The following is a 50,904-nucleotide window of genomic DNA, read 5'->3' as shown; positions in this document are numbered from 1 at the left end:
GTCGTGCGGTAGCGGATCGGGGAAGGCTTCGGCATGCCCTCGACCTAACCCTCAGGACGCGCTCAGTGAATCCCCATCACTGAGATGTGCAACAAGGTCACCGGACGGGCACCGGAGCGCACTAGATCGGACGGGGACCGGACTATCAGGTAGTAAACGCCGGTCTTGGTATGCTTGGTCGGGCTGGGCATTCGGAGGGCCATGTATGCCACCTCTGTATACCACCGAGGGGGCTTCAAGCCTCTGAACTAGCACAAGTTCTTCATGTCACTCAAGAAAAACTGGTGCTGTGAGAGAGGATTGAACTCTCGACCTCACCCTTACCAAGGGAATGTTTGTCAGGTGTATGTCTGGTAAAAACGCAATGTGGCCTGCATTTGCTGGGGTCAGTATAGGTATTTGTCAGGTCATGTCAGGCATGTATGACGCCCAATTCGGGCGCTGCGCCCATCTCTGCGCGCAATTTTTCACCCCCTTCCAGAGATATGATTGACTGCGGCCCGCAGGTCGTCGGGTTGGCTTTTGGCATATACACGCTCCACCATTATAAGCGAGTTGCCGAGGACTTTCGCGATCAACCAAAGCGGCACGCCGCGCCGGGCCATCTTCGTCGCCGCCGTGTGGCGGAACACGTTCGGGCTGACGCCCGGAACCTTCGCCAGCTTCGCGATCCGCTGGATCTGTTGATAGACGTCGCCGCCCCTCCCGAGGACGTGGGTGCCGCGCCGGGCCGCATAGGCGGCCTCCAGATGCGGCAGCAGCGTCGGCGAGATCGGGACGCTGGCGCGCCGCTTCTTCGTCGTCTCCCGGGACGGGTTCGCGAGATGGATGACCATCGTGTCGAAGTCGACCCGGTCCCAGGTCAGTTCCAGCAGCGCGGCCTTGCGACCGGCCGTCTCCAGCGCGAGGCGCATGAACAGGGTGATCCGCTCGTCGTCCGAGGCGGCATAGAGGCGCTGCACTTCCATGTCGGTCAGCCAGCGATCCCGCGGCGGCCCTTCCTTGGGCATGGTGAATGGCGGGACCGGCTCGATCAGCGGCTTGCCGCGGCGCGGGTCGGACGCCCAGTTCAGGATGGCGCGCAGCTGGACGAGATCTCGGCGGATCGTGCCAGGCTTCACCTTGGCCGATCGCTTGGCGACATAGGCCGGGACCGCGCCGGGCACGTCACGGGGCGCGAGGTGGGCGAAATGCGGCGCCAGGTTCTTCCACGAGAAGACGGCCGTTGCAGGGCTCGCCAGCGTGGTGACATGGCCTTTCTCGTAGGCTGTCCAGAGATCGGCCACGCTATATTCCACGGGCGCCGCGCCCTTGTTCTGCCCATCGACGATCAACCACTGCGCGAAGCGCGCCTTGGCTTCCGCTTTTTCGCGAGTGCCCAGGCTCTCGCGCTTGCTGCGTCGGCCATCGGTCCAGTGGACGTACCAGACCCCGTTGGCGGCTTGTTTGATGCTTGGGATCGACATTTCAGACACTCCAGATATTCGTTCAGATCATCTTCGGCCACCAGGACTGGGCGGCCGGGGATATAGGTCAGGGCCCCCGACAGCCGCAGTCTCTTGATCTTCGAGGTCGAGCAGCGCAGGCGCTGCGCGACTTCAGCTTCCGTCAGAAGATGCTGCATTGTCTTCACGCAGGATCGACATGATCTTCATCGCGTTCTCCGTCTCGACGAGGCGGTTCAGCCGCAGCCACGCCACGTTCGGGTTCAAGGCGCTGACCTTCAACTCCATCGCCGGCGGATCGCGGTCGATCGACTGTTCGACCAGGTTCGGCAGCAGCTGTTCGACCGTCATGCCGAAGGCGTCAGCCAGCTTCTGCGCGTTGCGCGGGTCCGGCAGGCTGCGACCGTTGACATAGGTCGACACGGCGTCGCGGGTCAGTTGCGCCTGGCGGGCCAGTTCACTCTGGTGCCAGCCGCGTTCCGTCATCAGGCGATAGACCCGGCGCCCAAACTCCTGCTTCGTCAGGTGCTTAGGCCGTTCCCCCTCCGGGGTGGGGGCGTCGTTCCCCATGTAAGTCCTTACATTCTTAGCCATCTGTGGTGCCCGTCGTGTTTGTTGTATGTCAGGATGTATATCATACAATTTCCGCTTGACCAGCCCTTATTTTTGTAGGATGTATGTCAGGCAGGTCGGCAAGACATACAGGCCGCCTTACAGAAACTGTCCAAATGTGCATGTTTGTTGCTGCGGACACGTCCGCCCATGATGGGCGACAATCGAAAATGGGGGATGACCATGACGCCGAGCAGATCGTTCAAAGAACTGGAGGCGCTGAACTATTGGCGCGCCAGCCGACAGGCCCGCGAAGGTGAATACCGCGCGCAGGGTTACAACGACCTCTATGGCATCGCGACGAACACCGACTGGCCGCTGCTGGCGAAGATGTCGGCCAACGCGCTGCTGTCGCCTGACGTGGCGGCGATGGCATGAACCAGGGTATCGGGGGCCATCAGTCTGCAGCCATGAAGAACGATGAATGGTTGACGCCTCCCGCTTTGGTCGAGGCCCTTGGCCCTTTCGATCTTGACCCTTGCAGCCCCAGTAACCGCCGCCCTTGGGATACGGCCTCTGTCCATTACGGGCGGCCCTCCATCGGCCCTGTGGCTGACGGTCTGGCCCTTCCTTGGTTCGGACGTGTTTGGTTGAACCCTCCCTACGGCCGAGAAGCTGCGAATTGGCTGGACCGGCTGGCCGATCACGGCAACGGAATGGCCTTGATCTTTGCCCGGACGGAAACAGACATGTTCTTCGAGCATGTATGGAAGAAGGCCGACGCGCTCGCTTTCTTGCGCGGGCGCCTCCACTTTCACTACGTCGACGGCAAGCGGGCCGCGGCTAATTCGGGCGCCCCGTCAGTAATCGCTGCTTACGGTGTCGGAAATGTCGAACGACTGCAGGATATTCCGGGAGACAAGCAGATCGTTGTCCTAGACCGGGGAATATTCGGATGATCGAGATCGCGGTTCTGGGCAAGCCGGTCCCGAAGGGCAGGCCGCGCTTCAACCGCGAGACGGGCAGGGCTTACACGCCCGCCAAGACGGCCTCCTTCGAGGCCCAACTGAAATACGCAGCGATGCAGGCCATGACGGGCCGCACGCCACTGGAAGGGCCCTTGGCCCTGGATATGTTCGTCGTGGTGCCGATCGCCCCCTCGTGGCCGAAGAAGCGCCAGGATGCCGCCCGCGAGATGCGGGAACTGCCGACAAGCAAGCCGGACTGGGATAACTACGGCAAGACGGTCGACGCGCTGAACCTGGTGGTCTGGGGCGATGACGGGCAAGTCGTGGATGGCCGTGTCCGCAAGAGATATGGCGACAAGCCGGGCACCTGGATCGTCGTCCGCCCCTTCACCCCCGACCAATGGCCCGATGCGTGGCCCCATGAACGAGAGGATGTTTTCGGATGACCGAGGACGGCAGCACTAACCCCAAGGCGGCAGTAGGACGCGCCAAACCGCCACTGCACGCCATCCCGCCATCGGCAATTCTATGGCTCGGGCTCGCGATGGAAGACGGCGAGAAGAAATATGGCCTAATGAACTGGCGGTCCCGCCCGGTCGACGCCGCCACCTACTACGACGCCGCCTTTCGCCACCTTTTGGCATGGTGGGATGGCGAGCGTGAGGCGTCCGACAGCAAGATCCATCATCTCGGGCACGTCATGGCCTGCTGCGCGATCCTGATCGACGCAGAAGCGCAGGGCACGCTGGTCGACAATAAGCCGGGCGTCGCTGGCGTGGCGTCGCGCATGATCGAAGAAATGTCGGTCGCTCGGAAGAAAGCGGATTGACTTCGTGTCGCCAATGTCTGAAATGGTGACATACAACAGCTTACATGATGCACCGGATGAACAGGTTTAGAAGATGATGATCGCCAAGGACCACCAGCTGACAGGAGCCGCCTTCCTCGCCGAGAGAAGAACTGCCCTGCTGGCAGACCTTCCCCGCGTGGGGAAGACTGGCACGGCCATCATGGCGGCCGACATGGTCGGCGCCCGCCGCATCCTGGTCGTCACCACCGCATCGGGCCGCCCGGTCTGGAGACGCGGTTTTGCGGACTGGTCGATGATCGGCCACAAGACCCAAATACTGGCAGGCGGCGACCGCCTCCAGGACGACGCGGAAGTCGTCATCGTCGGCTGGCCCCAGATGGCCGATCCCGCGCGCATAATGGCGCTGTGGAAGCGCCAATGGGACGTCCTGATCCTGGACGAGGCCCACTATGCCAAGTCCTTTGATGCCAAGCGCACGATCGCGGCCTTCGATATGGCCGGCGGCCTGGCGCACCGCGCGGCCCGCGTCTGGTGCCTGACCGGCACCCCCATGCCCAACTCGCCCTTCGACCTGTTCCCGATGCTGAAGGCGCTGGCACCCGAACGTCTGGAGGCCGACGGCGATCGCCCGGACGTCAGCGACATCGACGTGTTCAAGCGCCGCTACTGCAAGATCAAGCCCAAGAAGATCGGATTTCATCGCTGGGTCGACGTCATCATCGGCGGGCAGAACCTGGAGGAACTGGCTGCGCGACTGGACGGCTTCTACATGCGCCGCACGCAGCAGGACGTCGGCATCACGGCCCCCATCTACGAGATCATGCCGCTCATGGCGTCCCCGGTCGCCGTTAAGCGCGCCCAGGCCGCCGAGCGCACCAATGTCGACGCGAAGGTTCTGGCGAAGATCGCAGCGGGCGATCTGGACGGGCTGCGCGACGACCATCTGGGCCCGGTCCGCCGCATCTGGGGCGAACTGAAGGTCGCGCCGCTGGTCGAAGCCTTGAAAGAGGAATTTGACAGCGGGCTGGACAAGATCGTCCTGGCGGGCTGGCACACTGACGTCATCGCGGAACTGGCCGAGCAGCTGGCAAAGTTCGGCGTCGTGACGCTGACCGGCGCGACCAGCGCCAAAGAGCGCGAGGCCAACGTCGCGGCGTTCCAGACCGATCCGGCCATCCGGGTGTTCATTGGCAACATCCAGGCCGCGGGCGAGGCAATCGACCTGTCCGCCGCGGCGGAACTGATTTTCGCGGAAAGCAGCTTTCAGCCTGCACAAATGGCCCAGATGGCCTTCCGCGTGACGAACTTCGGCCAAGCCCGTACCCCGAGGGTCCGCGTTGCGACGCTAGAAGGAAGTGTGGACGACGCAATTCAATCCGTCCTGCTTCGCAAATGGCAAGCCATCAATTCTGTGATGCGCTGACCGACCATCAACAAGGAGACTAAAACCATGACCATGAAAATCGAAGTCTACATCCCCGAAGACGACATCCGCGCCGGTGCCGCCAGCAACTATCTGGCCCGCGCGATGGAAGCCATCGGCTACAGCCGCGGCGTCTCGTTGGCGATGCCCGAGCCGCGCCGTCTCGATGCGGAAGACAAGCCGCGCGACCGGGCCAAAGCAGACGACGTCCCCGATGCCGTGTCGGACGTGTCTGAAAAGGCGACTGACGAACCGGTGGACGAGGTCCATATCGTCCGCGAGCGCGGCAAGCCCGCCCCCGGCAAGGCCCGCAGAACCAAGGCCGAGATCGAGGAAGACGAGGCCGCCGATTTCGCAGATCAGCAGGTCGGAGGCCGCGAAATCGCCAATGCGGACATCGAACCCAAGCCCGCTATCTCGACCGGCGCGGAACGTGTCAGCCCCGAGGACGACGCGCAAGACGCTGCCGACGAGGCCGCGGACCCGGCCAACGCCACGGCCGCCGAGCCGACCCGCGACGACGTGCGCGCCGCCATGATGGCCTACGGCCAGAAGATGGGCATGGACCGGCTGACCACGGACCTGCTGGCGATCCTAAATAGCAACTTCCCCGCCGGCAACGTTACGAAGCTGTCCGAGATCCCCGAGGACGCGGCCGCGTTCAGGCTGGTCATCGACGCGCTGACCGCGAAGATGGAGGGCTGACCGATGTCCCTTCGCAAGTTCGAAGTGTGCCTTGACGTCGACATGGAAGACGTCGTGTTCGAGGCGGAGAGCTTCTACTTCAACACGGATACTGGTGCGCTTACCTTCACGAGCGGGAGGACTATGGTCGCGGTCGTCACACCGGGTTTCCGCTACATGCGCGAGGTCACTGGCGATGCAAGCGCACGCTGACCGCGACCATGCGTCCTGGTCGGCCAGCGCCTCGGCCCGCAACTTCGCCTGCAAGGGCGCGCTGGCGATGACGATCAATCTGCCGGACAGCACCAGCGAGGCCGCAGACTGGGGAACTTGCTGCCACCAGATCGGGGACGTCTGTCTACGAGACGGGACCGACGCGGAACGCTTCATCGGCACAACCTTGAAGGGCAAGAAGTATTCCTTCGAGGTCGACGAGGAAATGGCCGAGACGGCGCAGACCTACATCGACTATGTGCGCAAGCGCATGGCCGACTATCTGGCCGACACGGGCGAACACGCTGTCCTGATGGTAGAGCAACGGTTCGACCTGTCGTCTCTTGGTACGCCCTTCGACGCGGGCGGCACGGGCGACGCGGTGATCTGGTTCCCGAAATGGGAACTGATCGAGGTCGTCGACCTGAAGGGCGGCAGGGGCGTGGTCGTCGAAGTGGTGAAGATCACGACGGACGCAGACGGTAAAGAGAAGCGCGATCGAAACCCGCAGCTTTGCACGTATGGGCTTGGCGCTATGGTGGAAAACAAGGGCCTGACGGCGTCTGCAGTCAAGGTCACGATCGTCCAGCCCCGCGCGCCACACCCCGACGGCCGTATCCGGTCCGAGACGATCGACGTCATGGACCTGGTCGACTGGACTTGGGACATGCTGACCGCGATGCGGCTGTCCAAGGAAGCAATGGACGCTCGCGCCGATCTGGCGCCGGCGGCATGGGCTGCGGCCTACCTGAACCCGGGGCCGCATTGCGGCAGCACCTTCTGCAAGGCCGCGGCGACATGCCCGGCGCTGGAGCAGGCGGCGCTGGATGCGGTCGGCGTCTGGTTCACCCCGGCAGGGGATGCGCAGCTGGCGAATGTGCCCGAACAGACCGACCCCGACGAGCGCGCGAAGCGCCTCGACATGCTCGACATGATCGAGAACTGGGTGAAGCAGGTTCGGGCCCATGAACACCATCTGGCCGAGGGCGGTTCCCCCGCCACCGGCTACGGCCTGGTTCGCAAGACGGGCCGGGAGAAGTGGAAGGACGGCGTCGAAGATCAGGTCACGCTCGCTTGCGAGATGGCCGACATCAAGACCGACCTGTTCCTGACACCGGGCAAGCTGCGGACGCCCAAGCAGGTCCGCAAGGCGCTGAAGGACCAGGCCGCGCTGGTGGCCGAACTGTCTGAAACGCCGACTGGCGGCACCAACCTGGTGCGCCTCGACAACACGATGCGGCAGGAGATTGCCGCGCCGATCACCTCTTTTTTCACAGCACAGAACAAGGACTGAAAACACATGGCACGCTCGCAAGACATCATGACCGGACTGGTCCGCGCATCCTTCGTCCAGAACCTGTTCGAGGCCCGCGCGGCCGAGGAAGGCCAAACGCCGAAATACGGCTGCACGCTGCTGATCCCGAAGACCGACACGACCACCCTGACGGCGCTGCAGAACGCCATCATTGATGCCTGCGTCTCCGCCAGCTGGGGCGACGAGGCGAAGATCCGCACCATGATCGATAACGGTGCGATCAAGCTGCCGGTGCTGAACGGCGACGGCCCCCAGGGCGTCAGCAAGAAGACCGGCGACCGCCACCCCGGCTTCGAGGGCCATTTCTTCATCCGCGCATCTTCTGGCGAGAACTACCCGCCGCAGGTCGTGGACGAACTCGTCCAGAAGATCGCGTCGAACGACCCGTCGAGACTGAAGTCCGGCGACTACGGCTATGCCGTCGTCAACGCCTTCACCTGGGATCACCCGAAGACCGGCAAGGGCGTGACGTTCAACATCGGCGCGTTCCAGAAGATCAAGTCGGGTGACAGCCTGGGCGGTGGCGGCGGCGTCTACACCGACAAGTTCTTCAAGGCCGAAACCGTGGCCGCCGAGAAGGCCCCTGACGAGACGAAGGGCGGCGCGGGCGCCGGCGGCCTTTTCGGCTGACCTGACTGTCTGATACGACGACAGACAAGGCCGGATCGTCGGCCTTGTCCAACCCCCATCAATCAGGAGTAAGGCTATGGCTTATTTTAGCGTCGACATCGGTGCCGACGATGTGCTGGAGAAGTTGCAGGATGACGGCCATTTCGCCGAGGAGTTCTGGCGGGGACTGGCCGGCGGTTTGGACGCCGGCTCGCTGCTGGACGACGCGGTCGATATCCTCGACGGCCTCGGCGACGACCACAAGCTCCACTTTGTAGCCAGCTTGCGCAAGCTGGCTGACGCTGTGGAGGGCCGGTCATGAGTGGCCCGGGGCACAACAGCGGCGACCAGGCCTACACGGTCGCGGCGGATGAACTGCGCGCCTTCGTGGAACGCATCGAGCGGCTGCACGACGAGAAGGCCGTCGCCGCCGAAGGCATCAAGGAGGTCCGCGCCGAGGCAAAGGGCCGGGGCTACGACCCCAAGACGATCGACCGGATCGTGGCGCTGCGGCGCCGCGACAAGGACGCGATCGCGGAAGAAAACGCGATCCTGCGCCTCTATGGCGAGGCGCTTGGCATGGAGATTTTCGGATGAAGAAGCATCTGATCGACTTGGCGGAACAAGAAGCGTTGCGTTTCCTGTCCCGCATCGCGGCGCTGCGTCACGAACAAGATCCCCGCCAGCCTCACGTCGATATGGACCCATTCTATGACGGCGGGGAACACACCGCGAGCGTCAAGCGCGCCAGCATGGAGTTGACGCGCGCACTCTCCAAAATGAGGGCGAACCAATGAAAGACCTGTTCGACGTCCGCGTCATCGCGATGACCAAGCCGGTCGTGCTGGACATCCCGACGACCGAAGATTTGATCGTCTACCAGTCCCGCGTCAGCAACATCCGAAACCAGGAGAAGCAGCTGGCCGGCGAGAAGGTCATCTCGTCCGAGAAGTTCATCGCCAGCTGCAAGGCGCGCGGGGAATGGTCGGTCATGCAGATGGCCAACATCAATCTGGAGATCGTCGGCCCCCGCGACATCACCCGCCAGTTCACCCGCCACGAAAGCATGCTGGTGGTCGAACATGACGAGTGCCTGTCATTCTACCCTGACGGCATCGACAAGCACGCGGGCGGCGTTCAAGAATTTTCGCAAAGATATAGCGCGGTGCCGGGTTTCGTGGAGCGGGAAGGCCGTCTGGCCGACCCCGACAACCGCCAGTCCTCGATCGACGATGATGCGACCGGTCGCAATGCCGAGTTCAGCAACACCGATGTCCTGTCGCACATCGCGGCGGAATACCAGTGCCGCCTGGACAACGGCGAGGCCAAGGAGACGGCCCGTGTCATCCTGCCGGAGGGCCTGACCGTCAGCCGCCTCTATGTGAACGCCACCGTCCGGTCCTGGGTGCATTTCCTGGACGTGCGCGAGCGCCATGAGACGCAGAAGGAGCATCGCCAGCTGGCGGCGCAGATCCGCGAAGCCCTGCACGGCGTCATGCCGCTGCTGTTCTAGGGGGCCATCATGGCGACCCTGGAGCAACTGATCGACGAGGCCGCCAAGAGCGGCGGCCTCACCGCCCTGACGGTCTGGCCGTGCGCCGGGGGCTTCCAATGCAATGTGCGCCGCGCGAACGGCAAGACGGAGGGCTGGCGGTGCATCACCGCGGCCATCCCGTCGCGCGGCATCAAGGACGCGCTGACCGGTCCCGTTCGGGTGCTGGAACCTGCCGCCGACGCGGCCAAGGACGAGGACATTTTCGGATGAACTGGAATGAGTATCTGATGGGATTTGCGCGACACGCTGCGCTTAAATCCAAGGACAGCACGCAGGTCGGCGCAGCTTTGGTCGGCCTGGACGGCGAAGTGCGGCTCTGCGCCTACAACGGCCCCCCGCGGGGCGTCCGGGACATGCCCGCGCGCCGGGAACGGCCCGAGAAGTACAAATTTTCAGCCCACGCCGAAATTAATTTGGTCTCCTTCGCAGCGCGCGAGGGCATCCGCACAAAAGGTTGCAGCGTCTACGTCACCCACATGTGCTGCTCGGGATGCTCAAAAGCCCTGATCCAGGCCGGCATCCGGCGGGTCTATGTCGGCCCGGGCCAGACGTCGATGCCGGACGACGAGTTCGCGGCGGCGGCCACCATGTTCGCGGAAGCGGGCGTCGAGGTCATTGGAATGGAGATGGGCGATGCTTGAAACCTGCATCTGCGATTTTGAGACATATAGCCCGGTCAACCTGCCAAAGCAGGGGAGCCATGTTTATTTCGAAAGCCCCAAAGCCAAGGTGCTGATCGGATCCTACGCCATCGGAGATGGCCCTATTCAGCGGTGGCAACTGGGCGAGCCGTGCCCGGCCGACCTAAAGAGCCACATCGAGGCCGGTGGGAAGATCAAAGCGTTCAACGCGGGGTTTGAGACGCGCTGTTTCGAGTGGCTGGCCGCAAATGCGGGCTGGCCCATGCCCGCCTATGAGCAATTCTCCTGCACGATGGCGACAGGCCTGGCGATGGCCTTGCCCCAGAGCCTCGACAAGCTGGGCGAGGCGCTGGACCTGCCGATCAAAAAGGACAAGGAGGGCGCCCGCCTGATGCGGATGTTCTCGATCCCCGACAGCAAGGGTCAGGTCAAGGATCCCGCCGCCCACCCTGCGGACTTCGAGGCCTACAAGCGGTATTGCGATCTGGACGTCGCAGCCGAGCGCGAAGCCGACAAGCTGCTGGTCCCGCTATCCGACGACGAGCAAGACGTCTGGCATCTGTCCGAGCGCATCAATCGCCGCGGGCTGCGGATCGACGCGAAGTCCGCCAGGGCTGCCGTGAAGCTGGCTGAGCGCGCCAAAGCGAAGCTAGACGAGGAAATGGCAGCGGCCACCGGTGGTTCCGTCAGGAAGGTTTCCGAGATCGGGAAGCTGGTCGCGTGGTGCGCAGCACAGGGCGTTGACCTGCCGGGCGGGGCCAAAGGGGACCTGGCCGACGCGCTGCAGCTGACCGATCTGCCGCCGGCCGTTCGCACAGCGCTGGAACTGCGGCTGGAGGGCGGGAAGACGTCGGTCACGAAGATCGAGGCCTTCCTGAACAGGGCCAGCCCTGACGGGCGTGTCCGGGGGTGCTACACCTACCACGGGGCCAGCACGGGGCGGTGGACATCGACAGGCGTCAATGTGTCGAACCTGCCGCGGACCCGCGGCATCTACGACGACGCCCACCTGAACACGGCCACCCTGTTCGGCGCGATCCGCACGGAAGACCCTGACGTGCTGATGACGCTCTACGGCGACGATCTCGGCCGTCCGATGCACCTTCTGTCCGATGCGATCCGGGGCTTCATCCTGGCTGCGCCGGGGCACGAGTTTCTGCAGGCCGACTATTCCGGTATCGAGGGGGCCGTCGCAGCGTGGCTGGCCGACGAGGAATGGAAGCTGGAGGCGATGCACGGCATCATCTCCGACCCCAAGATCCCCGACATGTACCGCCAGACGGCGGCGCGGATCCTGGGCCTGCCGCTGGAGACGGTCACGAAGAAGCACTGGTCCCGACAGGCGATCGGAAAGCCGGCCGAGTTGGCCTTGGGTTTCGGAGGGAGTGTGTCCGCGTTCGGCACGATGGCCCGTCTTTACCGGGTCGATCTGGACGCCATGCACGCCCCGATCTGGGAGAAGACCGACCTGGAGATGCGCGAGAAGGCGGCCCGACGCTTTGCATTCAGCTTCGCACGGGGGCAGGGCGGGGCGCGTGATATGTCGCAGAACGCATGGATGGCCTGTTATGTCATCGTGCAGGGCTGGCGCGCCCAGAACGCGGCCATCGCAAAGGCTTGGCAGGATACGGAAGGCGCAGCGCGCGCCGCGATCGAGAGCCCGGGCACCGTCCACGACGCCGCGCGATGCCGCCTAATTTCCCGCCTTGGCTATCTGTGGATGCAGCTGCCCAGCAAGCGCGTCCTGTGCTTCCCGTCGCCGCAGCTGTCCGCCCAGGTCTGGGTCAAGGTGAAGACCGAGGGCGGTGATTACGCGGACGCCGAGGTCATGGATCGGGACGCCGCCGAGAAGCTGGCCGCGAAGGGCTTGGCGCAGGTACAGGGCGACACGTCGCCGGGCATCTCGTATCTGGGCATGGACCGGACGACCAACCGCTTCGTGCGCAAGCGGACCTACGGGGGCGATCTGTTCCAGTCGGCCGTCCAGGCGACGGCGCGCGACCTGCTGGTCAACGGGATGCGGAAGGCCGAAGGCGCGGGCTATCCCGTTGTCCTTCATACCTACGACGAGATGCTGTGCGAGGTGCCGCGGGGCTTCGGCGATCTGGCCGCGTTCGAGCGGCTGATCTGCGAACTGCCGGACTGGGCCGACGGCCTCCCGCTGACTGCAGACGGATGGGCCGGAAAAAGGTATCGCAAAAGTTAGGCGGTGTGCTTCCATTGGACACCGTTCACGACGTTGCTAACGGTGCTATGCGAAACGCCCAAAACCTCTGCCATTGCCCTGCGTGTCATGCGCGGGGCGTTTTCACGGATCCACCGGACGTCTTTCTCTGATAGCTTTGAGAAGTAATGAACTTCCCCTTTGGCCTGGTTCATGGTGCCGTGTAAGTGCCGATCCATAGCATTTGAGGATCGGCTTCCATAGCGCAGGTTCAGAACCCTGTTATCTGACCTAACCCCGTTGTCGTGGCAAACCTCTGTCCCTTTAGGCTTGGGCCCCAAGAACGCTTCAGCGACGATAGAATGAACCGTGGCAGATTTTCGTTCACCTCCGGGTCGCGTGAAAGACACCATCGCGTATCCATTTTTACCGACCGTGAGTTTTAATTGCTTACCTTTATGCAAGCGGTTCTCAATATTTCCGAACCTATTAACGACGGGCGCGCGACGATCTAATGATCGAACATCTCCCTCCGTACTAACTTGATATTCACCTTCCCATCCGGGAACGTCCCGCCATTCAAAATCAATCATTGCTAGTCTCCTTGGTTAGGGAGAGTATAACAAAGACTAAAGTTTATGCAAGGGTTGAATGGGCCGCCCCGAGAGGCGGCCCTTTTCGCTGGTCAGTTGCTGATCTTCAGCCAAAGCGTGCTGGAGCCGTTCCGCCCATACCCCAGACACCGCCATTGGCCTGCGATGTCCGATCCCGGCTGGATGCCGTTGTCGCTGGAAGGGCGCAGCGTCGACCCGCTGACCGTCTCGCCATAAAGCCGGTCTGGCCCGGTATAGGTCGCGAACATCAGCGATCCGATCTGGTTCACTCCGATATGGTTCGCCAGCATGTCGCGGAAAGCGGCCTGCGGCAATTCGTGGCTGTGGCTGTTAGCCGTGGTGCTGCTGGTGCTGGTGCGGGTGATCGGCGACGGCGTGCCCAGACTGATCGTTGGATTGCCCGCCTGGCCGCCGAGATTTTCTCCGGTCAGTCCGTTGCCAACGCCGAACGACCGAAGGACCGCATTATCTCCGACCAGTTTGACGATGAAACCGGTTCCTGCGCCGGTCAGATCCCGGATGGCCGCGGCCATGCCCGCCAAGGAAAGCGAGCGGTTGGCCGTCATATTGCCGCCGCCGGACAGGCCGCTATTGGCCGCCGTGCTGATGCTCCGGGTGGCGGGCGGAGCGCCGATGGCTGTGCGGACGTTGGCCTGCTGGGCGGTGTCCAGGGTTTGCACGATGTCGGTCCGCAGCAGGCCTTTCTGCTTGTCGCGGGCGGATAGGGGGTTCAGGGCCATGTCAGGCGTCCTCCTCGATCAGAACCCGCCATCCTGGCGGGCAGTTGCGGTCAGCCGTCAGCGCGGCGCGCGGGTCCATGGTGCGCCAGACCCGCGCGACAGTGCCGTCAGGGCGGATCAGGCGGGCGGTCATACCCACGCTTGCCACGCTCCACCGGTCTTGCGGCGATTATAGACGGTGCTGGAGACGTTAGGGTGGCGTCCGATCTGCCAAGCAGTGTTTGCGTCCACGCTCAGGGTTTCGATGATAGCCCCCGATGTCGCCCCCCATGCCCCCGGCGCGTTGACGACGCCTGCGCCGAGAGTGTGAATTTGACGCGGAGTCCGCCAGTCCGTGTTGATGTTGTTCAAGTCGCCCGTGAACCCTCGAAAGGTTTCAAACTGCGATGGACTGGTGGTGTTGATGAACGGTGGGTTTGCCGCACTCTCCAGCGTCTGCGGTGCAACAATCGCCCGCCCGCCGGTTACAGAAATGGCGGTATTCGTGCTGCCAATGTCGTGAAGATTGTCGCCAACCCGAATACCGTCTCCAGCGGTCACAACAACCGAGCGCACAACCGAGACAGATCCGAGGCGGCGGAATATATTGCCGTCGATCACCACGTCATCGCAGCCGGTTCCGACGGTCACAAAATCAATCGGGCCAACGTTGTTGACCGTGTAGAAAATGTTGCCGCGCACGATAGCCTCGGCCATCCGCTCCAGAACGATGCCCTTATCCACCGTTGCGACATGGTTGTCCGTGAACACCAGCCCGCTTTCGTTCACGGCATTGACACAGCGATACCCACGCCCAACCGTCACGAACTCGTTATTGTGGATGTAGATGCCCTCTGCATCTTCGGTATAAACGGCATCCTGCATCGCGCTGACCATCGACGCACGCATGGTCAATTGCACCGGAGAACCCGCGCCACCGAACCAAACGCCCGCTTCGCTCTGCGGCATGGACCCATAAGCGCCCGTGTAAACGCCGTTGAGCCGAACGCTGTCCAGGTCCAAGCCCAACAGGCTGATCGCCTTGATGCCGCCCTTCCAGCCGTTCGTGGTGAATGTGCCGGTGCCGCGCGTCCGAACCCGCTGGATTTTCGCATGGCTTTCTGCGCGGGGCAGGATGATGCCACCGCTGATCAGGGATGAATAGTCCAGCGTGATCGGATAATCCTGCGAGACCTTCCCCGTCCGCATGGTCAGGTCGCGAATGGTGGTGACGGCTACAACCCCGCCCGCGTTGACGGCAATGCCCTCCGCCGGAGACGCTGACGCCCACACAAGATCGGTCGCGTCCATCCCCGCGCCGATGATGCTGACCGGCGTGTTGGCCGTCAGCTTGTCGTTGAACCAGAACCGCCCCGCCGGAAGGTCCAGCCGCCACCGCTTCGCGGCGCAGGCCGACAAAGCCTCCTGCACCGCCGCCGTGATATCGCCTGCATCCGCACTGGTCGCTTCACGGTTACGCACCGCGCTATCCAGCCCACCCGCCGTCATCAGGTCCAGCGCAGACACGCTGTCACGGGCGCGCTGAACCATCGGTCGGAACACGCCAGCCGCAGCGGTCGGAGGGTTGAACTGGCCGTTAGCGACGGCCTCCGCTGCCGCCGCTTCGGCCCGACCTGCGTCGTTGCGGACGCGGTTCTCGTAGTCCTGCAGCAGCACCTGGGCTTCGGTATTGGTGAAGCGCGGCATCGAGAAGACGTGATAGAGTTCGCCCGCGTCGGGTGTGAAGCTGAACACGACGTCGCCCGCATCGACCGTGTAATCGACGCCGTAGGTCAGCACCGCGAAGGGTGCAGCCCCGAACAGGATGTGATTGCTGGGCGTCAGGTTCAGGGGCTGGCCTGCAGAGTTGTTGCTGTAGCGCGTCGCCGTGGTCGTCAGGATGCTCTGCCTGACGAAGGCCGCGGCATCGGTGATCGAGCCTTTCAGGATGCCGAACCACGTCACCTCGCCACCGTCGACCGCGCCCGGGATGGTAATGTCCGGGCTGGCCGGCGTGAAGTCGATACCGGGCCGCAGCACCTGACCGTTCAGTGCGACCGTCACACTGACGAAATCACCGATGTTAAAGGTTGTCGAGCCGCCGGACACGACCAGCGATCCCTGCAGCACCCCGCCGATGCTGACCTGCGCGATGGGCGTCCAGCCGCTGCCGGTCCAGACGAAGGACTGGCTGACGACGGTGTTGTAATAGGTCGCGCCGATCGTCAGCGGACCGCCGTTCGTGCCGGTCGACGGATCTTCGGGAAAGGCGCCCAGGAACAGGGCGATGGCCGTTTGGACGTAGGGTGCGACGCCCGCCGCGGCGCGGACGTCCCCGATGTTGTCGGCCACGAAGACGACCTTGCCGATCTCGTCTGCGACCGTGACGATGTCCCCCAGGTTCGCATCGACCTTGAAGCCGGAATTGACCAGATCGGTCAGCGTCTTGGACCGGTCCGCGATGTTGTCCAGTTCAATGTCCAGCCGGTCGCCGGGCAGCGGCTTGTCAGGCACGTCGGCCTGGTAATTCGTGAAGCTGTAGGACCGCACATAAGGGGTCGTATCGGCCATTTCGCGCCTCAATCACCTGAAATCGTTGCCCGCATCATAACGGACCTGTCTGGCGATGTCTTGCAGAATGTCAGGCTGTGCGAATTGTGCCTGACAAATAGCTTGCGTGTCGGTCAAGTCTGACATACAACCTTACAAGGACGACACGAAAGGAGGCCCCGAACATGAGAGCGAAACAGGTCCAGAAGGCCAACAGCAAGGTCAGCACGACCATGCGGCTGCCGCGCGATCTGGTGAAGAAGCTGGACCGGATCGCGAGCAAGAAAGGCATGTCGCGGTCGAACTATTTCGTCGCGCTGCTGGAGCGCGATCTGACGCGCCAGACCGGCACGCCTGCCGCGTCTGAAACGACGACCGACACCAACAACATCTTCGGCTGACGCCGACCACCAACGGAGAACCACCATGACACGCGACAACCGCCGTTCCGGCGACCCCGACTACGACGATCTGAAGGGCTTCTGGGACGAACGCCCCGCGCGCCCGCAGCGGACCTCCCGTGCCCGGCTGATCGACGGCCTGTGCCTGCTCGTTCTGGCTGCTGCGGTCGGTGCGCTGCTGTGGCTGATGGCCAGCAGCGCCTTCGCCGCTCCCACCAGACCGGAAGCCTGTTCCAATTACGTCGGTGCAGAGGCGATGGCCTGTGCTGTCGAGGTGATGAAATGAAGAACCCGGTTCCTTACGCCCGCCGCCCCGCCCCTGCCGTGCTGCACATCGGCTACAGCGCGATCCAGAGCGGCCCCGCAACAGACGGACGCCCTGACCTGATCGCAGCGTATCAATCCACCGGGCGCTTTGTCGCCGTTACCGAGAGTGAGGCACGGAAATGACCGAACGACTGACCGACGAGGCGCTGGACGAAACCCTGCTGAATGAACAGGGCTGGGCTTTTGTTGAGTGGATGAACGCGACCGGATCAACCATGTCCGGCCACGCCTTCAACAATATCAAGCCGAAGTTGCGCGAGATCATCATAGCCCACCGCCGCGCCACCCCTGCCGACGATCTGCGGGCGGCTGTTCGCACCGCGCTTGAAGGCGAACTATCATATGGCGCGTATGACTGCACTCGCGTTTGGGAGGCGTGGAGCGTCGGGACAATGACGCAGGATGATTTCGTGCCGGTATCGGAACGGCTTGACGAGATCACGGACGCCGTTGTCGCCGTGATCTCGCAGCCCGCCCCGGCCCCGCAGCCTGCCAACGATCTGCGGGCGAAAGCACAGCGTTACGCGGAATTGCTGCGTCAAGCCGAGATTGAGCTGGAGGCAATCCATCCCGGCAGCGGGTTCGCCGCAACCATCCGCGCCGCCCTCTCGCAGAACGGGGGTGCGGCATGACTCCGACGCGCGAGGATGTGGCAGCACGCATCGACAAGCTGCGCCTCAAGGCTTTCCGCACAAACGACGCGGCTGATCGGCAGGCTTATTTTGACGCGGCAAGCAAGTGGTTCCAAGACCGGCACTATCGGGACATGGAGGATGCCGATGCTGCCCGAGCCCTGCGTGAGCGGCTGGAAGCGGCGGAGGCGGCCCACAACACCGTATGCGGGGCGTCGGCAACGGCGATGGTTCAGCTCACCGAAGCCAGCGCCCGTGAAGCAGCGGCGTGGGAGGCGGGGCGGGATGCTGCGGCTGATGAAGCGTATTATGCGTGCGGATGCAAAGACAGCATCGAGACACTCACCCCACCCACCGAAGCCACCGCAGCCCTGACCGCCGTGAAGGATGCGGAGTGGAACGCGGCGATTGAGGCGGCGGCGAAATTGGCTGACGTGAAGCCAATTAAGGGCGGGAAGCCAACATCGGGGCCGCATCATCAGGGCTTGCGAGATGGCCGGAAAGAAGCTGCCAAACTTATTCGAACCCTTGTGAGGTAGAGCAAAATGACAAGCGAATATTTTTCTAAAATTGCAGCACTGTTAGTGGACCGTGATTACATCGGCCAGTGTGACGGCTTGGATGCACTGCTGGAAACGTGTCGTGAAGCGTCCTGCGCTATAAAATACATGAACGAAGCATTGGAACTGCACGTCGCTTATGAAGCCACCCCACCTGATCGCGGCGGCAAGAACGGCCCTAAGGGCAAGGCATGGGCGGCATTCATCAAGGCACGGGACCGCGCCCTTCGCCGCAACCCCAAGGAGGGCAAGAGCCATGAGTGAGCCACGCACAATCTGGCTCCAGTATTCGTTCGATATGCTGGACAAGCACGATGATCAGCCGTTCCCCGGCGGCACCCGCTACCACCACGACGCCGTGGTGCGGGAACTGGTGGAGGCGGGAACGGCTATGGTCGAACAGGCCATTTTTCATGACCGGGAATACCTAAGTGCGGACCTGATCGCCAAACTGGACGATTTGCGCGCCGCCCTCGCCAAGATCGCACAGGAGGGAAAGCCGTGACCGACCTGATGCTCACCCCCGGCCCCCGCACGGACGGCAACCCGAAAGACCCCTACGCAACCGACGAGTGGAACGCAGCCCTGGACAAGGCCGCGCAGATCGCCCGCGGCAACGGGGCCTATGCGACGGCGCACGCGATCCTGGCGCACAAGCGCAAGGTGGCGCCATGATCCCAAGACCGCCGCTGCGCATCCAGGGCCGGATGAAAAAAGGCACGGCCCCGGCCATCATAAACGAGCGTGACGACTGGATACTAACGCAGATGGAAGCTGGCGCCCGCGCCGCAGATGTAGCGGCCGCGCTTGGCATATCCGAGACGACGGTCAGCTACAATCGCTACAACCGGAAGCCCCGGGCCGAGCGAAAGCGCCCCGCCGTTGATCTGCCGATCGGTCGTAACTTCCCCTATCAGTTCCGCGCTGCGCTGTCCGATGACGTGAAGCAATGGCTGATAGATAACTGCCCAAAAGAGGTCCGCATGTCGCAGTTCGTCGCCTCGATCGTGGTCGACGCCTATGCCGAGGAAATGCAGGGCGATGATGTCTGAAATGACGACAGGCTTGTCGGCAGACACGCGCCCGGCGTAAGAACGGAAGAAGGCGAGGATCTCTCCCCGCCTTCACCATCACACAGATGACACCCCCACCAACAGGAGTGAGGCCACCATACGACAGCCCGCCAACTACATCAAGTGGCTGTCTGATGTCTGTCGTGCAGATGTTGCGTTCTGACGACACGGCCCGCTCCCGCACCGACAAGAGGCCCTGATGAAATTCGCCGATCTCTGGGCGCGCGGCTACACCAGCCTCGTGCCGATCATCCCGCCGACCGCCCCGATCTCGGCCAATTCCACCCTGTTCAAGCGCATCGGCACGCCCCAGGACGGCCGCGGCAAGACACCCGGCATCAAGGGCAGGGACGGCAACTGGTTTTCTTGGGACTGGGTTCCGCACGTCGCTGACGAAACCGATCTCGAGCGGTGGCAGCGCATGGGCGCCGGCATCGGCATCAAGACCGGGTCCGGTCTGATCGCGATCGACGCCGACGCGCCGACAGAGGAAAACGCGCGCATCATCAGGGACGCCATAGAACGCCACCTGGGCGGCGCATTGCCGATCCGGGTCGGACGCTACCCCAAGGCCCTCTACCTGTGCCGCGTGACCGATCCCTACAGCTACACGCGCATCGATTTCGGCCCCCGCGATGACAGGGGCCAGGCCGAGCGCGTCGAGGCGCTGTCCGATGGTCGGATGTTCGTGGCCCACGGCATTCACCCCGGCACGCGCCAGCCCTACACCTGGCCGAGAGATCTGGTCGACTATGATGACCTGCCGCTGTTCGAGCCGAACCAGATCGACGGCCTCTTGCAGGAACTGCTGACCCTGCTGCCGCAGGCCGGGCCCGATCCGAAGCTGATCCGGGAAGGCGCCACGACCGACATCAACCAGGCGGCCCTGCGCGGCGATGTCCAGACGGTGCGCCGCGCGGTTGCCGCCACGCCGAACACCTCGCATCATTTCCCGTCGCGCGAAAGTTATCGTGATTTCGGCTATGCGATCAAGGCGGCCTTGCCAGACCATGAGGACGAGGCGTTCGAGATTTACGCCAGTTGGTGCGACAGATGGGAGGACGATCACGGGCGCACGAACGACCCGGACGTCTATGCGGCCGACTGGAGACGCATGAAGGGCCCGTTCCGGGTTGGCGCGTCCTATCTCTACGAGAAGGCCGATGCCACGTCAGAGGGTGCCTTCAACCGCGCGGATGCCTGGTTCCAGCCTGTCGCCAGAGACGAGGCCACCGGGCAGCAGCACGGAACGACGATCTTCGACACCATCGCGGAGCAGGAGCGGGAAAACAATCCCGAGGCGCAGACCCCGCCGATCACGGCAGGACGCATGACCCTGGACGACCTGGACGACCTACCCCCGAGGGAATGGCTATACGGGCACAAGATCCTTCGGAAATACGTCACCTTCATCGCGGCGCCGGGCGGTGTCGGCAAGACGGCCTTCACCTATGCGATGGCCTTGTCCTGCGCCGCGAACATCGCGTTGTTGCATGACAAGCCGCAGGGCGGGCGTCCGCTGCGGGTGTGGCTGTATAACCTGGAAGACGACATCATCGAACTGAAGCGGCGCCTGAAGGCCGCCTTGCAGCACTATGATCTGGGCCCGGCGGCATTGGAGAACCTGCGGCTGAACAGCGGACGGGACCGCGGCATGAAGATCGTCCGCACCGGCACAGGAACCGACGCGGGGTTCATCGTCCAGCCGGACTACCATCTGCTGATCGAGGAAATGAAGCGGGAGGCGATCGACGTGCTGATCGTCGACCCGTTCCTGCGGTCGCATGGCGTGTCTGAGAACGACAACGAGGCGCAGGACGAGGTGATGCGGCTGTTCGCGCAGATCGCGCAGGAAACGGACGCGGCCGTCGTTCTCGTCCACCACACCAAGAAGGGCGCCATCGCGGGCGATCTGGACAGCATGAGGGGCGGATCGACCCAGGGCGGCGGCGCACGTTCGGCCTACACTCTGGCCCCCATGTCTTCGGAGGAAGCGGTGCGTGTCGGGGTGCCTGACGAGGAACGGCGGATGTATGTGCGGATCGACGACGCCAAGTCGAACATGGCGCCGCCCTTGGCGAAGACGGAATGGCTGAAGCTAGAGGGCGTGGCGCTGGGCAACGGTGCAGGGGCCTATGCAGGCGGGGACAACGTGCAGGTCGCAACGCCGTGGCAGATGCCCGACGCATGGGATGGGGTGGGGGACCAAGAGGCGCCGTTACTCCGGTTGATCGGGGAGGGCATGGAGGACGGTGAACGCTATTCGGCGCGGACGCAGGACAAGGGCCGATGGGTCGGGGATCTGGTCGTCGCCACCCTGGGTAAGTCCCCGGAACAAGCGAAGGTCATCATCGCGGCCTGGTTGAAGGAAGGGCGTATCGAGACGCGCGAATATCAGTCGAAAACACAGCGCAAAACACGCAAAGGGTTGTATGTCAAAAGCGTCGCTGCGGAGGACGTTTTCGGGTAAGGCAAAAGTTGTTGCCATTTGCTTTTTGTATGTCACATCGGAGGTGCGCCAGTGGGGAAATCCAGTGGCGCACTTTTTAGTTTCACTGGCGCACGGCCATTTGCGCCACTGGTCATTTGGCCTTAAGGATAAATCCACTGGCGCACGCCCCATTTACCACTGCGCCAGTGGCGCGCCAGTGGCTGAAAATGGGGCTTTGCTCCACTGCCGCCTGTCGCGTTGCTGGCGTCGGCAGCACGTTGGGATTTAGCCTTAACGCCATGAGGTCAAACGCGCGGCGGATGGTCGGGGATTGTATGTCAGCGACCCTGACGCGGGAACGCCCAGGCAAAGAAACGATCCAGCCCCCGGACAAGGCCAGCGTTCAGGGCGCGGCAGGCGCGGAAGGGCAGGGCCCATATCGCGACGGGCACGGCGATCAGGGCAAAGACGATTGCAAGGGACAGCATGGCGGGATCTCCGGACACAGGATGGGGGCGCCACCACCCTGCAACCTGGCCGACGATCGGGCAAGCAAAAGCCCCGCGCGGCGAACCGGGCGGGGCGTTGTGTGGTGCAGCTGGCGCGCGTCAGCGATATTGTTTGGCCAGAAGATCCGCGGGCTCGTACCCAAATAGAAAACCAGACGCGGCAGGCGGCGCAAGCTCAACCCGCCAGTCGGGATCCTGCCCTAGCGGCGCAACGTTTGAGAAGTGGTAGCCGGGAGCCAAAGGCGGGTGCTTGCGCATTTCGGTGGATGTCATCGGATCAGTTCCTTTTGCGGGTCGGGATACATTTAAGGACGGGATAGGCCGCCAGACGTCCCAGGAGGCCGCACAGGGCGGCAAATAGGGCTGCGGCGGGGGCAAGGATAGCGGCAGCCAGAATGAGGGCCCACAGCACGCCTACAGCGCCTCTGGCGCATCGCGCTTTTCCGCGTCGCGGTCGCAGACCGCTTGCACGCCAGCGGCGGAGTGACAGACCTCGGAAAGATCATCTTTCAGCATCGTGACCCAATTCCCGGTCATCAGGACGATGAAACCGTGGGCGCGTCCGTAGTCATCGGCCCATTTCTGGAAGCTGTTCATGGTCATGGTCATGGTGTGAGCCTTTCGGGTTGGGGTGACGTTCCAGCACGGCCGCCCGGCGCGGGGCGGCCTAACAGGCGCGTCAGGCGGCCAAGAGATCCAGCTGGACTTCGTTGTGGCGGGTCATCTGGACATACTCGGACGCGGGGCGCAGCCAAGCGCGGCACCAGGCGAGGCAATAAAGCGCGTCAAACATCTGATCGGCGTTTAAGGCGCGGGCCGATGCGGGCAGGCCGGACGCGGCGGCCCAGTTCTGGAAAACCGGCAATTCGCCGAATTGAAACCGCAGTTCCAGCGCGTCGCGCAATTCGCGCTTTCCGGCGCCGGCGCCGCCGCCGATGCAACGGGCGTCAATCTGCTTCAGGGTGCGGGAGATGCAAGCGGGTCTACGTGCCATTGTGTGAGCCTTTCGGGTTGGGGTGACGTTCCAGCACGGCCGCCCGGCGCGGGGCGGCCTGACAAGCGCGTCAATTGTGGGTGGCGATGGCGTTTATCCCGTCCATGATGCGGCGATCTTCCCGCAGCACCTTGAAGATTTCAGCCTCGGGCAAGGTCCAGTCGACAGGCAGCGCCAGCGCGCGTTCCATGTTCTCCAAGGCCTGCTTTTTTGTCATCGCGCCGATGCGTTCCAACGCAAAGCCCGTGGAAACGTGGGTAATCGTCCATTTCCAGCGCGGGCCTTTTCCAACTGCCTTGTGAACAGCCAAACCCCGGTCAACCGTAGCGGTGACGTTTTCATAACCGTAAATTGGCTTTGCATCGGGGCCGATCTTGGCGCCGCGGGGGATGGCAAGAGTGATCGTTTGCATGGTGTGAGCCTTTCGGGTTGGGGTGACGTTCCAGCGATGCGCCCCGGTCAGGGGGCGCAGAACAAGATCGTCTGTCGTCATTTCAGACATTTTCGGCATAGGTAGTGAAGACAGCTTCACCCGCGGCGGCGGAAATGTTCACGAAAGCGAAACCATCTGTTCCGGGCATCCCGCCGCCCACAAACTTTCCGTGCCATCCGTACTTGGTCGCCAGAGCGCGGGCCGCCTCGGCATGGTTCTTTTCGCTGCTTAGGTTGCTTTGGTAAGGGACGGTAACCGATCCGGCCCATGCGGTCGCCTTGATGCGCGAGCCTCTGGTGTTGGACGGTCCGATGTACTTGGTGACGATTGCTTGGGTCATGGGGTCAGTTCCTTGTGCGTGCTGGTGGGTTCATTCGGGGTTTCGGATCGGCCGCCCGTTCTAGGCGGCCCGGTCATCTTCTCTTGTCTAGGCGGGGCATCGTGTCTGCGTTCCGTGTCAGGTTGTATGTCATAGTTGTATGTCAGACAAACACGACAGACAAGCACAAAAATGCACCGATATGCAGATATCTTTGCGAACGGTTCGCAACTGGCGTATGGTGTTAAATCGCAGCGTTTCCCGCCCGTATAGAAGCGGGGCGGCAGAAACGTTAAGCATTTGCGGCGGTTAGCGGAAGGGTTAGGCTCATGCCAAGGCGCGGCGGGCATCTCACGCCCCAGGAAAAAGTGTTTGTTAAGCATATGGCAGAAACGGGAAATGCGCCCTTTGCGGGATATAAGGCGGGGTATGCTGACCCCGATCGGCTGGCGTGCAAAGTGGCCGCCCGGCCCGCTGTGGCTGAAGCCGTGCGCGCGCAACAGGCGAAATATGTCGAAAACAAGCTGCTACCCAAGGCCGTGATGGCGCTGGAAAAGATCCTAGATGACGCGGTGTCCGAAAAACCCCAGATGACAGCCAAGACACACGTGGAAGGCATCAAGATAACCATGTCCTATTCGCTGGGGCGCAATGCAGAGGCGGCGGAGAAGGCACCAGAAGACATGACGCCGGCCGAACTGGCCGCCCGTATCGTTGAACTGCGGGCCCGCCAGCTGAAGGCGTTCGAAGACATGCCGGAGGCGGAAGTGATCGACAACGAACCCGCCCAGGATGGGGGCGTTTTCGGATGACACCCTTACAAAGGGGGTGCAACGTGCTGATAAGGCGAGGGAAAGGCGGGTTTCTTGGGCGCATGTTGCGCGCACTGGCCCCAAATACGGGCCGATCGGTGCCCGCCTCGACCCCGGCCGACCCCTGGGGGGCACTCGCCCGCGCACCCGAAAGCCGGCGCAGGACACGCCGGGAAAAATCTCGGGTCTAAAAAATCGGGGTGTCGCCCGCATCGCCGGATCGGCCTAATCGGTCGAAAAATCCGACCCGCAGCATCGTCCTTGACGTCGGACATGTCTGTCAGGCATCCTGCAACCTTCTGGCACAGGCGCCGAGAAGCGCGATAGATCGAAAGGACCACCAAATGCACTCCGAAGACGAGATCGAGGCCGAAATCCAGGCCAAAGGAAAGACCGCCCCGCGTCTGACGCCCGCGGACATCGACGCGGCCATCAAGCATGAGCAATTCCACGTTTTCCCGGACACCACGCTGACCGTGTGCGCACTGACGCTGCGGAACGGCTTCATCGTCACCGGGGAAAGCGCCGCCGCGAGCCCCGAGAACTTTGACCGGGAGATCGGTCGCAAAATCGCTCGCGACAACGCCCGCAACAAGATCTGGGCGTTCGAGGGGTATCTGTTGCGCCAGAGGCTTCATTCCGCGGCGGCTTGTCGTCAGGCTTGACGACCGACGAAACCTGACGCATCCTGCAGTTATCCGTCATGGGATGCCTCGAACTGGCCCGCCGCGCGATCCTCCCTCACTCGCGGCGGGCTTTTTCTTGCACGCCGCCCAGTTGTCTGGCATGTTGGCCGACAAATCGGACAAGGATCAGGCGGGGCCATGCGGGTATCAGCGATTACGAGCATTCAGACCCGGCTTGCGAGCCCAGTTGCGACTGGAGGCACCTTCGACATCCCTTACCCCGCCGGGCAGACCCAGAACACACTGGCTGGATCGACGGAAGGTCAACTTTCCCTCGCATCGGGCGGCGCCGTCCCGCAGGGAGAGGGCCCGGGCCAGGTCGAGTTCTCGTTCGGCGCTTCCAGCATCGCCGTGACGAACCGCTCGGGGCTGACGTTGTCGGGGCTGGTCTATCTGTCGTTCGGCGAGGTCACGATCAACGGCTCCTATCATCTGACGACGCCGAAGAAGGTCCAGAAGTGGATCGACGGCGTGGATGGGGGCCAGATACCGGACCCGTCCGTCGCCCCCACCTTCGGCTCTGGCGGCACGATCACTGTTGACGGCAACGACATCGTGTTCACCGCCCCCACTGTCACCGCAGGCACCCCGACGCCGACGGTCACGCTGGCCGCGACCCGCAACGGCACGCCGATCACCGTCACCGATGGACGGTATGCGGGCGGCGCGGTTCCCGGCGATGCAGATCGGGTCTATGCGGCGACTTGGACGGCGGCAAACGGCGTCCCGCCCAATGCAACCCGGCAGGCAAATCTTACGGTCACCCCGACCGCCCCGACTATCGCCAGCGTCGATTATTTTGCCCGCGATATTGTCACACATCCCTGGTATTATGCCTCTGTGCCGAATGCTGTTTATGACGCGACAGGCAACAAGACCTGGGTTGCTTACGAGCGGTGGGACGGGCGCGAGCGACGCGCCGCGCTGCGTATCTATGACCACGCCACCAGCGAATGGAGCCAGACCTACGATCTTTTCGCCTCCACGGCCCCTGATGATGATCACGGCGTTCCGACACTTTGCTTTGACCATCAGGGGCATGTTCACGTCTTCGGCGGCGGGCACAGCAGCGGTCTTTTGTGGTGGTCCACGACGGCCCCCCGCGATCCCGCTACCTTCGTTCGGCGAGGCATCATCGGCGGCGACTTCACGGACGGCTACGGCTATCCGCACCCTATCGCGCACGGGACCACGATTTTCCTGTTCATGCGTGACAACACGGGCACAGGGATGCCTCTGGTGCTGCGCAAAATCACCAGCCTGTCAAACGGTAACGGGACCGTTGGCGGTGAGTTTACCGTAGCGCAGCGGGCCGATACCCGTTGCTATATCGGTTGGCCTGTCAGGAATGGCAGCAACAAGGTCATCCTGCCCATTTACGGGTCCAATACCGAGGATACGGCCCGCAGGGATGTCTGGTTCCTGGACTACGATCTGCAATCGGGCGCGGTTTCCAACATATCGGGCACTGTGACCACGCCGCAGGCATCGCTGCCGATCACCCTGGGGGCTGACCACAGGGTTCTTGATCAGACCGCCCAGGGAACCTTCGGCGGCTTTGGTTTTGCGGAGCGTGACGCAGCCGGTCGCCTGCACCTGATTTATCAGCAGGGCGACACAGCGGCTGGAACGCGAACCCTTTATCAGATCGTGCGCAGCGGCGGCACGTGGTCGGAACCTGTCTTGGTCGGCACCCTCGGCAACCGCTACAATGGCCTCGGCATGCGTGCAATGGCCGATGGGTCTATGCGCTTGCTCTATGCCAAAGGGCTGGCAACAGAGCGGGATGGAGACATTTATCAGCGCGACTGGACGCAGGCCGGGGGATGGACGGGCGAAACCCGTATCCGCGCCGCTGACACATACAGGCTCGGCGTTCCTAACCCCGTATTCAACGGAACGGATGAGCTGCATTTCGTCTTTGGCGAAACGAGCATTTCAGGCAGCGGCGGGGCTGCGCTCAACGACACGTCCCTGGGGAAAATCCTCAAGGCATACGCTTACGGCACTGGCGGCCTTGTCGCGGCACAAGGCGTAGAGCCGAGCATCGCCAATGCCCAGGTCAACGGCACGCCGGTCGTCGGGCGCGTGCTGTCGGCGGATACTGATGTGCGAGGGGAGCCGCAGCCCGCCTTGGCCTATCAATGGCGACGGGCCGGGGCTGCGATCAGCGGGGCAACAGCGCGCACCTATACGGCTGTCTCGGGGGACATCGGAGCTGCTATCACCTGCGAAATCACCGCGACCAGCGTCAATGGTTCGGCAACCGTGATCGCGACAGGTCAGACGATCCATGCTGATCTTACCAGCATCGATGCTTCGCAGATTGCAGGCCCGGCGCTATTGTTCAATGCGGACGCAAGCGAAACGGCATCCATCACGCTGACGGGCAGCGACGTGACCGGCTGGCAGGATCAATCGCCCGCAGGGTTCGCATTGTCGGTTGCTGCATCCTCTACGGCACCGGCTTACAGCGCGACGGGTTGGGATGGCACGCGACCTGCCGTCACATTCGACGGGGCTGTTTCGGGCGACATGCTGCGCGCGGATGGGCCGCTGCATTCCTACCTGACCGTTTACATGGTCGCGGAGCGAATTGCAGGTCTAAATGACGTGTCGTCTTACGGCGGATTGCGTCCGATGATGGCAATCCAAGCCGCCCCGCGCGATGCCACTACGGTGAGGCGGTCAGTCAAGGTCATGCCTTCAATCATCCGGCCTGGTGCTGATGCTGCGCAATCGACGTTCCAGGTCAACGCGCCGAATGGATCGCAGGCAGTCACAAGCGGCTTCACAGTCGGAAAAAAGGCTATCCTGCGGACGCGTGTCAGGCCGACATACGGAACCCTCTTTGACGTGCGCGTTGACGGGGGCACTGTGGCAGTTGGCAACGGCATGAACTCTGGTTCAGGCGAGGCGCTGGATAACGCCCTCTACCTTGGTGGCGATCCGAACAACATTGGGCGCAGGGCATCGTTCAAACTGGCTGAATTGGTCCTCGTCTATGGAACGCCGACAGCGGAGCAAGATGCCGATATCAGGGCGGTTCTGTCGGCTAAGTGGGGCCTGCCATGACCAGCATCCGATCATTAGCGCGCGAGATCGGCGTGGCTCCGTCAACGGTCCTGCGCCGCATTCAGAACGGGTATGACCCGCGCAAAGCCCTGACCTCGGCTGCTGGCAGGCCGTGTCCTGCCAAATCCAACCCGAAACCGCTCGACCCCGGCGACGTGGCCGCTATCGAGCGGGGCATTGCGGAGCGGCGCCCGGTCGAACACATCGCAGACGATCTTGGCATGGGCAAAGGTGCTGTCTATCGCATCGCTGACCGGGCCGGGCTGACCATCAGGAACGGCCCGCCACCGCCCGCGCCGCGAACCCTGCGCGAGGCTGTCCGGGGAATGAGCGACAAGGACGCGCTGGAATACGCGCTGGAGGCCTATGAGCAAGTCGCCGGACAGACTGACGCCGATCTGGCGCTTGGGCTGTCGTTGGGCCTCACACAGGCGCAGGCGGCTATCTTTGGCCTGCTTCACCGTCACCTCGGCAGCCCAGTGGCCCACGAACGCCTAGGCGCGGCAGCGACGTTCGAAGAGACGCCGGGTCCGGAAGTGATCCAGGTTCAGATCAGCAAGATGCGGGTCAAGCTGGCTGGCCGCTACACGATCAGCAGCGTGTGGGGCTTCGGCTATCAGATGGAGGCGGTCTGATGGGGTTCCTTGGCGACCTGCTGCGCACCCCTGACGCGCAATCCGATCCGCACCATTGGGCCGCGACGTTCATGGCGCATAGGGATGTCGGATTAGGGCTGTGGGCCGTCGCCGCGATGATCATCGATGTGTGGACCGCGGTTATCCTCGTGTCTGTCGGTTATCTGGTCCTCTGGGAGGGCGCGCAATTGTGGCGCGCCGCGAGACAGGGGAAGCGCATTCTGCCGGCCGCTTGGGACGGGTTTCTGGATACCGTCGCACTTACGTCAGGGTGCTACGCAGCCGCGTGCCTGGTCAAAGGCCTGTGGATGGATGCCATTTTTTGCTGGTTCGCGATGTTGATCGTCATTTCGGTCGGTTGGGCGCAACGCGCAGGCCGGCAAACACGTTGAATTGCAGGAAAAGCCAATGTCTGGACAGCACATGCAAGTCGAAGCAAGAGCAAACATCGTCACGTTGGGAGCCATCCTCGTCACCGCCGGGATCTCCTGGGGCGTGATGACGGCGGGCCTGGGCCAGGTACAGGAACAGGTGCGGATCCAGCAGGACAATGCCGTAACCACCGACCAACGCACGCGCGAGACGCTGTCCGCGCACGAAGCCCGCATCCGCGGGCTGGAGAATAACGGCGCCCGCCAGGACGAGCGTCTTCTGCTGATCCTCGACAGCGTCCGCAAGATCGAGGCCAAACTAGAAAGAGGGCCTGTCCAATGACCATGAAGACCTCCGACCAAGGCATCGCCTTCCTGGCTGCGCACGAAGGCGTCGTGCCCGGACCCTATCTCGACAGCGTGGGCGTCTGGACCTATGGCGTCGGGCACACGGCTGCAGCAGGCGCCCCGGTCCCGTCCAAGATGGCGCGCGGGATGCCCGCCGATCTGGACGCAGGCATCGCAGAAGCCTTCCGCGTGCTGCGGGCGGACCTGCCGAAATATGAGGCCGCCGTGAACCGCGTTCTGGCGGGCCGGACGGTTCCGCAGCATCAGTTCGACGCGGCTGTCAGCTTCCACTACAACACCGGCGCCATCGGGCGCGCGAACTGGGTCAAGCTGTGGCTGGATGGCAAAGCGGGCGCCGCTGCAATGAGCATGGTGCAGAACTGGCGGACGCCCGCAGAGATCAAGGAGCGCCGCGAGGCGGAAGGAAACCTTCTGGCATCGGGCAGCTACGGCAGCAAAAAGGCCGCCGTCTGGCCGGTCGGCGAGAACGGCCGCATCACCTGGCGCCCGATCCGCACGCTGTCGCAGGCACAGATCCTGGCGTTCATGGGTTCGCCCGTGCTGCCCGATGCCAAGCCCGGCGCAACTGCGCCTGCCGTGTCTGAAAAGGCGACCGGCAAACTGACGATCCCGGCGGTTCTCGCCGCCATCCTGGCCGCCATCGCGGCCGTCATCTGGAAAGGTTGACCTATGTTCGGACCTGCTGCACTCGCGATCCGCATCGCGCTTTACGCCATCGGGGGCGCCCTGACCTGGACCGGGGCCGTCACCATGACCGGCGCCGACAACGCCTGCATCAACATCCCCCTGTTGGCCGAGACGCTGGCCGGCGGGACCGCCACGATCGTCGGCGGTGTCGGCACGGTGCTGGGCAGCTTCGTCTGGTCGCGCTTCGCCAGCCGCAAGCCCGGCGGCGTGACCTGAATTGAAGCCGACACCCGCCAACAACCACGGCAGCCGGGCCAAGCGGGTCAATCCGCTGACCGGCCGCCGCTATGACTGGGAGACGGAGCAGCTGGAACGTCACGCCGCACAGCACGCCGCCGAGGAAGCCCAGCGCGCCCTTGACGAGGAACTGGCCCTTCTGGAGCGCCAGCAGATCGCGATGCAAGCGCGGGACGATCTGCTGCTCTACACCAAGTTCACCATGCCGGACCCGGAGAACACCTCGGACCCGCGCGCCACGACCTACGACGCGCAGCGGTTTCATGAGGAAGTCGCGCGGGCGATGGAGGCCGTCGAGCGCGGCGAGATCCAGCTTATGATTTTCTGCATGCCTCCTCGTCATGGAAAGAGCGAGTTGGCGACCAAGCGTTTCACCGCTTGGCTGTCCGGTCGGCACCCCGAATGGAACATTGCCGTCGGCACCTACGCGGACAGCCTGGCCGAAGACATGGGCGCGGACGTCCGCAACATCATGAAGTCGCCGCAGCACCGCCAGGTGTTCCCCGGCCACGCCCTTCAGGCGGGCGGCACGTCGAAGTCGAACATGCTGACCACCCGCAACGGCCGTCTGGTCTTTGTCGGTCGCGGGACTGGCCTGACAGGCAAAGGAGCGCATTGTTTAACCGGGGATACCGTGCTAGTTTGTCAGGAAGGTTCGGTCAAACTGCGTGACGTGTATGTCGGTCAAAAAGTTCTTTCCTACTGCCCAGGAAGCGGTCGCGTCGTTTGGCGAGCCGTCCAGGCTGTCGCCGTGCGTCCAGAGGCTCGGATATTCAGGATTACCGATAACGCAGGACGAACTGTCGAAGCTACGAGCGACCATCGCTTCTTCGTCGACGGACGGTGGACCGAAGCGCGTGAACTATCCCCCGGTGATCGTCTCTTGTGCGCAGTGCCAGAGCGTCGGGGTTCGGACAGCGGCCGAGGTTATGAAGCACGAGCGTCGGGGGTTGACGGAGACGTTTTGCTCGAACCAGTGCTGGTCGCAGGCGAGCAACGAGCGGCGATACGGCAAGAGGGAATGTTCGCAGTGCGGAGGCCCCGCGCCGAAGGAGACCAGCTGCGGGATGTCGACGCGGCCTTTCTGCTCGAAGACGTGTCTGGAGCAGTTCAAGGCGGAGGAATACGAAGCGCGGAGCCTGGCAAAGATGAAGCCTTGTCCTCGCTGCAACGCGATGTTCGTCCCAGCGACCTCGTATCAGGCGTTCTGCGGTCGGGACTGTGCGGACCGGGCGCATTCAGCGAAGATGCTGGGCGCTGCCAACCCCCGATGGAACGGCGGCGTATTCAAGCAGCGGACGAAGCCACATGTGGCCAGGCACTACCGGGAAATTCGACCGCTGGTGCTGAAGCGGGACGGGAACCGATGCCTTCTGTGCGAAGGCACGGAGAAACTGAATGTTCATCACATCGACGAGAACCCGCTGAACAACAGGACCGTGAACTTGGCGACCCTGTGCTGGGACTGTCACATGAAGGTGCATTTTTCGGATCAGAAAGAAGCGTTGTCGTCTCGATTGAAGACACTGGCAGAAGCGCCGTTGTCTACGACATACAGGTGGAAGAAACCGAGTGCTTCTTCGCGAACGGCGTCCTAGTTCATAATTGTCTTCTCATAGATGACATCCTGAAAGACCACGAGGAAGCCCGCAGCCAGACGATCAGGGACGCGGCGTGGAACTGGTTCACGAAGGTGGCCCTGACGCGACTGATGGGCCCCAAACTGGTCGTCATCACCATGACGCGCTGGCATAGCGACGACATCATCGGTCGCCTGACGGACCCCGAGAACGAGCATTACAACAGCATCGAGGCCGCGAACTGGAAGATCATCCGGCTGCCGGCCCTGGCCGAGGACGACGACCCGCTCGGGCGCGAGCCGGGCGAGCCCCTGTGGCCGAACGCCTTCGACACGAAGTTCCTGGCGTCCCAGCAGCGGATCGACCCGCTCGGCTTCGCAGCCCTCTACCAGCAGACGCCAACGGTGGCCGACGGCACGTTGTTCCGCCGCGAGACGATCCAGCGATACGAGCCGCACGAGATGCCGGAGAACCTGCGCTACTACGCGACGAGCGACCACGCGGTCGGCACGAAGCAGCGCAACGACCCCAGCTGCTTCCTGAAGGGCGGCGTCGACCCGCAGGGCAACCTGTGGCTGGCCGACATCCTGTGGCGCCGCATCCCGGCGGACCAGGCTGTCGAACTGATGCTGGAGATGGGGGCCGGCGGCGAGCCCGCCACGCGCCCGCTCTTGTGGTGGGCGGAACGGGGCCACATCTCCAAGTCGATCGGGCCGTTCCTGTCCAAGCGGATGCAGGAGACGGGCCGCTACATGAACGTCCAGGAGGTCACGCCGGTGGGCGACAAGGAGCAGCGCGCGCAGTCGATCGCGGCCCGCGTCGCACTCGGCAAGGTTTTCTTTCCTAAAGGCGCGATCTGGGATAAGGCTATAGAGGAAATGCTGGCCTTTCCGAACGGCTTGCACGACGACTTCGTCGATGCGCTGTCGCTGTTCGGTCTGGGGCTTAACAGCCAGTTCGGCAAGTCCGAGCGCAAGCAGACGGCAGAACCACGGTTCGGATCGTGGCGCTGGCTGAAGGAAGATCAGGCCCGCCAGGAGCAGGCGGCCAAAGCAAATGTCTACGGGGGCTTCTGATGGAAGACGAAACTGATCTGGTCCAGCAGCCGACCGCCGAGGGCGCCGAAGCTGAAAACGTGCCCGAGAACGAGACGGCCCTGGTCAAGCGCATCCTGCAGACGATCCACGAGGATCAGTCGCACCACAAGGAAGCCTTCGAGAAGATGCGCGAGGACATGCAACTCGCCACCCACGGCCGGAACAAGACTTGGCCGGAAGGGCACTATACGGCCAACATCGTCGGCCGACACGTCAAGCAGAAGACCGCGGCCCTCTACGCCAAGAACCCCAAGGTCGTCGCGCGCCGCCGCGAGACGCTGGACTTCGCTGTCTGGGACGAGAACCCCCAGAGCCTGATGATGGCGTTCCAGACGATCCAGATGGCGCAGCAGATGATGGCCGGCATGTCTGAAATGCCGATCGACCCCCTGACAGGCCAGCCGGTCATGCCGGAGATCCCAGGCTTCGCGGAGGCCCAGGAACTGATCGGGGACTTCACCCAAGGCCAGCAGCGGCGCGACATGCTGACCAAGCTGGGCAAGACCTTGCAGGTGCTGTTCAACCACGCCATGCGCGAGCAGAAGCCCCTCGATTTCAAGATGGGCATGAAGAAGCTGGTCCGCCGGACCTGCACGACCGGCGTCGGTTATGTGAAGCTGGCTTTCGTCCGCGAACTCGGCGCCCCGCCGGTGACGCAGGACCGGATGACCGACATCCGCAACCGCATCGCGCATCTGGAGCGCCTGTCGCAGGAGGTGGCCGAAGGAGAGATCGAGGACATCGCCGCGGAGACGCGCGAACTGCAGCTGTCGCTGGAGGCCATCCAGAACGAAGAACTGGTCGTCGTCAAGGAAGGCCTGATCTTCGATTACCCGCAGGCCACGCGGGTCATCCCGGACAAGAACACGACGTCGCTGGTCGGCTTTGTCAGCGCCCGACACCTGACCGTCGAGTACCTGTTCACCGCCAACGAGGTGAAGGAGCAGTTCGAGGGCGCCGAGATCGACGACGGGTTCACACCCTACCGCGCGGACTGGGTCGAGGACGAGGCCGCGCCCCGCGCGCAGCAGTCGACCGACAGCAAGGGCCAGCGCCGCGACGGCAAGACGAAAGGCATGGTCCGCGTCTACGAGCATTTCGACAAGGCGACCGGGCTGGTCTATTACGTCGCGGACGGGCACAGCAAGTTCCTGCGCTCGCCGGCCCCGCCCGAGGTCTTCGTCGAGGATTTCTGGCCGGTCTACGCGCTGACCTTCAACGAGGTCGAGAACGAGAAGGAACTGTTCCCGCCGTCCGACGCGCGGCTGATGCTGCACCAGCAGGCCGAACTGAACCGATCCCGCCAAGGACAGCGCGAACACCGCCAAGCGGCCCGCCCGCGCTTCGTCATCAAGACCGGCGCGATGGACGAGAAGGATTACGGGCGCCTGGGGTCGGCCGAGCCCTTCGACGTGATCCCGCTGAACCTGACGATGGACCAGAGCGTCAACGATGCGCTGGAGGCCATCTCGATCCCCGGCGTCGACCCGAACCTCTACGAAACGGGACCGTTCTTCCAGGACATGCAGCTGGTCGTCGGATCGCAGCAGGCCACGATGGGCGGCATCTCGAAGGCCACGGCCACCGAGGCCGCGATCGCCGAAAGCAGCATGGCGGCCAGCGACGGATCGTCCGTCGACGACCTGGACAACTTCCTGACGATGGTGGCCCGCGCCAGCGGCCAGATCCTGCTGCGCGAGATGTCGCCCGAGCGGGTGACGCAGATCGTCGGGCCCGGCGCGCTGTGGCCGGAGATGACGCTGGACGAGATCGCCGACCAACTGTTCCTGGAGATCGAGGCCGGATCGACCGGCAAGCCGAACCAAGCCAGCGAGATGCACAACATGCAGACGCTGATGCCGTTCCTGATGCAGATGCCCAACATCGACCCGATGTGGCTGGCGCGCGAGGTTCTGCGCCGCATGGACGACCGTCTGGACCTGACCGAAGCCGTCGTCGCGGGCCTGCCGTCCATCGCCGCGATGAACCAGATGGCGCCCCAGAACGCGATCGCCACGGACGACCCGGCCGCCGCGCCGGGCGCCCAGGGCGGGCAGGGGGCCGACAACGCGCCCGCGGGCCCGTCCGAGACGCCGCCGGGCAGTTCCGCGTCGTTCGGGTCGAACCAGGTCTAGCGTGTCAGGCGTGTCTGAAATGGATTGCGACAAAGCCTGACATACGTTATGTCTAGCAGGGCATAACACAGGAGCAGTCATGCCCCAGGACGTAGAAGACCAAGACCTGCAGTCGTCCGAGCAGGTCGAAGACGTTACCGAGGCTTCGCCCGCGCAAGCGGACGATGCCGGTGCTGCGGACCCGTCACCCGCACCTGAGAAAGACGAACCCAAGGACATGCTGTCCGTCGTCCGCGACGTGATCGGCAAGACCGAGGAACCGGCCCCGTCAGCCACCGAACCAGCCGAGGAAACCGTCGCCGCTGGCGATGCGGAACCGGAACCCAAAGAGACGGACGACACGAACTATTCGGACGTGCCGTTCAACAAACACCCCCGCTTTCAGCAGCTTCTGCGCCAGAAGAAAGAGTTCGAGGCCGACGCCCAACAGCATCGGATCGTCCAGGACTTCATGAAGCAGAACGACCTCGATCCCGAGGAAGCGGCCGATGGTCTTCAGATCATGGCGCTGATGAAGAAGGACCCGACGAAAGCACTGGAGGCGTTGAAGCCGCACATCCAGCGCCTTTTGGAGGCCACGGGGGAGACGCTGCCGCAAGACCTGCGGGCGAAGGTTCAGGCCGGCGAACTGCCGCTGGACGCCGCCAAGGAGGTCAGCCGCGCGCGAGCGACCCTGCAACACCAGCAGGAAACGCAGCGCCAGGCAGAGCAGCGCCGTCAGGAGGACGAACGTGTCCAGCAGGGCCGAGCCCTGCGCGACACCGCGATCTCATGGGCCAACGACCGCAACACCCGCGACCCGGCGTTCCAGAGCAAAGAGCCGCTGATGCGGCGGGAAATCGCTTTCCTGCAGCGCGAAGAAGGCATCCCCAACACGCCCGAGGGCGTCCGGGACCAGCTGAACCGCGCCTATGCGAGCGTGAACCAACAGGCCCGCGTGGTGGCACCTGCCGCTGCGCCGCGCCCCGCGGTTCGTCCCGTCACGGGCGGAACAGCACCGGGAACCCCCGCCGCAGAACCTGCCTCCATGCTTGACGCGATCAAGATGGGGCTGCGGAAGTAACGAGGACTAAGTCATGGCCTTCACGGCTGCACAACTTGCGGACATCAACAACTCGACGATGGCATTCTGGCTGAACCGTCGCCAGAAATCCGCGAACCAGAACGTCTCGAACAAGCCCATGCTGGCCGAGTTCGAGAAGCGCGCCAAGGAGCGCGTGACCGGCGGCAACGGCGAGATCGTGGTCAAGGTCAAGGCCGGCCAGGGTGGTCTGACGCTGCAGGGTTATACCGGCGACGATCAGGTCAACTACGGCAACCCCGTCGGCCTGCGCAACGCCCGCTACCTGTGGAAAGAACACCACATGGGCATGGTCATCACCCATACCGAACTGAAGATGGACGGTATCGAGGTGATCGAGAGCAACGGCACCGAAACCACGCGCGACGTGCCGGAAGGCGAACTGATCAAGCTGAACGACCTCTACGAGGAAAAGCTGGACATGATGGGCGAGGACTTCGACTTCGCCTTCGATCGCCTGCTGCACGCGGATGGAACGGCCGACCCCAAGTCGATCGCCGGGATCATGTCGCTGCTGACCGAAGCGCCCGCCGCGGGCACCACGGGTGGCCTGTCCCGTGTCCTGAACCCCTGGTGGCGCAACCGCGCCGCGACGGCAGCCAACGGCACCGCCGGCGGCCAGGGCGCGATCACGTCCGCCCCGACCAACGGCGGCACGCTGATCACCTTCCTGCAGGGCGAGAAGCGCCGCCGCACCCGCTACGCGGGTTCGGGCGCCAACGTCGTGTACTACGCGGGGTCCGACTGGATCGCGGCCTACGAGAACGAGATCCGTGCGAACGGCTCCTACTCGCAGACCGGCTTCCGCGGTGCGCAGGACGGCGCGATGGGCGGCCTGAAGTTCGACGGCGACCCCGTCGTCTGGGACCCGACCCTGGACGATCTGGGTCTGACCAAGCGGGCCATCGCGATCGACCACAAGCAGATCATGCTGGAATACATGCGCGGCCAGCGCCTGAAGAAGCACCAGCCCTCGCGGCCGTATGACCGCTACGTCATGTATAACGGCATGACCACGACCTGCGCGCTGATCGCGAAGCAGCTGAACACGTCGGGCATCTACGACATCGCCTGATTTCCCGCCCGGCGCGCAAGCGCCGGGTTCAACCCTTTTGGAAATGGAGGCTGTCATGCCCACCCGTCCCTTCAGCGCGATCGCGAACCTTCGGCACACGCTGGCCGCCGCAGTCGCCAATGCGGGCACGTTTACCGTGCCCTATCCCGCCGGCACCACCCAGGCGTCGCTGACCGGTTCGACGAACGGCCAGCTGGCCCTGAAATCCGGCGAGGTCTTCAAACAGGCCGCGTCCGGCGCCGGCACCGTCGCGTTCGCTTTTGGCGCGTCGACCATCACCGTGACCAACAACACGGGCAGCACCCTGCCCGCGGCGGCCGAGGTCTATCTGTCCTTCGGAGAGATCGACATCAACGGCAGCTACAACCTGACCACGCCGCGCAAGGTCCAGACCACCGCCGGCTGACCCTGACGCCCGGCCCTTCGCGGGGCCGGGCTGACCTTTTCCGAAGGAGAGCATCATGGATTACGTCAACCTGCAGGTTGCGATCGGCGGCGACGCCAACAACACCGTCCCGAAATTCTTCGTCCCTGTGTCCGAGATCCCGGTTCTGATGGCGATCCACGGCCCCGACGCGCTGACCGACTTCGAGGTCGTGGACGCCCCCGAGGACGCCGAGGAACTGTCCGACGCCGAGGAAATCGCGCGTCTGTCCGGCATCTATGGCCGGGTCCAGGACACCGAGGGCCACACCGTCATCCGCCAGGTCTATCCGGGCGCGGGCGCCAAGGTCGTCAGCAGCATCGGTCAACTGGACATCCCCGAGGGCGCCATGAAGGCCACCTCGCGCGCCAGCACGAAGAAGACCGCCACGCGCACCAAGAAGGCCGACGCAGACGCCAACAGCGTGATGGACTGACCTGAATGGCCCGCAACCAGACCCTGCTGAAGATCCTGACGGACATGCGCGGCGAGGCCCGCCTGTCCATGAACCCGTCGCACAACCTGGGGGATCGAGACGCGCAGATCGGATTGCTGCAGCGTGAGCAGGAACGGTTGTGGGCCGATCATGACTGGCCGCACCTGATGGTGTCACGCTACCTGCCCGCCGGGGCGGGCCGACGCTATTACGACCCGCGCGCCGGGTTCAACGAGAACTGGGAGCCGAAGAACGATCTGTCGATGGAGCGCATCAGCGACGTCGCGATCTTCGACGGCCACCTGTGGCGCACGCTTCACTACGGGATCGGCGACCACATGCGTTTCTCGCATGACAGCCTGGCGGGCGAGGTTTCATGGCCGCCGCGCGCATGGCAACGCAGCGAAGACGACGCGCTGGAAATCTGGCCGATGCCGGACGAAAGCGGCGTCACCTCCGTTAACCAGTCGGCCCCGCCCGAGATGCAGGCCGTGATCCGCATCCGGGGCGTTCGCGATCTGCGGCCCTTCCGCGACGATGACGACCGCGCCGATCTGGACGACCGCCTGCTGGCGCTTTACGGCGGCGCGGCGATCCTGGCTGAAGCGGGCGCCAAGGACACGAACCTGAAGCTGGAGGCCGCGCAGCGCCACTACCTGCGGATCAAGGGCGACCAGGACCAGCGCGAGCCGTTCTCCCTGTTTGGCACCCGTGCCGTCCAGCACGTCCCGCGCCCCTACGTTTCGCGCTATCGGCGCCCGGAGTAACGAATGGGCACGATCCACATCAAGGAGATGACCGGCGGCCTAGACGCGCGCCGGTTGCCCGAGACGACGCCCGGAGGCGTGCTGATCCGGGCCGACAACGGACATATCACGCGCGGCGGGGAGTTCGAAACCCGCGCCGCGTTCGTGAAGGAGTTCGACCTCCCCGCGGGAACGGTCGGGCTCGCGCAGACAGAAAGCGGCCTCCTGGTCTTCGGTTCGGGCACCCGCCCCGGAGCCCTGTCGCCGTTCATCCGATATCAGAGGCTGCAGAGTGGGAGTAAAACCCTTGCGCGCATTCGAGATTGGGAGTTGTTCAGCGGGAAGATTTACGCGATCGCCGAGTTCACCGACGGCGCCATCGCGCATTTCTATAATGGCGTGGAAGTCCCTACATGGCAGGACGCACGGGCGACGGTTCAGCTTCGCGTCGAGAGCGGTTCGGTCACGCCATCGCAACAGGCAACGGCGCAGTTTACCGTCACCGGCGGCGCCGGCGAGGTAATCAACACCGTCACCTCTATCCGCGTGTCCGGCACCGAAATCCTTGGCACGCCGCTGGTCCATACCGGCGACAACGCCACGACGGCAGCGGCCATCGCCGCCCGCATCAACGCGAACCCGACCACGCCCCGCTATCTGGCCGCAGCAGCGGGCAGCGTCGTCACTCTGACAGCAGAGCGCCCCGGCACGGCGGCGAACGGCCGGACGATCACCTTCCAGACGACTGGCAATTTCGCCCTTGGCGCCGCTACGACGTTCTCCGGCGGCGTGAACGAGATCGTCCCGCGTCTTCTGACGCTGTCGATCGGCGGGGTCCGCGCGTTGCGCCAGGCTGTTACCTGGCCGGGCAGCGCGGCGGCGATGGCAGAGGCCATCGCGGAGGGCATCAACGATCTGTCCTCGAACCCGGAATACAGCGCCATTGCGCGGGACGGGACCGTGTTCATCCACACCAACGAGGCCGGGACCGCGCAGAATGGCCGGACGCTGACCTTCACGACATCCGGCACGATCAGCCTGTCGACGCCAGCCGGCACGGACACCGCTGGCGGCGCGGAACTCGGGGCGACGAACTTCCTGCCCGCCGATGTCGTGCTGACCGTCCGAGAAAAGCTGTATGCGGGGTCGGGCACGAACCTGCATTATTCGGCCATCCAGGGGCCGACCTACTGGCAAGCGGGCGGCACCGGCGCGGGGCAGATCGGCGCGGGCTTTACCAACGTGGCGGACAGCAACTCGTCGCCGGACCGTATCACGGCGCTGGCCCGCTATTTCGACAAGCTGGCCGTCTTCACGGGCGACACCGTCCAGACCTGGTTCCTGGACCCGGACCCAGATCTGGTCGTCCAGTCGCAGGTTCTGGAAAACACGGGCACCGACTGCCCGCGCAGCGTGACGCAGTTCGGCGACGCCGACATCTTCTATCTGGACACCTCCGGCCTGCGGTCCCTGCGCGCCCGGGACAGTTCCAACGCCGCGGCGTCAACGGACATCGGCGTCCCGATCGACGACATCCTGTCGGCCAAGCTGGCCGCTATGAGCGCGTCGCAGCGCCAGCGCGTGGTCGGGTTGATAAACCCGTCGGACAAGAGGTTCTGGCTGGTCATGGGTCGGGAAATCTTCGTCTACAGCTACTACCCGAACAGCAAGGTCAACGCCTGGACGCGCTACGAGGCTGCCTCGACGATCGGCACCGTTCGGACGGAGTTCGACATCGAGGACGCCATCTCGTTCGACCGGCGCGTGTTCCTGCGCGCGGGCAACGCGATCTACTGCTACGGCGGCTGGTCGGGCGATGTCGCCTATGACGCCACGCCCGCCGTCGCCTGGCTGCCGATGCTGGACGCCGACGCGCCGACCGCCGAGAAGGACTGGCGCGGCGTGGACGCGGCCATCACGGGCAACTGGACCGTGGGCGTGTCGTTCGACCCGAACCAGCCCGAGACGCAGGACGACATCGCGAACCTGACCGAAACGACCTACGGACTGCGCCGGATCGCCATGAAGGGGCGCAGCACCCATGTCGGTCTGCGGTTCGTAAGCCGCGGCGGCCCCGCCAAGCTATCGGCGCTGGTGATCCACTTCGAGGGCAAGGTGAATGAGGACTGACCGGCGCTGGTGCGTGAGACTGGCCGAGCCCCGCGACTACGAGGCCGTCCGGGAACTGGTCCGCATGAACCACGCCGAAAGCTGCCCGCATCTGGAATGGTCCGAGGACCGTGCACGGGCCAGCTTCTTCGGCGCATACATGGATCGTCAGGAATGTCTGGTATTCGTGGTCGAGGACGCCGGACAAGTCGTCGGCTTCCTGCTGGCGACATGGGGCCAATACCGCACTTTCGCTGGCCTTTTCACCTGTCAGGAAGTAATGTTCGTCAGACCCGACAAACGCGGCACTCGGGCGGCCGCATTGCTGATGAAGAAACTGGTCGAATGGAGCCGTGATATGGGCGCGATCGAGGTTCTGGGCGGGAACGACAATGACATCATGTCGGAGCAGACCGCCCGCTTCCTCTCGCGCTTCGGCTTTCGCAAATATGGCTACGCAATGAGGCTCGATCTGAATGGGCAATAAAGCAGGAAAGCAGGCCGAACGTGAAGCGCGCCGGGTCCGCGAGGATGAAGAAGCCCGCCAGGCCCGCGTCGCCGAGGGCACGGCCAACATCAACCAGACCTTCGACAGCCAGTTCACTCCCGAGTTCTTCAGCGGGATCGCGGACAGCTATCAGAACTTCGCCAGCCCCCAGCTGCAGGACCAGCACCAGGACGCGAACAAGCAGTTGACGTTCGATCTGGCGCGCGGCGGCAAATTGGACAGTTCGACCCGCGCCACGCAGGGCGGCGAGTTGCAGAAAATCTATTCCCTGGGTCAGCAGCAGATCGCGGATCAGGCGCTGGCGCAGCAGAACGCAGCCCGAAATTCGGTGGAAGACGCCCGGTCGGGGCTGATCTCGCAGGTCAACGCCACGGGCGACGCGACCGGCGCGACCAACGCGGCCCGCGCCCGCGCCGAGGCCCTGTCCCGCCCGGCGGGCGACTTCAGCCCGATCGGGGATATGTTCCAGGGCTTCACCGGCCAACTGGGCCAGCGTTACGCAGCAGAGCGGGCTTATGCCGCCAGCGGCGGCGCCAGCCGCGGCTACACCCCCGTCAGCTACGGCGCCCCGAGCGGCGCCGTGCGCGTCACCCGATAGGAGCAGGGCCATGATCCCACTTCCCCTTCTTGCTCTTGCCCTGACCGCTGGCGGGACCGTCGCCCATGCGTCGGCCAACAATCAGGCCGCCCGCGCCCGATCCGCTTCGCTGGACGCCGAGCGGACCCGGCAGCGCAGCATGGAGCAGCGCCAGCAGAACCTAGCGCAGGGAAGCCAAGACGAAATGGCCCAGTTCACGCAGGACCAGGGCCAGCGCGAGATGGACCTGACGCAGTTCTATGAGGCGCCCCTGGCCGGCGACGCGAACGTCACGGCGGGAATGGTCGCGCCAGAGGGCACGTCGTCCATCACCACGCGCGAACTGCAGACGCAGAGCGGCAACGCCGCGCAGCGCGCGTCCGAGAACGCGCAGAACCTGGCGTCGATGCGGTCCTTCGGGGATCTGCTGGGCGACAAGATGCGCGGCATGGGCCGGGCCTCGGGCGAGATCGACCAGATGACCGGGTTCCGGCGCGGGTCCAGCGACGCCAACGCCTTCGAACTCGACGCCGCGTCGATGCAGGGCGGCAACAAGCGCCTGCTGGGTGATCTGCTGAAGGGCAGCGGCGCGGTGTTGGGCGGCTTCAGCAGCATGGCCGGCGCGGGCAATCCAGTCATCACCAACAGCATCGACCGCTGGCTGCCCGGCGGCGACCGACTGGCCGCCGGCCTGCGCGGCGCGGGGGTCCAGAACGTAAACAGCGTGCGCGGAGGGTTCCTCGGATGACCATCAAGAACCGATACGCAGACCCGGCCATCGGCCAGGCGTTCGAGAACATCGCGGGGCTGTTCGCGCCCATGTCGGGGCAGGACCTGGCCGGATATGCGACGGCCGACGCCAACCGCCAGCAGGCCATGCAGCGCGCCCAGCAGATCGGGCTGACCGACATGTTCGTCAACACGGGCGACGAACGCGCGGCGATCGGCGGAGGCCTCTACACCCCGAACCAGTCGTTCGAGGCCGTCCGCATGGGCGACCAGACGAACCGGCGCGGGCAGGACCTGACCTACGGCGCGTCGGTCGGCAACAACGTCCGCGACAACCAGCGTGCGATGGACCTTGGCATCATGGGCGACGAGACGGCACGCCGGGGCCAGGACATCGGCCTGGAGGGCACCCAGTATGTGGCCGACCGTAACCTCGACGGCGTCCGCTACAAGACTGACGGCGACAACCGCACGACGCTGCAAACGAACATGACCGACAACCTGATGGCTCCGCTGTCGCCGGGCGAGCAGACGCGCGGTCTGGATCAGGACACGCTTGCGGCCCTGGGCTTCGACACGATGCCCGAGGTGGCCGAATACAGCAACGACCGGATGACCAGCGGCGACGTCAAGCTGACGAACGCGCGCTTGCCGGACGGGACACAGACGACGGCCCTGCAGACCGCGCAAGGACTGGTGGACGCCCAGACCGGCGCGCCGCTGCCGCCGGGCACGACCATGTTCTCGACCGCGGCGCAGGGCAGCGCGGAGGACGTCGGCCTTGGCCGGACGACACAGGGCCGCGTCCAGCAGCAGATGCTGGAGATCGGCACCGCCGTCGGCACCGCCCGGTCCCTGCGCGAGATGATCGCCGCGAACGGCGCGTCGCAGGGCGTGATCGGCGCGCTGCGCGGCACGAGCCAGAACCTGATGCAGACCGGCAACGAACTGGGCCAGTTCCTGGGCGGCGGCGTGGCCGAGGTGATGAAGGACGTCGATCAGGGCCTTCTTGACGCGGGCGTCGCGCAGGAGTTCTTCGACCCGACCCTGCCCGCGATCGACATGCTGGGCAACATGCTGGCCTTCCAGTATGCCAAGGCCATGACGGGCGAGCGCCTGTCGAACGAGATGCTGCGCAACGCGCGGTCGTCTCTCGGCCTCGACAAGATGCTGGGCAACCAGGCCGACAGTCTGGCGCGCCTGGACGTCGCAATTCAGCAGCTGGAGCGCCAGCAGCAGTTCCTGGGCGGCGCACTCGGCACCGGCGACACCAGCGGCCAGATGGGCGGCGTGTCCGTCCAGAACCCAGGCAACGTCAACACGGACGCGGGCACGATCGTCCCGCCCGCGCCGACCGGCGGCGCCACGCGGCTGCGCTTCAACCCCGCAACGGGAGCCTTCGAATGATCGAGGTCGAACTACCCGACGGTCGCGTGCTGGAGTTCCCCGAAGGGACCGATCAGGACACCATGCGGTCGGCCATCCAGGGCTTGCTGGCGCAGGATCCCGCTGGCGGCGCGGAAGCCCCGACCGCCGAGGAACCCGGCTTCTGGAGCCGCTTCGGCGACACCGCGACGGACGTGGCCGGATCGGCGGCCCGTGGTATCCGCAAGGGCGTGGCGAACGTCGCCGGTCTGCCTGCGGAGGCCATCAACGCATCCCCGATGCTGCTGAACCTGCTGCCGGGCGAACAGGGCATGACGCCGTTCTCGGACCGGCCGCGTGGCGGGGCCGCAGACATGGACATGATGCTGCGCGCGGGCGGGCTGGTGCCGGATTACGAACCGCAGACGGGCGCGGGGCGCTTCGCGAACCGGATCGGCGAGGAAGTCGGCGCGACCACCGTCCCCCTCGTCGGGCTGGGGGCCAAGGCGGCCAGCGTCGGCGTCGAGGGCGCGCGGCAGATGGGCCCGATCGCCAGGTCCTTCGTGGAACCGATGGCCGTCGCCCCTGGACGGGTCGCAGCGCGCGAGATGACCTATGCGGGCGCGGCCGGCGCCGGCGCGCAGGGCCTGAACGAGATGGTCACGCCGGACGGCGAGGGGACCTGGTGGTCGGACCTCTTGGGTTCGGTCGGCGGCATGGCGGCCTTGGGCACGGCCAACGCGGTCGGCGGGCTGGGTCGGAACATGATCGGCGCGGCCACGGGCAGGACCGGGGCGTTCGATGACGTGGCCGGGCGCGAGGTCGTTGACCGGCTGGTGAACAACTCGTCCGACATGCAGGCGCGCTATGCCGCCCAGGGGCCCGGCGCGGTCGATGCGTCGCCGCTGGCATCCGCACTGTCGCGGCCCTCGGAGGCCGAGCAGGTCATCCCGAACTTCCAGGCCAACATCGCGGACCGGGTCCAGGACCCGGGCATCTCGACGCTGGCCTACAACACCGACACGATGCTGCCAGGCGCGGCCAACGCGCGGCGAACCAGCAACGCCGCAGCCGTGGACGAGCGCATCGCGGCCTTGGCCCCCGACGCCAACCCGGCGGGGTTGCGCGAGGCGCTGTCCTTCGGCGCACAGGGCCGCATCGAGCAGGCCAATGATGGCCTGTCCGCCGCGCGCACGCAGTTCGACGACGCATCCGCCGGACTGGTCGTGCCGGGCGCGGTCGAGCGGGGATCGGTCATCCGGTCCGGGCTGGCCGACCGCCAGGCGCAGGAGATGGAAGGCATCGCGAGCCTCTACGGCCAGATCGACGACACGATCCCGGTCGATGCGGGCGCGCTGCGCCAGCGCGTCGAGGGCGTGACGGAAGGTCTGCCCCTGAACGACCGCCAGCGGTTCACCCCCAGCGAGGCCGGCATCCCGGCGCAGCTGGCGCCCGAAGGGACCGCCGAGGTGCCCGTCCGCGAGGCCATGTCGATGCGATCCGGCCTGTCCAGCGACATCCGCTCGCCGGCGGCCACCGATCAGCAGAAGCGCGTCACGGGGCAATACCTGGACGAGGTGGACGACTTCATCGCGAAGTCCCTGCCGGACGACCAGCGCGCCCTGATGACCGAGGCCAAGGCGAAGCGCCTGGACGTCGGCAAGCGGTTTGAGGACCGCGGCGCCGTGCCGGACATCCTGCGCGAGACGGGCCGCGGCCAGCCCCGGATGCCCGACGAGGCCGTGCCGGGCCGGGCGATGGCCGGAGAGACGGACTATCGCGCCGTCATGGCCGAGGTCGGCGACAACCCGACCGCGCGCAAAGCCTTGGGCGACACGCTGCTGGCCGACGCGCAGGCCGCCAAGGCGACCCGCAGCCCCGAGGCGCTGGCCCGGTTCATGCAGGAACGCAACTTCGCCTTCAGCGACTTTCCCGAGGCGCGCACCGCGCTGGAGCGGGCGGGCACCAGCAAACAGACGCTGGACGCGGCCGAGGCCACGGCCAAGGCGACCGAGAAGGCCTATCGGCCGGGCGGGACATCCGCCGCCGGTCAGTATCTGCGCTACGACGACACCCAGACCCGCGCGGCCATCGGCACGGCGTGGAAGTCCGCCCAGCCCGAGCGGGCCGTCCGGGAACTGCTGGAGGTGGCCGGCGACACGCCCGCCACCCGCGCGTCGGCCAAGGCCGCGCTGTGGGAGGAAGTCTCGGGCACCGGCAAGCTGAACGCCCCGACCATGACGTCGGCCGACGGCGTGCAGCGGTGGAGCGGCCGAGGGCTGCAGAAGCTGTTCGACGATCCGCGCTTCGCCAAGACGGCCGAGGTGCTGTGGGAGGATGCGCCGGAACACCTGACCGACATCCGCCAGGTCGTCAGCGCATTGTCCAAGGCCGACGGGTCGGTCAACGCCAAGGCGATCGGATCGTCCGGCACCGCGCAGTCGCTGGCGGGAAAGTTCGACCCGTCCCTGACGACGGCCTCGATCGCCTCGCGCGCCCGGTCCGTGAACCGCGGCCAGCTGTCTCCCACCATCGCGGTCGTGGACGTCCTGTCGACGTTCCTGCGCAACCGCAGCGCCAAGGTGCAGGGCCGGGCGATCGACGAACTGATGGCGAAGGCCGTCAACGATCCCGATCTAGCCGCCGCGCTGCTGCGCCGCTACAACCCCGCCGACGAAGCGGCCGAGAATCGGGCCTTCCTGACCCGCTTCGGCGTGCGCCTGCCGACGGTGGCGAACATCCTGGCCGGCGATGACGCCGACGAAGACGATCCGTTCGCGGGGATGGGCGAATGACGCCGGATCTCGCGGCGGCCATCCGCGCGTCGGCCGAGCGCATCGGGGCCGATCCGGTCGATCTGGCAACCGTCATCTCCTACGAGACGGCCGGGACGTTCGATCCGTGGAAGGCGGGCCCTACGACGCAATGGGGCCAGCACCGCGGCCTGATCCAATGGGGCGAGCCGCAGAGGCAGCAATACGGCGTGTCGCAGGGGATGCCCGTCGCCTCTCAGATGCAGGCCGTCGAGAAGTATCTGACCAATGCGGGCTATCGGCCCGGCATGGGCATCATGGACATGTATTCGGCCGTCAACGCGGGCCGGGTCGGGCGTTACGGCGCCTCGGACGCCAACAACGGCGGCGCCCCGGGCACGGTGGCCGACAAGGTGAACAACCAGTTCGGCCCCCACCGGGCCAAGGCCGCGCAGATGCTGGGCATGGCTGGCGGGACCGGCGGGCTGTCCTACGGGGCGGCGCAGCCGAACACTCCGGCCATGCCGTCCGCGATCAGCCTGGCCGACATGTTCGCGCAGCCCAACGACGGCCCCGCCACTATGCTGCCCGGGCCGGAGCCCATGCAGCAGGCCGCCCCGGCGCTCGGCAGGCCCGCGCCCGAGGTCGAACTGGCGCGGCGTCAGGCGCTATTCGCTGACGTCGGATCCTTCTTCGGCTGAAGGTCGCGATAGGCGCGCAAGATGGCAAGCAGCCAACCGCGAGCGGGCGACCGCTCGGCCTTCCCGAAATAATCCCGGTACTCGGCCAGTGTTTTTGCGCCGTTGCTGACGGACACGTCCGCTGTTAGGTCGATCAGCGCGTCCCACCCCGGCAGCAGCGCCTCATGCAGCGCAAGGGCCGCGTCGAGGGAGCCTTCGTAAGCGCGTAGCAAGAGGTGCCTCATTGTGGAACTCTGGAAGGACGCCAAGAAATCTGTCTCTTTAGCGCTTCCCGCCTCCACCGCCTTGAGCAGCTTATCCAGATTAGTCATCTCGATTCTCCCTGTGCGCCCAAAATGACGCCCAAAATGTGTATGTAGGTGGCCGACAGACACCGCGCCTATGGGCCGTTTCATCCAGCAAATTCAGGGGGTTACGTTGGTGCTGTGAGAGAGGATTGAACTCTCGACCTCACCCTTACCAAGGGTGTGCTCTACCACTGAGCTACCACAGCAACGTGAGGGGGCGTTTAGACAAAGGCCGCAGAGGGTGCAAGGGGGTCCGTGCGATTTTTCGGCATTTTGGCGAATGACCGCGCGCGGCGCGTGCGTTTGCTGGACGAGCGGCGCGCGCGGCGCTAACAGATCAGCCATGACCGACCGTGACCCGGACAAGACACAGGCCCAAAGCCGCGAAGAACGCCTGCGCCAGGCGCTGCGGGCGAATCTGGCGCGGCGCAAGCAGCAGGCCCGCGCCCGCGCCAATGCGGCAGGCACGGACGGAACCGACAACAAGACCGCCCCGGACGCGGGCGGCGAGACAGGCAAGGACAGCTGATGGACCAGATCATCGTCACCGGGAACGGCCCCCTCAAGGGAGAGATCCCCATCGCTGGCGCCAAGAACGCCTGCCTGACGCTGATGCCCGCGACGCTGCTGACGGACCAGCCGCTGACGCTGACCAACGCACCGCGCCTGTCGGACATCCGCACCATGACCGCGCTGCTGGGATCGCTTGGGGCCGAGGTCGCCAGCCTGCAGGAGGGCCAGGTCCTGGCGCTGTCCAGCCATGCGATGACCAGCCACCGCGCGGAATACGACATCGTGCGCAAGATGCGCGCCTCGATCCTGGTGCTGGGGCCGATGCTGGCGCGCGACGGCGTGGCCGAGGTGTCGCTGCCCGGCGGCTGCGCCATCGGCGCGCGCCCCGTGGACCTGCACCTGCGCGCGCTGGAGGCGATGGGCGCGACGCTGGACCTGTGCGAGGGCTATGTGCATGCCAAGGCGCCGTCGGGGGGCCTCAAGGGCGCGGTCTTCGAATTCCCCGTCGTGTCGGTGGGCGCCACCGAGAACGCGCTGATGGCCGCCACCCTGGCACGCGGCACGACCGTCCTGAAGAACGCCGCGCGCGAGCCTGAGATCGTCGATCTGGCCCGCTGCCTGCGCGCGATGGGCGCGCAGATCGAGGGCGAGGGCACCGGCACGATCACGATCCAGGGCGTACAGGCGCTGCACGGGGCGACGCATCCTGTGGTCACCGACCGGATCGAGCTGGGCACCTATATGTTGGCGCCCGCCATGTGCGGCGGCGAGGTCGAGCTGCTGGGCGGCCGGATCGAGCTGCTGGCGGCCTTCTGCGAAAAGCTGGACGAGGCCGGGATCAGCGTCGAGGAGACGCCGCGCGGCCTCAAGGTCGCGCGCCGCAATGGCCGCGTGCGCGCCGTGAACGTGCGGACCGAGCCCTTTCCGGGTTTCCCCACCGACCTGCAGGCGCAGTTCATGGCGCTGATGTGCACCGCCGACGGCACATCGGTGCTGGAGGAGACGATCTTTGAGAACCGCTTTATGCACGCGCCCGAGCTGACCCGCATGGGCGCGCAGATCGAGGTCCATGGCGGCCACGCCACCGTCACCGGGGTCGAGAGCCTGCGCGGTGCGCCCGTGATGGCCACCGACCTGCGCGCCTCGGTCAGCCTGATCCTGGCGGGGATGGCCGCTCAGGGCACCACCACCGTCAGCCGCGTCTATCACCTGGATCGCGGATACGAGCATGTCGTGCGCAAGCTGCGCGGCGTGGGCGCCCATATCGAACGCGTGAAAGAGGAGGCCGCATGACCGGCGACGCCCGCTTTTCCGATGCCGACCCCCGTCCCCTGGCCCTGAAGGCCGAGGATGAGGTCGACCTGCGCATCCTGTCCTCGCTGTTGCAGGACGCGGTGCTGACCGGGTCCGACATCAGCCACGACCCCAAGGCGCGGCGGCTGGCGCTGCTGGTCACGCGTTTCCGGTGGGAGGACGCCGCCGAGGCCCAGACCGAGGGCCGCGCGTTCGAGCGTGTCCGTTCGGTCCTGGTGATCGGCGACGTGATGCGGGTGGTCAGCGACGGCGTGGGCCGCGATGCCGACACCGTCCTGTCGCTGCTGGCGATCCGCTGGCAGCCGGGCGAGGACGGCACCGGCCGCCTGTCGCTGGATTTCGCGGGCGACGGCACGATCCTGGCCGAGGTCGAGTGCATCAACCTGGACCTGCGCGACGTGACGCGGCCCCATGCCGCCGTGTCGGGCAAGGCGCCGCAGCACCCGGACTAGGACACGCCCGGCGTTTCGGGCAGAGGACAGACCCGCGGCATCCTGTCCGCGCCCCGGTGCTTGAGGCGGCCAGGGGTGCGGGGTAGGCCCGCGCGGGAACCAAGGGGAATGATGATGCCGGTTTTTCTGAACATCGCCGATGCGGATTTCGAACAGGGCTTTGCGGCCATGCTGGGCGCCAAGCGCGAGGATTCGACCGATGTGAACG

At 64.7% G+C, this 50,904-nt stretch carries 64 protein-coding genes, 1 tRNA gene and 1 pseudogene (1 of these 66 running past the window's edge); 51 read left to right on the top strand and 15 right to left on the bottom strand.

From position 1 onward, the window contains the following. Positions 1–467: 467 nt before the first annotated feature. The 3 genes and pseudogenes from ABS73_RS04020 to ABS73_RS04015 form a co-directional block, all read right to left on the bottom strand. On the bottom strand, positions 468–1,466 hold the full coding sequence (locus ABS73_RS04020) for a tyrosine-type recombinase/integrase (RefSeq protein WP_277018956.1): 999 nt from the start codon (positions 1,464–1,466) through the stop codon (positions 468–470). Positions 1,467–1,534: 68 nt separating this feature from the next. Next, positions 1,535–1,624, bottom strand: a pseudogene (locus ABS73_RS16720) (hypothetical protein); the annotation flags it as partial. Continuing rightward, a complete protein-coding gene (locus ABS73_RS04015) occupies positions 1,599–2,015 on the bottom strand; it encodes a helix-turn-helix domain-containing protein (RefSeq protein ID WP_277018961.1) in 417 nt (138 codons plus the stop codon). The gene ABS73_RS04015 and the pseudogene ABS73_RS16720, both read right to left, overlap by 26 nt. A gap of 225 nt (positions 2,016–2,240) precedes the next feature. On the opposite strand from ABS73_RS04015, the gene ABS73_RS04010 reads away from it, so the two are divergent. From ABS73_RS04010 to ABS73_RS03935, 16 genes are all read left to right on the top strand, one after another. Beyond that, positions 2,241–2,435 carry a hypothetical protein gene (locus ABS73_RS04010; RefSeq protein WP_277018964.1) on the top strand — a complete coding sequence of 65 codons (195 nt, stop codon included), beginning with the start codon at positions 2,241–2,243 and terminating at the stop codon, positions 2,433–2,435. Further along, complete coding sequence (locus ABS73_RS04005; protein WP_286693406.1) at positions 2,432–2,956, top strand: DNA N-6-adenine-methyltransferase; 525 nt, start codon at positions 2,432–2,434, stop codon at positions 2,954–2,956. Before ABS73_RS04010 ends, ABS73_RS04005 begins: the two co-directional genes overlap by 4 nt. After that, complete coding sequence (locus tag ABS73_RS04000) at positions 2,953–3,411, top strand: RusA family crossover junction endodeoxyribonuclease (RefSeq protein WP_277018969.1); 459 nt, start codon at positions 2,953–2,955, stop codon at positions 3,409–3,411. Before ABS73_RS04005 ends, ABS73_RS04000 begins: the two co-directional genes overlap by 4 nt. Next, a complete protein-coding gene (locus ABS73_RS03995; protein ID WP_277018971.1) occupies positions 3,408–3,794 on the top strand; it encodes a dATP/dGTP diphosphohydrolase domain-containing protein in 387 nt (128 codons plus the stop codon). The genes ABS73_RS04000 and ABS73_RS03995 overlap by 4 nt, the downstream gene beginning before the upstream one ends. Positions 3,795–3,867: 73 nt before the next feature. Further along, positions 3,868–5,199: an SNF2-related protein gene (locus tag ABS73_RS03990; protein ID WP_286693405.1), complete on the top strand. Its 1,332-nt coding sequence runs from the start codon at positions 3,868–3,870 to the stop codon at positions 5,197–5,199. A 27-nt stretch (positions 5,200–5,226) separates the two neighbouring features. Then, positions 5,227–5,904, top strand: a complete 678-nt coding sequence (locus ABS73_RS03985) for a hypothetical protein (RefSeq protein WP_277018976.1) — start codon at positions 5,227–5,229, stop codon at positions 5,902–5,904. A gap of 3 nt (positions 5,905–5,907) precedes the next feature. Further along, positions 5,908–6,096, top strand: a complete 189-nt coding sequence (locus ABS73_RS03980) for a hypothetical protein (protein ID WP_277018978.1) — start codon at positions 5,908–5,910, stop codon at positions 6,094–6,096. Next, the gene (locus tag ABS73_RS03975; protein WP_277018980.1) at positions 6,080–7,390 is read left to right on the top strand and encodes a DUF2800 domain-containing protein; all 1,311 of its coding nucleotides are present in this window, start codon (positions 6,080–6,082) and stop codon (positions 7,388–7,390) included. The genes ABS73_RS03980 and ABS73_RS03975 overlap by 17 nt, the downstream gene beginning before the upstream one ends. Before the next feature lie 6 nt (positions 7,391–7,396). After that, a complete protein-coding gene (locus tag ABS73_RS03970; protein WP_286693404.1) occupies positions 7,397–8,041 on the top strand; it encodes an ssDNA-binding protein in 645 nt (214 codons plus the stop codon). A 76-nt stretch (positions 8,042–8,117) separates the two neighbouring features. Next, positions 8,118–8,342 carry a hypothetical protein gene (locus tag ABS73_RS03965; protein WP_277018984.1) on the top strand — a complete coding sequence of 75 codons (225 nt, stop codon included), beginning with the start codon at positions 8,118–8,120 and terminating at the stop codon, positions 8,340–8,342. Beyond that, the gene (locus ABS73_RS03960) at positions 8,339–8,617 is read left to right on the top strand and encodes a DUF2312 domain-containing protein (RefSeq protein WP_277018985.1); all 279 of its coding nucleotides are present in this window, start codon (positions 8,339–8,341) and stop codon (positions 8,615–8,617) included. Before ABS73_RS03965 ends, ABS73_RS03960 begins: the two co-directional genes overlap by 4 nt. Then, the gene (locus ABS73_RS03955; RefSeq protein WP_277018988.1) at positions 8,614–8,817 is read left to right on the top strand and encodes a hypothetical protein; all 204 of its coding nucleotides are present in this window, start codon (positions 8,614–8,616) and stop codon (positions 8,815–8,817) included. The genes ABS73_RS03960 and ABS73_RS03955 overlap by 4 nt, the downstream gene beginning before the upstream one ends. Further along, entirely contained in the window at positions 8,814–9,533 is a 720-nt protein-coding gene (locus ABS73_RS03950) for an FAD-dependent thymidylate synthase (protein ID WP_277018989.1), read from the top strand. The genes ABS73_RS03955 and ABS73_RS03950 overlap by 4 nt, the downstream gene beginning before the upstream one ends. A 9-nt stretch (positions 9,534–9,542) precedes the next feature. Next, positions 9,543–9,785 carry a hypothetical protein gene (locus ABS73_RS03945; protein WP_277018992.1) on the top strand — a complete coding sequence of 81 codons (243 nt, stop codon included), beginning with the start codon at positions 9,543–9,545 and terminating at the stop codon, positions 9,783–9,785. Beyond that, positions 9,782–10,216, top strand: a complete 435-nt coding sequence (locus ABS73_RS03940; RefSeq protein ID WP_277018995.1) for a deoxycytidylate deaminase — start codon at positions 9,782–9,784, stop codon at positions 10,214–10,216. The genes ABS73_RS03945 and ABS73_RS03940 overlap by 4 nt, the downstream gene beginning before the upstream one ends. After that, positions 10,209–12,422 carry a DNA polymerase gene (locus tag ABS73_RS03935; RefSeq protein ID WP_277018998.1) on the top strand — a complete coding sequence of 738 codons (2,214 nt, stop codon included), beginning with the start codon at positions 10,209–10,211 and terminating at the stop codon, positions 12,420–12,422. The genes ABS73_RS03940 and ABS73_RS03935 overlap by 8 nt, the downstream gene beginning before the upstream one ends. On the opposite strand, the gene ABS73_RS03930 is transcribed toward ABS73_RS03935, so the two are convergent. The 4 genes from ABS73_RS03930 to ABS73_RS03915 form a co-directional block, all read right to left on the bottom strand. Further along, positions 12,419–12,973, bottom strand: a complete 555-nt coding sequence (locus ABS73_RS03930) for an NUMOD4 domain-containing protein (RefSeq protein WP_277019001.1) — start codon at positions 12,971–12,973, stop codon at positions 12,419–12,421. The two genes, ABS73_RS03935 and ABS73_RS03930, sit on opposite strands and share 4 nt — an antisense overlap. Before the next feature lie 92 nt (positions 12,974–13,065). Beyond that, positions 13,066–13,734: a hypothetical protein gene (locus tag ABS73_RS03925; RefSeq protein ID WP_277019004.1), complete on the bottom strand. Its 669-nt coding sequence runs from the start codon at positions 13,732–13,734 to the stop codon at positions 13,066–13,068. A 1-nt stretch (position 13,735) separates the two neighbouring features. Continuing rightward, complete coding sequence (locus ABS73_RS03920) at positions 13,736–13,867, bottom strand: hypothetical protein (RefSeq protein WP_277019006.1); 132 nt, start codon at positions 13,865–13,867, stop codon at positions 13,736–13,738. Continuing rightward, positions 13,864–16,284, bottom strand: a complete 2,421-nt coding sequence (locus ABS73_RS03915) for a hypothetical protein (RefSeq protein WP_277019009.1) — start codon at positions 16,282–16,284, stop codon at positions 13,864–13,866. Before ABS73_RS03915 ends, ABS73_RS03920 begins: the two co-directional genes overlap by 4 nt. A 164-nt stretch (positions 16,285–16,448) precedes the next feature. Here ABS73_RS03915 and ABS73_RS03910 point away from each other — a divergent pair, with 164 nt between their 5' ends. The 9 genes from ABS73_RS03910 (at position 16,449) to ABS73_RS03870 (ending at position 21,726) form a co-directional block, all read left to right on the top strand. Continuing rightward, positions 16,449–16,664: a ribbon-helix-helix domain-containing protein gene (locus ABS73_RS03910; protein ID WP_277019012.1), complete on the top strand. Its 216-nt coding sequence runs from the start codon at positions 16,449–16,451 to the stop codon at positions 16,662–16,664. A gap of 25 nt (positions 16,665–16,689) precedes the next feature. Then, the gene (locus ABS73_RS03905; protein ID WP_277019015.1) at positions 16,690–16,950 is read left to right on the top strand and encodes a hypothetical protein; all 261 of its coding nucleotides are present in this window, start codon (positions 16,690–16,692) and stop codon (positions 16,948–16,950) included. A 160-nt stretch (positions 16,951–17,110) separates the two neighbouring features. Continuing rightward, positions 17,111–17,623 (top strand): hypothetical protein, encoded by a 513-nt coding sequence (locus ABS73_RS03900; RefSeq protein WP_277019018.1) that lies wholly within the window; start codon positions 17,111–17,113, stop codon positions 17,621–17,623. Further along, the gene (locus ABS73_RS03895; protein ID WP_277019020.1) at positions 17,620–18,162 is read left to right on the top strand and encodes a hypothetical protein; all 543 of its coding nucleotides are present in this window, start codon (positions 17,620–17,622) and stop codon (positions 18,160–18,162) included. Before ABS73_RS03900 ends, ABS73_RS03895 begins: the two co-directional genes overlap by 4 nt. Before the next feature lie 6 nt (positions 18,163–18,168). After that, complete coding sequence (locus ABS73_RS03890; protein WP_277019023.1) at positions 18,169–18,447, top strand: hypothetical protein; 279 nt, start codon at positions 18,169–18,171, stop codon at positions 18,445–18,447. Further along, positions 18,440–18,688: a hypothetical protein gene (locus tag ABS73_RS03885; protein ID WP_277019025.1), complete on the top strand. Its 249-nt coding sequence runs from the start codon at positions 18,440–18,442 to the stop codon at positions 18,686–18,688. The genes ABS73_RS03890 and ABS73_RS03885 overlap by 8 nt, the downstream gene beginning before the upstream one ends. Beyond that, positions 18,685–18,858, top strand: a complete 174-nt coding sequence (locus tag ABS73_RS03880) for a hypothetical protein (protein ID WP_277019026.1) — start codon at positions 18,685–18,687, stop codon at positions 18,856–18,858. Before ABS73_RS03885 ends, ABS73_RS03880 begins: the two co-directional genes overlap by 4 nt. After that, a complete protein-coding gene (locus ABS73_RS03875; RefSeq protein ID WP_277019028.1) occupies positions 18,855–19,235 on the top strand; it encodes a hypothetical protein in 381 nt (126 codons plus the stop codon). The genes ABS73_RS03880 and ABS73_RS03875 overlap by 4 nt, the downstream gene beginning before the upstream one ends. Before the next feature lie 220 nt (positions 19,236–19,455). Further along, positions 19,456–21,726 (top strand): AAA family ATPase, encoded by a 2,271-nt coding sequence (locus tag ABS73_RS03870; protein WP_277019030.1) that lies wholly within the window; start codon positions 19,456–19,458, stop codon positions 21,724–21,726. Positions 21,727–22,025: 299 nt separating this feature from the next. Here ABS73_RS03870 and ABS73_RS03865 read toward each other — a convergent pair whose 3' ends face one another. The 6 genes from ABS73_RS03865 to ABS73_RS03840 form a co-directional block, all read right to left on the bottom strand. Further along, positions 22,026–22,175 carry a hypothetical protein gene (locus ABS73_RS03865; RefSeq protein ID WP_277019032.1) on the bottom strand — a complete coding sequence of 50 codons (150 nt, stop codon included), beginning with the start codon at positions 22,173–22,175 and terminating at the stop codon, positions 22,026–22,028. A 120-nt stretch (positions 22,176–22,295) separates the two neighbouring features. Then, positions 22,296–22,469 (bottom strand): hypothetical protein, encoded by a 174-nt coding sequence (locus ABS73_RS03860; RefSeq protein ID WP_277019035.1) that lies wholly within the window; start codon positions 22,467–22,469, stop codon positions 22,296–22,298. 141 nt (positions 22,470–22,610) lie between these two features. Then, the gene (locus tag ABS73_RS03855; protein ID WP_277019038.1) at positions 22,611–22,805 is read right to left on the bottom strand and encodes a hypothetical protein; all 195 of its coding nucleotides are present in this window, start codon (positions 22,803–22,805) and stop codon (positions 22,611–22,613) included. A gap of 70 nt (positions 22,806–22,875) precedes the next feature. Next, positions 22,876–23,190 carry a hypothetical protein gene (locus tag ABS73_RS03850; RefSeq protein WP_286693403.1) on the bottom strand — a complete coding sequence of 105 codons (315 nt, stop codon included), beginning with the start codon at positions 23,188–23,190 and terminating at the stop codon, positions 22,876–22,878. Positions 23,191–23,260: 70 nt separating this feature from the next. Further along, positions 23,261–23,683: a hypothetical protein gene (locus tag ABS73_RS03845; RefSeq protein WP_277019042.1), complete on the bottom strand. Its 423-nt coding sequence runs from the start codon at positions 23,681–23,683 to the stop codon at positions 23,261–23,263. Position 23,684: 1 nt separating this feature from the next. Beyond that, positions 23,685–23,963 carry a hypothetical protein gene (locus tag ABS73_RS03840; protein WP_277019044.1) on the bottom strand — a complete coding sequence of 93 codons (279 nt, stop codon included), beginning with the start codon at positions 23,961–23,963 and terminating at the stop codon, positions 23,685–23,687. 308 nt (positions 23,964–24,271) lie between these two features. On the opposite strand from ABS73_RS03840, the gene ABS73_RS03835 reads away from it, so the two are divergent. From ABS73_RS03835 to ABS73_RS03730, 22 genes are all read left to right on the top strand, one after another. Then, the gene (locus ABS73_RS03835) at positions 24,272–24,754 is read left to right on the top strand and encodes a hypothetical protein (RefSeq protein WP_277019047.1); all 483 of its coding nucleotides are present in this window, start codon (positions 24,272–24,274) and stop codon (positions 24,752–24,754) included. Between the two features lie 344 nt (positions 24,755–25,098). Then, a complete protein-coding gene (locus ABS73_RS03830; protein ID WP_277019050.1) occupies positions 25,099–25,419 on the top strand; it encodes a Gp49 family protein in 321 nt (106 codons plus the stop codon). Between the two features lie 159 nt (positions 25,420–25,578). Continuing rightward, on the top strand, positions 25,579–28,515 hold the full coding sequence (locus ABS73_RS03825; RefSeq protein ID WP_277019051.1) for a BNR-4 repeat-containing protein: 2,937 nt from the start codon (positions 25,579–25,581) through the stop codon (positions 28,513–28,515). Continuing rightward, complete coding sequence (locus ABS73_RS03820) at positions 28,512–29,150, top strand: hypothetical protein (RefSeq protein ID WP_286693402.1); 639 nt, start codon at positions 28,512–28,514, stop codon at positions 29,148–29,150. Before ABS73_RS03825 ends, ABS73_RS03820 begins: the two co-directional genes overlap by 4 nt. Then, the gene (locus ABS73_RS03815; protein WP_277023060.1) at positions 29,150–29,542 is read left to right on the top strand and encodes a hypothetical protein; all 393 of its coding nucleotides are present in this window, start codon (positions 29,150–29,152) and stop codon (positions 29,540–29,542) included. Before ABS73_RS03820 ends, ABS73_RS03815 begins: the two co-directional genes overlap by 1 nt. Positions 29,543–29,573: 31 nt before the next feature. Next, a complete protein-coding gene (locus ABS73_RS03810; RefSeq protein WP_277023063.1) occupies positions 29,574–29,864 on the top strand; it encodes a hypothetical protein in 291 nt (96 codons plus the stop codon). Continuing rightward, positions 29,861–30,556, top strand: coding sequence for a lysozyme (locus tag ABS73_RS03805; protein ID WP_277023065.1), 696 nt, complete (start codon positions 29,861–29,863; stop codon positions 30,554–30,556). The genes ABS73_RS03810 and ABS73_RS03805 overlap by 4 nt, the downstream gene beginning before the upstream one ends. A gap of 3 nt (positions 30,557–30,559) precedes the next feature. After that, positions 30,560–30,793, top strand: coding sequence for a hypothetical protein (locus ABS73_RS03800; protein WP_277023066.1), 234 nt, complete (start codon positions 30,560–30,562; stop codon positions 30,791–30,793). 1 nt (position 30,794) lies between these two features. Next, complete coding sequence (gene terL, locus ABS73_RS03795) at positions 30,795–33,470, top strand: phage terminase large subunit (protein ID WP_277023068.1); 2,676 nt, start codon at positions 30,795–30,797, stop codon at positions 33,468–33,470. Further along, positions 33,470–35,626: a hypothetical protein gene (locus tag ABS73_RS03790; protein WP_277023069.1), complete on the top strand. Its 2,157-nt coding sequence runs from the start codon at positions 33,470–33,472 to the stop codon at positions 35,624–35,626. Before terL ends, ABS73_RS03790 begins: the two co-directional genes overlap by 1 nt. 79 nt (positions 35,627–35,705) lie before the next feature. Further along, the gene (locus ABS73_RS03785; protein WP_277023072.1) at positions 35,706–36,689 is read left to right on the top strand and encodes a hypothetical protein; all 984 of its coding nucleotides are present in this window, start codon (positions 35,706–35,708) and stop codon (positions 36,687–36,689) included. A 13-nt stretch (positions 36,690–36,702) separates the two neighbouring features. Beyond that, positions 36,703–37,782, top strand: a complete 1,080-nt coding sequence (locus ABS73_RS03780) for a phage major capsid protein (RefSeq protein WP_277023075.1) — start codon at positions 36,703–36,705, stop codon at positions 37,780–37,782. 55 nt (positions 37,783–37,837) lie between these two features. Beyond that, the gene (locus ABS73_RS03775) at positions 37,838–38,188 is read left to right on the top strand and encodes a hypothetical protein (protein ID WP_277023078.1); all 351 of its coding nucleotides are present in this window, start codon (positions 37,838–37,840) and stop codon (positions 38,186–38,188) included. Positions 38,189–38,243: 55 nt separating this feature from the next. Then, positions 38,244–38,642, top strand: coding sequence for a hypothetical protein (locus tag ABS73_RS03770; protein ID WP_277023080.1), 399 nt, complete (start codon positions 38,244–38,246; stop codon positions 38,640–38,642). 5 nt (positions 38,643–38,647) lie between these two features. Next, entirely contained in the window at positions 38,648–39,409 is a 762-nt protein-coding gene (locus ABS73_RS03765; protein WP_277023082.1) for a phage adaptor protein, read from the top strand. Between the two features lie 3 nt (positions 39,410–39,412). Further along, the gene (locus tag ABS73_RS03760) at positions 39,413–41,518 is read left to right on the top strand and encodes a hypothetical protein (RefSeq protein ID WP_277023084.1); all 2,106 of its coding nucleotides are present in this window, start codon (positions 39,413–39,415) and stop codon (positions 41,516–41,518) included. Between the two features lie 13 nt (positions 41,519–41,531). Next, positions 41,532–41,984 carry a GNAT family N-acetyltransferase gene (locus ABS73_RS03755; RefSeq protein WP_277023087.1) on the top strand — a complete coding sequence of 151 codons (453 nt, stop codon included), beginning with the start codon at positions 41,532–41,534 and terminating at the stop codon, positions 41,982–41,984. Further along, the gene (locus tag ABS73_RS03750) at positions 41,974–42,603 is read left to right on the top strand and encodes a hypothetical protein (protein ID WP_277023089.1); all 630 of its coding nucleotides are present in this window, start codon (positions 41,974–41,976) and stop codon (positions 42,601–42,603) included. Before ABS73_RS03755 ends, ABS73_RS03750 begins: the two co-directional genes overlap by 11 nt. Before the next feature lie 10 nt (positions 42,604–42,613). Then, complete coding sequence (locus ABS73_RS03745; RefSeq protein WP_277023093.1) at positions 42,614–43,330, top strand: hypothetical protein; 717 nt, start codon at positions 42,614–42,616, stop codon at positions 43,328–43,330. Then, on the top strand, positions 43,327–44,718 hold the full coding sequence (locus ABS73_RS03740; RefSeq protein ID WP_277023096.1) for a hypothetical protein: 1,392 nt from the start codon (positions 43,327–43,329) through the stop codon (positions 44,716–44,718). Before ABS73_RS03745 ends, ABS73_RS03740 begins: the two co-directional genes overlap by 4 nt. Further along, the gene (locus ABS73_RS03735) at positions 44,715–47,471 is read left to right on the top strand and encodes a hypothetical protein (RefSeq protein WP_277023099.1); all 2,757 of its coding nucleotides are present in this window, start codon (positions 44,715–44,717) and stop codon (positions 47,469–47,471) included. The genes ABS73_RS03740 and ABS73_RS03735 overlap by 4 nt, the downstream gene beginning before the upstream one ends. Continuing rightward, positions 47,468–48,130, top strand: a complete 663-nt coding sequence (locus ABS73_RS03730; protein ID WP_277023102.1) for a hypothetical protein — start codon at positions 47,468–47,470, stop codon at positions 48,128–48,130. The genes ABS73_RS03735 and ABS73_RS03730 overlap by 4 nt, the downstream gene beginning before the upstream one ends. Here the strand turns inward: ABS73_RS03730 and ABS73_RS03725 are convergent. After that, entirely contained in the window at positions 48,091–48,441 is a 351-nt protein-coding gene (locus ABS73_RS03725; protein ID WP_277023104.1) for a hypothetical protein, read from the bottom strand. The two genes, ABS73_RS03730 and ABS73_RS03725, sit on opposite strands and share 40 nt — an antisense overlap. A 107-nt stretch (positions 48,442–48,548) precedes the next feature. After that, positions 48,549–48,623: transfer RNA gene (locus ABS73_RS03720), tRNA-Thr, on the bottom strand. Between the two features lie 137 nt (positions 48,624–48,760). On the opposite strand from ABS73_RS03720, the gene ABS73_RS03715 reads away from it, so the two are divergent. The 4 genes from ABS73_RS03715 to hisD form a co-directional block, all read left to right on the top strand. Next, on the top strand, positions 48,761–48,946 hold the full coding sequence (locus ABS73_RS03715; protein ID WP_277023107.1) for a hypothetical protein: 186 nt from the start codon (positions 48,761–48,763) through the stop codon (positions 48,944–48,946). Then, the gene (gene murA / locus ABS73_RS03710; RefSeq protein WP_277023110.1) at positions 48,946–50,223 is read left to right on the top strand and encodes a UDP-N-acetylglucosamine 1-carboxyvinyltransferase; all 1,278 of its coding nucleotides are present in this window, start codon (positions 48,946–48,948) and stop codon (positions 50,221–50,223) included. The genes ABS73_RS03715 and murA overlap by 1 nt, the downstream gene beginning before the upstream one ends. Further along, positions 50,220–50,696, top strand: a complete 477-nt coding sequence (locus ABS73_RS03705; RefSeq protein ID WP_277023113.1) for a DUF2948 family protein — start codon at positions 50,220–50,222, stop codon at positions 50,694–50,696. Before murA ends, ABS73_RS03705 begins: the two co-directional genes overlap by 4 nt. 114 nt (positions 50,697–50,810) lie before the next feature. Then, positions 50,811–50,904, top strand: the 5' end (the start) of a protein-coding gene (hisD, locus tag ABS73_RS03700; RefSeq protein WP_277023116.1) for a histidinol dehydrogenase. Its footprint extends 1,220 nt past the window's final position; only the first 94 of its 1,314 coding nucleotides appear in the window; it begins with the start codon at positions 50,811–50,813; its stop codon lies beyond the right edge, outside the window.

The sequence above is a fragment of the Paracoccus sp. SCN 68-21 genome (assembly GCF_001724535.1).
GTDB lineage: Bacteria > Pseudomonadota > Alphaproteobacteria > Rhodobacterales > Rhodobacteraceae > Paracoccus > Paracoccus hibiscisoli.
Note: the sequence above shows the minus strand (reverse complement) of the source record. Positions and strands in the feature narration are given on the sequence as shown.

Excerpts from the sequence above, each read along its gene's own strand:
- ABS73_RS04020 (WP_277018956.1), bottom strand. The coding sequence starts at position 1,466 with ATGTCGATCCCAAGCATCAAACAAGCCGCCAACGGGGTCTGGTACGTC.
- ABS73_RS04015 (WP_277018961.1), bottom strand. The coding sequence starts at position 2,015 with ATGGGGAACGACGCCCCCACCCCGGAGGGGGAACGGCCTAAGCACCTG.
- ABS73_RS04010 (WP_277018964.1), top strand. The coding sequence starts at position 2,241 with ATGACGCCGAGCAGATCGTTCAAAGAACTGGAGGCGCTGAACTATTGG.
- ABS73_RS04005 (WP_286693406.1), top strand. The coding sequence starts at position 2,432 with ATGAACCAGGGTATCGGGGGCCATCAGTCTGCAGCCATGAAGAACGAT.
- ABS73_RS04000 (WP_277018969.1), top strand. The coding sequence starts at position 2,953 with ATGATCGAGATCGCGGTTCTGGGCAAGCCGGTCCCGAAGGGCAGGCCG.
- ABS73_RS03995 (WP_277018971.1), top strand. The coding sequence starts at position 3,408 with ATGACCGAGGACGGCAGCACTAACCCCAAGGCGGCAGTAGGACGCGCC.
- ABS73_RS03990 (WP_286693405.1), top strand. The coding sequence starts at position 3,868 with ATGATGATCGCCAAGGACCACCAGCTGACAGGAGCCGCCTTCCTCGCC.
- ABS73_RS03985 (WP_277018976.1), top strand. The coding sequence starts at position 5,227 with ATGACCATGAAAATCGAAGTCTACATCCCCGAAGACGACATCCGCGCC.
- ABS73_RS03980 (WP_277018978.1), top strand. The coding sequence starts at position 5,908 with ATGTCCCTTCGCAAGTTCGAAGTGTGCCTTGACGTCGACATGGAAGAC.
- ABS73_RS03975 (WP_277018980.1), top strand. The coding sequence starts at position 6,080 with ATGCAAGCGCACGCTGACCGCGACCATGCGTCCTGGTCGGCCAGCGCC.
- ABS73_RS03970 (WP_286693404.1), top strand. The coding sequence starts at position 7,397 with ATGGCACGCTCGCAAGACATCATGACCGGACTGGTCCGCGCATCCTTC.
- ABS73_RS03965 (WP_277018984.1), top strand. The coding sequence starts at position 8,118 with ATGGCTTATTTTAGCGTCGACATCGGTGCCGACGATGTGCTGGAGAAG.
- ABS73_RS03960 (WP_277018985.1), top strand. The coding sequence starts at position 8,339 with ATGAGTGGCCCGGGGCACAACAGCGGCGACCAGGCCTACACGGTCGCG.
- ABS73_RS03955 (WP_277018988.1), top strand. The coding sequence starts at position 8,614 with ATGAAGAAGCATCTGATCGACTTGGCGGAACAAGAAGCGTTGCGTTTC.
- ABS73_RS03950 (WP_277018989.1), top strand. The coding sequence starts at position 8,814 with ATGAAAGACCTGTTCGACGTCCGCGTCATCGCGATGACCAAGCCGGTC.
- ABS73_RS03945 (WP_277018992.1), top strand. The coding sequence starts at position 9,543 with ATGGCGACCCTGGAGCAACTGATCGACGAGGCCGCCAAGAGCGGCGGC.
- ABS73_RS03940 (WP_277018995.1), top strand. The coding sequence starts at position 9,782 with ATGAACTGGAATGAGTATCTGATGGGATTTGCGCGACACGCTGCGCTT.
- ABS73_RS03935 (WP_277018998.1), top strand. The coding sequence starts at position 10,209 with ATGCTTGAAACCTGCATCTGCGATTTTGAGACATATAGCCCGGTCAAC.
- ABS73_RS03930 (WP_277019001.1), bottom strand. The coding sequence starts at position 12,973 with ATGATTGATTTTGAATGGCGGGACGTTCCCGGATGGGAAGGTGAATAT.
- ABS73_RS03925 (WP_277019004.1), bottom strand. The coding sequence starts at position 13,734 with ATGGCCCTGAACCCCCTATCCGCCCGCGACAAGCAGAAAGGCCTGCTG.
- ABS73_RS03920 (WP_277019006.1), bottom strand. The coding sequence starts at position 13,867 with ATGACCGCCCGCCTGATCCGCCCTGACGGCACTGTCGCGCGGGTCTGG.
- ABS73_RS03915 (WP_277019009.1), bottom strand. The coding sequence starts at position 16,284 with ATGGCCGATACGACCCCTTATGTGCGGTCCTACAGCTTCACGAATTAC.
- ABS73_RS03910 (WP_277019012.1), top strand. The coding sequence starts at position 16,449 with ATGAGAGCGAAACAGGTCCAGAAGGCCAACAGCAAGGTCAGCACGACC.
- ABS73_RS03905 (WP_277019015.1), top strand. The coding sequence starts at position 16,690 with ATGACACGCGACAACCGCCGTTCCGGCGACCCCGACTACGACGATCTG.
- ABS73_RS03900 (WP_277019018.1), top strand. The coding sequence starts at position 17,111 with ATGACCGAACGACTGACCGACGAGGCGCTGGACGAAACCCTGCTGAAT.
- ABS73_RS03895 (WP_277019020.1), top strand. The coding sequence starts at position 17,620 with ATGACTCCGACGCGCGAGGATGTGGCAGCACGCATCGACAAGCTGCGC.
- ABS73_RS03890 (WP_277019023.1), top strand. The coding sequence starts at position 18,169 with ATGACAAGCGAATATTTTTCTAAAATTGCAGCACTGTTAGTGGACCGT.
- ABS73_RS03885 (WP_277019025.1), top strand. The coding sequence starts at position 18,440 with ATGAGTGAGCCACGCACAATCTGGCTCCAGTATTCGTTCGATATGCTG.
- ABS73_RS03875 (WP_277019028.1), top strand. The coding sequence starts at position 18,855 with ATGATCCCAAGACCGCCGCTGCGCATCCAGGGCCGGATGAAAAAAGGC.
- ABS73_RS03870 (WP_277019030.1), top strand. The coding sequence starts at position 19,456 with ATGAAATTCGCCGATCTCTGGGCGCGCGGCTACACCAGCCTCGTGCCG.
- ABS73_RS03865 (WP_277019032.1), bottom strand. The coding sequence starts at position 22,175 with ATGCTGTCCCTTGCAATCGTCTTTGCCCTGATCGCCGTGCCCGTCGCG.
- ABS73_RS03860 (WP_277019035.1), bottom strand. The coding sequence starts at position 22,469 with ATGACATCCACCGAAATGCGCAAGCACCCGCCTTTGGCTCCCGGCTAC.
- ABS73_RS03855 (WP_277019038.1), bottom strand. The coding sequence starts at position 22,805 with ATGACCATGACCATGAACAGCTTCCAGAAATGGGCCGATGACTACGGA.
- ABS73_RS03850 (WP_286693403.1), bottom strand. The coding sequence starts at position 23,190 with ATGGCACGTAGACCCGCTTGCATCTCCCGCACCCTGAAGCAGATTGAC.
- ABS73_RS03845 (WP_277019042.1), bottom strand. The coding sequence starts at position 23,683 with ATGACGACAGACGATCTTGTTCTGCGCCCCCTGACCGGGGCGCATCGC.
- ABS73_RS03840 (WP_277019044.1), bottom strand. The coding sequence starts at position 23,963 with ATGACCCAAGCAATCGTCACCAAGTACATCGGACCGTCCAACACCAGA.
- ABS73_RS03835 (WP_277019047.1), top strand. The coding sequence starts at position 24,272 with ATGCCAAGGCGCGGCGGGCATCTCACGCCCCAGGAAAAAGTGTTTGTT.
- ABS73_RS03830 (WP_277019050.1), top strand. The coding sequence starts at position 25,099 with ATGCACTCCGAAGACGAGATCGAGGCCGAAATCCAGGCCAAAGGAAAG.
- ABS73_RS03825 (WP_277019051.1), top strand. The coding sequence starts at position 25,579 with ATGCGGGTATCAGCGATTACGAGCATTCAGACCCGGCTTGCGAGCCCA.
- ABS73_RS03820 (WP_286693402.1), top strand. The coding sequence starts at position 28,512 with ATGACCAGCATCCGATCATTAGCGCGCGAGATCGGCGTGGCTCCGTCA.
- ABS73_RS03815 (WP_277023060.1), top strand. The coding sequence starts at position 29,150 with ATGGGGTTCCTTGGCGACCTGCTGCGCACCCCTGACGCGCAATCCGAT.
- ABS73_RS03810 (WP_277023063.1), top strand. The coding sequence starts at position 29,574 with ATGCAAGTCGAAGCAAGAGCAAACATCGTCACGTTGGGAGCCATCCTC.
- ABS73_RS03805 (WP_277023065.1), top strand. The coding sequence starts at position 29,861 with ATGACCATGAAGACCTCCGACCAAGGCATCGCCTTCCTGGCTGCGCAC.
- ABS73_RS03800 (WP_277023066.1), top strand. The coding sequence starts at position 30,560 with ATGTTCGGACCTGCTGCACTCGCGATCCGCATCGCGCTTTACGCCATC.
- ABS73_RS03790 (WP_277023069.1), top strand. The coding sequence starts at position 33,470 with ATGGAAGACGAAACTGATCTGGTCCAGCAGCCGACCGCCGAGGGCGCC.
- ABS73_RS03785 (WP_277023072.1), top strand. The coding sequence starts at position 35,706 with ATGCCCCAGGACGTAGAAGACCAAGACCTGCAGTCGTCCGAGCAGGTC.
- ABS73_RS03780 (WP_277023075.1), top strand. The coding sequence starts at position 36,703 with ATGGCCTTCACGGCTGCACAACTTGCGGACATCAACAACTCGACGATG.
- ABS73_RS03775 (WP_277023078.1), top strand. The coding sequence starts at position 37,838 with ATGCCCACCCGTCCCTTCAGCGCGATCGCGAACCTTCGGCACACGCTG.
- ABS73_RS03770 (WP_277023080.1), top strand. The coding sequence starts at position 38,244 with ATGGATTACGTCAACCTGCAGGTTGCGATCGGCGGCGACGCCAACAAC.
- ABS73_RS03765 (WP_277023082.1), top strand. The coding sequence starts at position 38,648 with ATGGCCCGCAACCAGACCCTGCTGAAGATCCTGACGGACATGCGCGGC.
- ABS73_RS03760 (WP_277023084.1), top strand. The coding sequence starts at position 39,413 with ATGGGCACGATCCACATCAAGGAGATGACCGGCGGCCTAGACGCGCGC.
- ABS73_RS03750 (WP_277023089.1), top strand. The coding sequence starts at position 41,974 with ATGGGCAATAAAGCAGGAAAGCAGGCCGAACGTGAAGCGCGCCGGGTC.
- ABS73_RS03745 (WP_277023093.1), top strand. The coding sequence starts at position 42,614 with ATGATCCCACTTCCCCTTCTTGCTCTTGCCCTGACCGCTGGCGGGACC.
- ABS73_RS03740 (WP_277023096.1), top strand. The coding sequence starts at position 43,327 with ATGACCATCAAGAACCGATACGCAGACCCGGCCATCGGCCAGGCGTTC.
- ABS73_RS03735 (WP_277023099.1), top strand. The coding sequence starts at position 44,715 with ATGATCGAGGTCGAACTACCCGACGGTCGCGTGCTGGAGTTCCCCGAA.
- ABS73_RS03730 (WP_277023102.1), top strand. The coding sequence starts at position 47,468 with ATGACGCCGGATCTCGCGGCGGCCATCCGCGCGTCGGCCGAGCGCATC.
- ABS73_RS03725 (WP_277023104.1), bottom strand. The coding sequence starts at position 48,441 with ATGACTAATCTGGATAAGCTGCTCAAGGCGGTGGAGGCGGGAAGCGCT.
- ABS73_RS03715 (WP_277023107.1), top strand. The coding sequence starts at position 48,761 with ATGACCGACCGTGACCCGGACAAGACACAGGCCCAAAGCCGCGAAGAA.
- murA (WP_277023110.1), top strand. The coding sequence starts at position 48,946 with ATGGACCAGATCATCGTCACCGGGAACGGCCCCCTCAAGGGAGAGATC.
- ABS73_RS03705 (WP_277023113.1), top strand. The coding sequence starts at position 50,220 with ATGACCGGCGACGCCCGCTTTTCCGATGCCGACCCCCGTCCCCTGGCC.